Raw genomic sequence first — 56275 nt, forward strand, 5'->3', positions numbered from 1 at the left:
CGGTGCCCATGTCGTGGCTGCCGGCGCTGGCGCCAACGCCACGATAATTGAAACGCAAGGTAACCAGGCCGGCATCCCGGGCGGTGCGCTGCAGGGTCGACACCACTTTGTTGAGCATGGTCCCGCCCTGCACCGGGTTCGGGTGGCAGATCAGCGCCAGGCCGCGGGGCGCCTCGCTGTCCAGGTACAAGGCTTCCAGTTGGCCCACTGGGCCATCGATGACTACAGGGGTTTCGCGCATAAGCAAGGGAAAGAACTCCGTGACCCCGAATTGGGTCGACTCGTCTAGCTAAAAGTCTGTGCCTGGCATGATTGCGATGTTCTTCGCGGTATACAGCGCAGGTCCGAGCCGTTAACGTAAAGCAAAGCCGTTTATAGAGGAAGGACTCGTGGAACACTCGCTCTTAGTTTGGTTGTTGCCGACTCTTGCCCTGGTCGCCGGTGTCGCCATTGGATTCCTGCTTGCCCGACTGCTGCCCAATGCGGTGCCCAACAGCACGCAACGCCAGCTGGACGACATCCAGGAACGTTTCGACAGTTATCAGAATGAAGTGGTCACTCACTTCAACAGCACCGCTGCCCTGGTGAAGAAACTCACCCAGAGCTACCAGGATGTCCAGGATCACCTGTCCGAGGGCGCCAACCGCCTGGCCCTGGACGAGCAGACTCGCCAACGCCTGCTGGCCGCCCTGCACGCCGATGCAGGACAGGCTCCCCGGGAACGCCTGACCCCGCCACGAGAGGTTCAGGAACCGCCACGGGACTACGCGCCCAAGGCGCCCAACTCCCCCGGCATGCTCGATGAGCATTACGGCTTGAAAAAGTAATCAGGCAGCGACACGAAAAAGCCCGCCCCGATCCTGTGATCCCGGCGGGCTTTTTCTTGAGCTCGCGCAGCGGCCGGCTCAGAACGCCAGTTGCAGGGTTTGCTGGCCCTCGAGGCTGAGCAGCAACTGCTTGGCGGCGAGCCCGCCGGCGAAACCGGTGAGACTGCCGGAAGTGCCGATGACACGGTGGCACGGTGCGATGATCGAGATGGGATTGCGGCCATTGGCGGCGCCCACCGCCCGCACGGCGGTCGGTTGGCCGATCTGGATGGCGATGTCGCGGTAACTGCGGGTTTCGCCAAAAGGAATGCCCAGCAGCGCCTGCCAGACCCGCACCTGGAAATCCGTACCGGCAAAGTCCAGCTCCAGCTCGAAACGGCGACGCTGGCCGGCGAAATACTCCATGAGCTGGCGTTCGGTTTCCTTGAGCACCGGGTGCTGGCTGTCTTCTTCCAGGGGCCCCAGGCGCACGCGGTTGAGTCGTTCGTTTTCCCACAGGACGGCGGCCAGTTTCGTCTCCCGGGCCACGAGGATCAGTTGACCCACGGGAGATTGAATGGTCTTGCAGCTGGGTAACATCGATTCATTCCTCTACTGCCCCTGGCCGTTATCGCCACGGAGCCTCTCGACATCATCAGGCTCTATACGAAACGTCGCCAAGCGGTAATCAGGCATGGCGAAAACCGACAAGAAAGCGGAGTTGACTGATTGTAGATGAGCATTCCGATCGGACTCGCGCATGAGCCTGTTTTCAACGCAGCATGATCGTCGCGCAGGCAGTTTTCGTACAGAGCCTGGAACACACTCAGCCCAGCAACCCCAACTCCTTCGCCCGCGCCACGGCCTGGGTACGCCGCTCCACGCCAAGCTTGCTGTTGATGTGGCTGGCGTGGGTCTTGACGGTGTGCAGCGAAATGAACAGTTGCTCGCTGATTTCCTGGTTCGAACAGCCTCGGGCAATCAGTTGCAACACCGCGCGCTCGCGGCCGCTGAGGGCTTCGACAGGCGCCGGGGCATCGGCTGCTTGCGCCGTCGCCGACGGCAGGCGCTCCAGCAGGCTCTGGCACAGGGGCGTGGACGGCGCGTGCAGCAGTTGCTCACGCAGCCAGTCCCGATGTTCCTCGGCCAATAGCCATTGGAACGGTTGCAGCACACCGCCGGCGGCGGCGTCGAACGCCTGGGCCAGGGCACTGCGAGCGGCCGGCTCGCGGCCGATGCTCAACAGCAGCGCCACTTTCTGGTTCAGCGCCATCACGCTGAGCATCTGCCGACCGGTCTGCTGGCCATGTTCGAGCAAGGCATTGAGCCGCCCTTCGGCCAGCATCGGTTGGCCCCGGATGGATTCCAGTACGGCCTGCTGCAATTCCACATGCAACGGCAATTGCGGATGGAACTCCGGCGGCGCGGCGGCCCGCTCGCCCGTGTAGGTCCGCCCCAACCGCAACAGCCAGGCCTCGGCGAGATCGGTGCGTCCCTGGGCCAGCCAGAGCTCGCATTTGACCAGGGTGATCATCGCCAGGTAGTAGACCGGCGGAACGTCCCAGATATGCATCAGGCGTTCGGCCTCGGCCAGTTCGGCGAAAGCGCGGGCAAACTCGCCGTTATGGCCTTCGACCCTTGCGATCACGCAATGGCCAATCAAAACGCTGATATCGCGACAGGCGCGGGCTTCGGTGAGGCCCGCCTGCAACCGCGTCAGTCCGGCCTCGGGCTGCATGCGCAAGGTCAGCAGGAAGCCCTCGTAGAGGGTCAACCGCGCCCGCACCGCATACAGCCGTTGTGGCGACAGCTTGTGCAGGCGCTGCTGGCCCTGGCGCACCTCATCCAGTGCCCGCACGATTTCCCCCCGGGCCTGCAGCACCCGGGCGCGATCGTAATGGGCCAGGGCTTCGAACAAGGGGTTGCCGACCCGCTGCGCCAGTTCCAGGGAATCGCGATTCAGGTTGCGTGCACGCCACAGGTCGCCGTCGGCAATCGCCAGGTTCGAGAGTGTGGACAGACACATCAGGCGCTGGCCATAGCGCTTTTGCGGCAGGCTCTCCAGGGCTTCGGTGCAATAACGCACCGTGGCCTCACGATCCCCACGCCCTCGGGCGACGATACCGCTCAGCGCCAGCCACTGGGCAAGCATGGACTTCTGCGCGGTAGCCGAAGGCGCCGGCAGGAAACGACTCAAGTGGGCGGCCAGCTCCTCGGCCGCATCCAGTTGGCAGGCCAGCCCCAGCGCCCAGCTGTAGAGCACGATGAGCCGAGGCGTACTGATGAGCAGGCTGTCCGGCAGGTCCATTTTCCAGCGCAGCAACATGCCGACGTTCTGCTCGGCCAGCAATTGCTCTTCCGAAAGGTTCTGCACCAGGTTTGCCGCCACGTCCAGGTGCCCTGCCCGCAAGGCCTGTTCCACGGCCTCGTCGATCAGGCCCTGGGCGTTGAACCAGCGACAGGCCCGCAGGTGCAAGGTGGCCGCGGGCACCATGGCCGACTCGCTGGGACGGCTGCGCAGCAGATCGGAGAACAGATGGTGATAACGATACCAGCGACCATGTTCGTCCAATGGCACCAGAAAGACCTGGTGGGCCGCCAGGTAGCGCAGGATCTCGGCGCTGTCATGGGCTTCACGCACGGCGTCGCACAACTCGCTGCAGAAGCGCTCCTGCGGCGCGGTGTCGTAGAGGAACGCCTGCACATCGGCAGGCAGGCAGTCGATCACTTCCTCCAGCAGATAATCGCGGATCAGCCCTTCCCCGCCATGCAGCGCCTGGGGCAATCGGCCCTCGGTGCCGGCTTCGGAGGCCGCCAGCAGCCAGAAACGCAACCCCGCCACCCAGCCTTCGCTGCGCTGGATGAGATTCTCCAGGGCTTCGCCGCGCAACGAAATACTGTGATGCTCGAGCAGTATCTGGGCTTCGTCGTGAGTCAGGCGCAGGTCCTGCTCGTTCAGTTCGAGCAGTTGCCGCGACAGGCGCAGGCGCGCCAGATGCCAGTCCGGTCTCTGGCGGCTGGTAACCAGCACCAGTAATCCGTCAGGCAGGTGGTTAAGGAAAAACTGCAGGCAACGATCCAGGACGGCGCCCTGGGCCAGGTGATAATCGTCGAGCACCAGCAGCAAGGGGAAGCAGGGCGACAGGTGGGTGGTCAGTTCATCCAGCAGGCCGTCGAGCCACTCTTCGAACGCGAAGGGTTGGTGGCGCTGACGCATCTTCAGCAACCCCAGCGCACGGCCTCCCAACTGGGGGAAAAAGGCCTGGAGCCCTTCGAGCAGCCGCTCCAGGAAACGCCCCGGGTCGCTATCGCGGGTATTGAGACCCAGCCAGAGGCTTTGCCAATGGGCCGGCAGGCTCTGGCAGAACTCCACGGCCAGGGAGCTTTTCCCGAACCCCGCCGGTGCACTCACCAGCAGCAACCGACCACCGAGCCCCGCGCTCAAGCGCTCGCACAACCGTGGACGCGCGACGTGCCCATCGGGCAGCGGCGGTCGGTAGAAGCGCCCGTCCCGTACCGCGATGGCTGCGCGGTCAGAGTGTGCAGGTGCAGACAAATCAGTCATGGCCGGCTCTTGTTGAATTACGGATGGCGGCGTTGCAGATTTTCGCAGACTAGCGGTAAACGGGAAGGTATTGAAGGGAGTGCTACAAATGGCTACAAAAAGACTACACGTCGATTCAACTTGAAAGGCGCGTCAGGCATGACTTCTGTGGCGAGGGGTTCATCCCCGTTGTGCTGCGAAGCGGCCCCAAAGATTGAAGGCATCTATCTGTCGCTTCGAGTTGGCGGGTTGAGGGGCCGCTTCGCGACCCAACGGGGATGAACCCCGCGCCACAACGTTGTGTTTACCCGCTCATTTGTGTTTAGCCCCAACAAAAAAACGCCCCGAACCAGTCGGGGCGTTTTTTCGAGGATGCGGCCTCGGGTAAAGCGATTAGCGGATACCGTCCTGGCGCAGCGCGTTCGGGGTGAAGTCGGCGGTGCTGGCGGTGAAGCCGAAGTCGTAGGCCGATTTCTCCTCGTTCTTCATGCCCAGGGCCAGGTAGCGCCCGGACTGCAGGTCATAGAGGGTTTCCAGGGCGTACCACGGCACCTGCTTGTCGTAGTAGTTCTCGGCATGGGCCTCGGCGACGCGCCAGAGCTGGCCACGACCGTCGTAATGATCGATCACCGCGGCTTGCCAGGTGTCTTCATCGATGAAGAAGTCACGCTTGGCGTAGATATGGCGCTGGCCTTCCTTCAGGGTCGCGGTCACATGCCAGACACGACGCAGCTCGTAGCGCGCCAGGTCCTGGTTGACGTGGCCGGCCTTGAGGATGTCGGCGTACTTGAGTTGCGGCGAGTCGATCTTGTAGCTGTTGGCGGCGATGTACAGCTCTTTCTTGCCTACCAGTTTCCAGTCGTAGCGATCCGGCGCACCGTTGTACATGTCCAGGTTGTCGGAGGTACGCAGGCCGTCGGCGGCGGTCCCCGGGCCGTCATAGGACACTTGTGGCGCACGGCGCACACGGCGCTGGCCGGCGTTGTAGACCCAGGCCGAGCGAGGTTCCTTCACCTGGTCGAGGGTTTCGTGCACCAGCAGCACACCACCGGCCAGGCGCGCCGGCGCGGTCACTTGCTGCTTGAAGTAGAACAGGATGTTGCCGGGGTTGGCTGGATCGAAGTCCTTCATCTTGTCGCGGAACACGAACTGGTCGCGGAAGTACACCAGGCTGTAGGAGCCGTTGGGCTGCGGGGTGGCCTGAGTCACCAGGCGGGTCACGCTGCCGCCGCGATAACGGGTGATGTGGTTCCAGATCACTTCGACGCCGCTCTGGGGAATCGGGAACGGAATGGCCGTCTCGAAGTTCTCCAGGCCGTTGCCACCGGATACCAGCTTGGTGTTGACCGCATTCTTCTTGATGGAGGCGAACACCTCATCCGGAACGGTGGCACCGCGATGGGATGGGTAGACCGGCATCTTGAAGCTTTCCGGGTAGCGCTTGAACATCGCGTACTGGCCCGGCGCGAGCTTGTCCTTGTACTGGTCGACGTTCTGCGCGGTGATGGTGAACAACGGTTTTTCACTGGCGAACGGATCGGACAGGAAACCCTTGCTGTCCACGGAACCGGCGTTCTTGGCCATGGGTTTCCAGGCTGGGATCGAACCGTCGGCATTGCCGGCCATCTCGGCGCCCATCGGCGTCAGGCTCTTGCCCAGTTTGTCGGCTTCGGCGGCAGGCACCGCCGCCATGACGCTGGCGGCCAGCAGGGAAAGCCCCAACGCACCGACCTGCAACAGACTCTTTGTTATTTTCATAGTGATCATCCTGAAATACGGTGCTTAGAAGGTCACGCCGACGCTGAGCGCCAGGAAATCGCGATCGTCAACGGTGCTGAAGTCGCCACCAAAGAAGTTGGTGTAGGCCAGGCTCGCGTTGTAGGTGTTCTGGTATTCGGCATCCAGACCGAGGCTGACAGCTTTGCGGCCTTCCTCGAAGTTGCCGCCAGGGCCTGGCGAGTAGCCTTTGACGTCATGGGACCAGGCCACGTTGGGCTTGAGGTTCACACCGGCGAACACGTCCGGGTATTCCCAGATGGCGCGAGCGCGGTAGCCCCAGGAGGTGGAGGTGGTGAAGCCGTCGTTGTTGCAGTTGCTGTTCACGTTGGCGGCGGTCTGGCCACCACCTGCGGCGGTCGAAGAGTTGAGCGTGCTGCAGAAGCCGTTGGGCAACTGGCCTGGACCGAACACCGGATCACGACCGTAACGAGCATCGGATTTGCTTTCCAGGCCACCGACGTGAGTGACACCGACTTCACCAACCAGGGTCAGGCGGCTGGCGCCCATGACCTGATCGAGGAAGTGGGTGAAGGTGGTCTGGAACTGGGTGATTTCCTTGCGGCGATAGCCATGCAGGTCCTGGCCCGGAGTGCCTTGGAGCACCGAGGCATTGCCGAGCCCGGGCAATGGGGTGACACCGGCAAACAGGATATCGGTGGTGCTCAATTGCACCGGGGCATTCGGACGGTAGCTCAGTTCACCGCTCCACGCCGTACCGGTGGGCAGCGTCGTGGAGAAGCTCAGGCCATACAAACGGATGTCTTCAGGATATTCGACGAAATAATTCGAGTTACCCGCCACGATCAGGGGCGCCAGCTGACCAAAAAGCGGAGCGCTGTTGTAGACCGACTGCGGCGCACCGGTAGCACTGAAGATCGGCGCACGACTGTGGTAGTTCATGAAGTAGGCGCCAAACTCGGTGTCCAGCGGCTCGAACATGTACTTCAGAGACGCGCCCCATTGGCCGCTGTCGCGGGCATCGCGGTCCGGACCGCGACGCACCAGCACGCCTTCTTCGTTGATGTCGACGCCTTGGCCTTCCAGTATCGGGAGGACAATACCCGGAAACGGAATGCTTGAGCGTTTGTTCAATACCCGCAGGTTGTCATTGCAACCATCGGCAATCACATCGGGCTGGGAGAAGAACGTACCGCAGTTATCCACCACGGTCTGGTCCCATTCAATCTGGTAGAAGGCCTCGGCCGACAGGTTATCGGTCAGGCTCTGGGACACGTAGAACATGTTGACCGGGATCAGGCCTTCCTTGATCTCGGCACCGGGACGACGGAACGCGGACACGTCGATCGGGTTGATGGAGTTGATGCCGCCCTGGATGAAGGTACTCTCACCCCAGCTGACCACCTGCTTGCCCAGGCGCACCGAGCCCGGTTGATCGGCAATGGCGTAGTTGTGATAGACGAACGCATCGAGGATCTGCCCGCCGGAAGACTTGGCGCCTTCCTTGCGATTGCTGTCGCTGATGTCCTTGTACAGGCGGTTTTCGTCCTTCAGCTCGAAGTCGTACCAGTACTTGCCGCGTACGAACACGCCGGTATCGCCATACTTGAGTTCCAGGTCGTGGATGCCCTTGAAGATCTTCGAGAAGGTTTCGCCACGCTTGAAGTTCAGGTGTCCGTCATCGGAGGTCTGCGACAACCCCTTGCCGCCGTTGTTGACACCAATCAGGTCGCTGTTGGGCTTGGCCGTGGACCAGCTTGCGCCCACCGACAGGGACGAGTCGAACTGGCCTTCGATTTCACCGATATTGAAGCTGACGCCAAATGCCGGCCCGGCGAGCGAAGAGGCGAGACTGACCGCCAGAGGCAATTTTGCCCGGCGCCAGAACGTGGTTGCTGTGGTCATCGACGCTACTCCATGTGCTTATTGTTATGGCAGTGAACGTTCCAGGAACACTTCGACGGCCTGGGCGCGGCAACGCCCCGATACCCCGCGGAAGTCGCATCGCTCTTTCGTGCGTGCGCCCCGTTCCTGAAAAATCCGTGAGCGGACTATAGCCAGCAGGTAGTACGGCTTGATCCCTCTAAAGTGTGATTTGCAGCCCTCGACCACTCTGGAACAGTCCTTTCGCCAGGCCGACAGATATCGGCACCGCAAGGATGGCTGATTTTTCCGGTTTGACAAGGCAAGCGCTTGCTTGGTGGGGCTGCCGTGCCCTTTCGGGCACGGCAGGAACGCTTCAAAGCGTGGAAAGGAAGGTGCTGTTGTTGCTTTGCCATTCGACGATATCGACGCGGATGCGCTTCTTGTCGAGCTTGCCGACACTGGTCTTGGGAATTTCCGTAACAAGGGCAATCTGGCTCGGAATCGCCCACTTGCTCAGGTGCCCCTGCTCGACGAACGGCTTGAGGTGATCCTTGAGCTCCCGAGCCCCGATCTGGTGCCCTTCGTGAATCACCAGCAAGGCAAACGGACGCTCGCCCCACTGTGGATCCGGAATACCCACCACTGCTACTTCACGTACCGCCACGTGACGGCTGATGAGGTCTTCCAGGTCCAGGGAGGAGATCCATTCGCCGCCAGTCTTGATCACGTCCTTGATACGGTCGCGGATGTCGATGAAGCCCATGCCGTCCAGCGTGGCGACGTCACCGGTGTGCAGCCAGCCACCGGCCCAGAGCTCGGCGCCTTTCTGCGGCTCGTTGAAATAACCCTCGGTGAGCCAGGGCGCCCGCAGTACCAGCTCCCCCTGGGTCTCGCCGTCGGCAGGCAGGAAGCGGCCCTCGGCATCGACGATCGCCGCCTCCACCAGGGGCCCCGGTACGCCGGCCTTGATCCGGTAGGTGATGCGCTCGTCTTCGCTGCCGGCCATCAATTCGTCGTTCAGGTGGGCACAGGACACCAGGGGGCCGGTTTCCGACATACCGTAGGCGGCGGTGAGCTGGATGCCCTTGGCCTTGGCGGCTTCATACAGGCTACGGTTCAGGGCACTGCCGCCGATGACGATTTTCCAGCCGCCGAAATCGGCGTCCTGGGCGCTCTTGGCGTTGAGGACCATTTGCAGGATGGTGGGCACGCAGTGGGAGAACGTGACCTTCTCATTGCGCCACAGCTGGACCAGGAATTCCGGATCGTACCGGCCGGGATAGACCTGCTTGAGGCCGAGCATGGTCGCCACGTACGGCAGGCCCCAGGCATGTACATGGAACATCGGCGTGATGGGCATGTACACGTCATTGGAGCCCAGCAGCCGCACACTGTCGATGGCCCCCATGATGGTCGCCTCGCCCAGGGTATGCAGCACCAACTGCCGGTGAGTGAAGTACACCCCCTTGGGGTTGCCCGTGGTGCCGGTGGTGTAGAAGGTGGTGGCGACCGAGTTCTCGTCGAAGTCCTGGAAGTCGTAGACGGGGCTCGCCGCGGCCAGCAGTTGCTCGTATTCACCCACCAGGTTCGGCAGGTCGGCGGTCTTTTCCGGCAAGTCGGTCAGCAGCAGCGTCTTTTCCACCGTGGTCAGGTGGCCGGCAATGGCCTGGTACAACCCGACGAACTCGCTGTTGACCAGCACGAAACGGTCCTCGGCATGGTTCATGGTGTAGAGGATCTGCTCCGGCGACAGGCGCACGTTGATCGTATGGATCACCGCGCCGATCATCGGTATCGCGAACATGCATTCCAGATACCGATGGCTGTCCCAATCCATCACTGCGACGGTATCGCCCGCCTTGACCCCGGCTTCGGTCAGCACATTGGCCAGCCGCGCGACCCGTTCGACCAGTGTCGGATAGTTGTAGCGCAACTGGTCACGGTAGACGATCTCGCGGGTTTTCTCGTAACGGGCCCCGGACATCAACAGCCGCCTGATCAGCAGCGGGTATTGATAAGCGCCTTCGGCAGGAGGAATAACGCGAGTCTGCAACATAAGAATCCCTTTTTCTGACTGCATAGTCGTGGCTGGAGGTGAGCACTCTAGAGCGCTTATACACGGATCAAATCAGCCAAAGGAATGATTTATTCAGCAGGCAAATACTAGCCTTGAGCCAGTATTTGCACGCGTCACGCAGCCTGGACGGATACGCTCGCAGATCAATGCGTCTCAGTGAACGCCAGCTTCACGCCGATGGCCACGAGCACCGCGCCCATGGTGCGGTCGAACCAGTGGCCCATGCGGGCGAAACCGGCGCGCACCCGCTGCTGGCTGAACAACATGGCGACCATGCAGAACCACAAGGCCGTGGCGACCGCCAGGTATACGCCGTAACCGGCCTGTACCGCCAACGGTGTATGCGGGTTGATGACCACAGTGAACAGCGACAGGAAGAACAGCGTCGCCTTGGGATTCAGGCCGTTGGTGATGAAGCCCGAGGTGAACGCGCCACGGGCACTACGCTCACCCACCTCCTTGTGCAGGTGGTCTTCGGCAGCACCGGCTGGCTTGGCCCGCAGCGCCTTGAAGCCGATGTACAGCAGGTAGGCGGCAGCGGCCCACTTCAAGGCGTTGAAGAGCACGATCGATTGCGACACGATCAGGCCGATACCCAACAGCGAGTAGCCCACGTGCAGGAAAATCGCCGTGCCGACGCCCAGCGCCGTCCAGGTTCCCGCGCGCCGGCCGTGGGTCACGCTTTCGCGCACCACCACGGCGAAATCCGGCCCGGGGCTGGCGACCGCCAACAAGTGGATCAGGGCGACAGTGAGGAATTCGGTGAGGTACATGGGGGCTCCTCGTGGGTAGGCCTTGTTGAGTGGATGCCGTGCGGCGCCAGGGCCGCAACTCATCTGATAGGCTCGCCACATTACGCCTTCGGCTTCTGACACAAAAGGTACAGTTGATGACGAACACCGCCCGCGCCGTTTTTCTCGACCATTCTTCCCTGGACCTGGGTGACCTGGACCTGGCCCCGTTGCGCAACTGCTTCGGCGAACTGCAACTGTTCGCCCGGACCCTGCCCGGCCAGGTGACAGAACGACTCCAGGACGCCACGGTGGCGATCACCAACAAGGTCGTGATCGACGCAGCGGCCATGGCCGCAAACGCCAGCCTCAAGCTGATCCTGATCAGCGCCACCGGTACCAACAATGTCGACCTGCAGGCGGCTCGTCGCCACGGCATCACCGTCTGCAACTGCCAGGGGTACGGCACGCCGTCGGTGGCCCAGCACACGATCATGCTGTTGCTGAACCTGGCGACGCGCCTGGCCGATTATCAAAAAGCAGTGGGTGAAGGTCGTTGGCAACAGGCCGCGCAGTTCTGCCTGCTGGACTATCCCATCGTCGAACTGCAAGGCAAGACCCTGGGCTTGCTCGGCCACGGCGAGCTGGGTAGCGCCGTCGGCCGGCTGGCCGAGGCATTTGGCATGCGCGTGCTGCTGGGGCAGGTCCCTGGTCGCCCTGCCCGCCCCGATCACCTGCCGCTGGATCAGTTGCTGCCGCAAGTCGATGCCCTGACCCTGCACTGTCCGCTCAACGAGCACACCCGCCACTTCATCGGCCCGCGGGAACTGGCGCTGCTCAAGCCCGGGGCCTTTGTCCTCAACACCGCCCGAGGCGGTCTGATCGACGAACAGGCCTTGGCCGATGCCCTGCGCAGCGGCCACCTGGGCGGCGCCGCCACCGATGTGCTGAGCGTGGAACCACCGACCCAGGGCAACCCACTGCTGGCCGCCGATATTCCCCGCCTGATCGTCACGCCCCACAACGCCTGGGGCAGCCGCGAGGCGCGGCAGCGGATCGTCGGTCAACTGACTGAAAACGCCCAGGGCTTTTTCAGCGGTGCAGCACGACGAGTCGTCAGTTGATAAACTGCCGCACTTTTTTTCAAGGAGCAGACCATGGATCCGCGCAGTGAAGTACTGCTTCGTCAGGCCGAGTTATTCCAAGGATCGGTCTTGCTGGCCGGGCTGCCCGCCGACGACCTGCTCGGCCGCCTGCCCGGGGCCCATGGCTGGTGCTGGCACGCAGGGGACCAGGCCGCACTGGACGCGCGTTTCCCTGAGCGCAGCCACTTCGGCGTGAACGTTCCCGAGCGCGCATTCGACACTGCGGTGGTGTTCCTGCCCAAGGCCAAGGACCTCACCGATTACCTGCTCAACGCCGTGGCGGCGCGCCTGGCCGGTCGGGAGGTCTATCTGGTGGGCGAAAAACGCGCCGGCATCGAAAGCGCATCCAAGCAACTCAACCCATTCGGCAAGCCGCGCAAGCTCGACAGCGCACGGCATTGCCAGTTGTGGCAGGTCACCGTCGCCAATGCGCCCGAGGCCAAGCCCCTGGAAAGCCTGGCCCAGACCTACGAGCTGCCCCTGGCCGAAGGCCCTCTGAAGATCGTCAGCCTGCCGGGGGTGTTCAGCCACGGTCGGCTGGATCGCGGCAGTGCGCTGTTGCTCGAGCACCTGGATAAACTGCCCAGCGGCCACCTGCTGGATTTCGGCTGCGGTGCCGGCGTGCTGGGAGCGGCCGTCAAGCGACGTTACCCACACAACAGCGTCACCCTGCTGGACGTGGACGCTTTCGCCACCGCCAGCAGCCGCCTGACCCTGGCTGCCAACGGGCTGGAGGCCGAAGTACTGACCGCAGACGGTATCGACGCAGCGCCCATGGGCCTGAATGCCATCCTCAGCAATCCGCCCTTCCATGTCGGTGTGCACACCGATTACCAGGCCACGGAGAACTTGCTGAGAAAAGCTGCCAAACACCTGAAAAATGGCGGCGAACTTCGGTTGGTGGCGAACAGTTTCCTCAAGTACCAGCCGTTGATCGAAGAACACCTGGGGGTTTGCACGATCAAGGCCGAGGGTCAGGGGTTCCGCATCTACCGGGCCAAGCGCGGCTGAATTTTTTCACGAAACAGCACTTGCCCTATCGGATTTGCCTAGGCAGAATCCGCTCCGTCCTAGGGGAGTAGTCTCCCGCGAGCGCCCTGCTCGCCCGGCATACGTCAACATACTTGGTCAGCAGACCATGGCGTATGCGGCCCAAGCGTCCACGCAGATGGTCGCTGGGTTTGACAAGACCTATGACACGCACACCTTACCCGGGGCGGGAAGGCTGTACGTGTCATAGCCGTGTCGACCCGCCCCTTTAGGAATCCCCCTGATGCTGGACTCTTTCCTGGTACCGACCGCAATCGTTGCGCTGGCCGAAATCGGCGACAAGACACAATTGCTCGCGCTTATCCTGGCGGCTCGCTTTCGCAAACCCTGGCCGATCATCGCCGGCATCGTCGCCGCGACACTCGCCAACCACGCCGCCGCCGGTGCGGTGGGCGCCTGGGTCAGCAGCATTTTCTCGGATGGAGTCCTGCACTGGATCCTGGCGGCGAGCTTTGCGGCCACGGCTCTCTGGACCCTGGTCCCGGACAAGCTGGACGATGAAGAGGCCAATACCGCCCGCAGGTTCGGGCCGTTCCTGACCACACTGATCGCCTTTTTCCTGGCAGAGATCGGCGACAAGACGCAGATCGCCACGGTGATGCTCGCCGCGCAATACCCGGAGCTCTGGCTGGTGATCATCGGCACGACCGTGGGTATGTTGATCGCTAACGTGCCAGTGGTGCTGGCGGGTAATTTCGCCGCCGAGAAATTGCCCCTCGCCCTTATCCGCCGCCTGGCCGCCTCGGCGTTTTTCATCCTGGCGATCGTCGCGGTGTACAAGGCGATGCAGAGCAGTGGGTGGGTTTGATACCGCGTCATCGTTCATCGCGAGCAAGCTCGCTCCCACAGGGGCTGAAGATCATTGTGGGAACGCGCTTGCTCGCGACGAGGCCAGCCGCCTCACCGCATGACGATGCTTATTTCCTGGCCTGCTGATACAGCGGCATGACCTTGGGAATCGCCGCCTGCAACGAAGCGATCCGGCTGCTCGACGAAGGGTGGGTGCTCATGAATTCCGGTGGAGCACCTTCCGAAGCCTTGCTCATCTTGTTCCACAGGGTGATCGCGGCGTTCGGATCGTAGCCGGCGCGAGCGGCCAGTTCTAGACCGATCAGGTCGGCTTCGTTTTCGTTGCCACGGCTGTTGGGCAAGGTCATGCCATAGTTCGCCACGGTGTCGGCCAATGCCAGGCTGTCCTGGCCCAGGCCGAACAACGCACCGGCGCCCTGCTTGGCCATCTCGATCCCATAAGCCTTGGACATCGCTTCGCGCCCATGCTCGCGCAGGGCATGGGCGATTTCATGGCCCATGATCGCGGCGATTTCAGCGTCGGTCAGCTTCAACTGGTCGATCAGCCCGGTGTAGAACATGATCTTGCCGCCGGGGCCGCAGTTGGCGTTGAGCTCGTCGCTCTTGATGAGGTTCACTTCCCAGTTCCATTGCGCCGCATCCGGGCGGAACACCGGGGCCTGGGCAATCAGCCGGTCGGCAATGACCTGGACGCGCTTGGCATCGGCGCTGGTCTTGTCCAGCACGCCCTTGGCGCTCGCCTCGCCCATGGTCTTCTGATAGGACTGGGCGTACATCTGGTTGACCTCGGCGCTGGACAGCATGCTGAACATGTACTGCTTGCGCTCTACGCCCACGGCTCCGCCGCTGGTGGTGTTGACCGACTGGCAACCGGCAAGCAACAGGCCCGCGCTCAGTGCACTTACCATCAATGTCTTGTTCATAACGAAGCTCCCTGAAAACGTGGGCGTATCCTATGCGCGGTTTTGTATCTGCGCCAGATACACAGCGAGGGATTACAGCTAATTCGGACGGATCTCATCGAAGTCCATTTGCGACACCCACGATTCCAAAACAGTCACCCGACGAACAGCCACTCATGCAGGGCCACGCAAACGCCGATACAGCGTCCAGGCGTCATTTACACGTCCGGAGTCTTTATGAAGTTCAGATCTATCCAGTTTTCCGTGGCCGCCCTGGCGGGCGCCATCGTCCTCAGCGTGGTCGGTGCCCTGGTGCTGTACGCGCTGTTCGCCGGTGCGCGCACCCAGGAGATGGTGCAAGAGCGAACCAAGGCGCAATTCAAGCAACAGATCGAGCAACGCCTCAGCGCCCTGGCCCGCACCCAGGCCAGCCTGATCCAGCGGGAACTGGAGGCGCCGCTGTCCCTCGCCAAGGGCCTGGCCACAACCAACGCCCTCATGGGCATGGCCGGCACGGATGGCAGCCCGCAATTGAAAGTGCCACGCGAGCAGTTGATCAACCTGCTGCGTGAAACCGTGGTGCGCAACCCGAAAGTCCTTGGCGCCTACATCGCCTGGGAGCCCAACGCCATCGACCACGACGACGCCAGTTACGTGAACAGCCAGGTCCTGGGCATGGAAACCAACGGGCGCTTCCTGCCCTGGTGGTTCCGCAACCAGGACGGTACCCTGGGCCTGGAAAAACTTGCCGACGTGGCCGACCAGAAAATGCTCTCCACCGGCATTCGCGCCAGCGAATATTACCTGTGCTCCCAGGACAGCAAGAAAGCCTGCGTGATCGACCCGGCGCCGTACCGCGTCGGCGACACCATGACCATGCTCGCCTCGTTCATCGAACCGATCATGATCAACGGCGCATTCCAGGGCATCGCCGGGGCGGACCTGTCGGTGAACTTCATCCAGGACATGCTCGTGGCCGCCGACGCCAAGCTGTACGACGGAGCCGGGGAAATGGCCTTGCTGTCCACCAACAACCGCCTGGTGGCCTTTACCAAGGACCCGAGCAAGCTGGGGGAAAAAGGCAGTGACCTGCTGGACGCCAACGAACTGGATAACCTGACCCGCCTCAGCATCGGCGAAGTGCGCTACGACATCGATCAAGCACATGGGCATATCGAGGTGTACATGCCATTCGGCATCGGCGAAACCAACGCCCGCTGGACGCTGATGCTGCAACTGCCGCTGAACGCGGTAATGGCCGATCTGCAAGCCTTGCAGAATGACCTGGACGATCAGCGCCAGTCCGACATCCTCGGCATGACCGTGGTGGGCCTGGTGATCGCCGGTATTGGCCTGCTGGTGATCTGGCTGGTGGGCCATGGCATCGCCCGGCCACTCAAGCAGATGGTGGCCATGCTCGATGACATCGCCCAGGGTGAAGGCGACCTGACTCGGCGCCTGGTCAGCGACCGCGCCGATGAGCTGGGGGCTATCGCCAAGGGGTTCAACACGTTCCTGAGCAAATTGCAGGGGATGATCAGCCAGGTGGTGATATCCGTGCAGAGCGTCAGCGACTCGTCGGAGCACACCGCCGATATCGCCATACGTACCAACCAGGGCGTGCACAAGCAGATGGCGGAGATCGATCAGGTCGCCACCGCCGTGCACGAAATGACCGCCACTGCCCAGGATGTGGCGCGCAACGCGACCCAGGCGGCCCAGGCCGCCAGTCATGCCGATCAGGCCGCCAGCCAGGGCATGCGGATCGTGCAGGACACCTCCACGTCCATCGGCGCCCTGGCCCAGGAAATCGGCAGGGCGGTAGGCGTCGTGCAAAACCTGGCCAAGGACAGCGAGAACATCAACGCGATTCTCACTGCCATCCGCGGGATCGCCGAGCAGACCAACCTGCTGGCCCTCAACGCAGCCATCGAAGCCGCCCGGGCCGGTGAACAGGGCCGTGGTTTTGCGGTGGTGGCCGATGAAGTGCGCAACCTGGCGCAGAAGACCCAGCAAGCCACGGAAGAAATCCAGTCGATGATCCAGCAACTGCAACAGGGCACCCGGGATGTGGTGCGGGTGATGGAAGACAGCCAGCACCGTACCGATGAAAGTGTCCAGCATGCCGCAAAGGCCGCCCAGGCCCTGGAAACCATCACCCAGGCCGTGTCGGTGATCAATGACATGAACACCCAGATCGCCAGCGCCGCCGAGGAACAGAGTGCCGTGGCCGATGACATCAACCGCAACGTCATCAACATCGGGCAAGTGGCGAACGAAGTGGCGGGCGGCGCGGACGAGTCCAGCGCGGCCAGTGCCGGCCTGACCAAACTGGCAGAGCAGCAGCGGCGCTTGATCAATCAGTTCAGGGTCTGACCCCGGGGCCTCATCGCAAGCAGGCTCGCGATGAGGCCCGCATGGGCACCGCGACACTCACGCCGGAGTCAGGCACTCCGGCCCGTTGAGTTTCGGATCGTTGACCAGGTTGGCCAGCACCCGCTCGCGCAATGGCGCCGGCTCGCTCGCCAGCAACCCTTGCAAGGCATGCAACGGCGTCTGGGGATCGAGCCACAGCCGCTGCCCTTCTTCATCCAGGATCAACGGCCGGCGCTGGCCCGCCGCCGGCAGGGTGATGACCGCCGTGCTCAACCACACCTGCTCCTGCACCGGATAGGCTTCCCAGATCGCGGCAAAAAACAGTGACGAACCCTCCCCCGGCGTCAGCCAGTAGGGTCGCTTGCGCGTGCCGCCACGCCATTCGTAGAAGCCGTTGGCCGGCAACAGGCAGCGACGCAGGCGCAGGGCTTCGCGGAACATCGGTTGCTCGGCCACGGTTTCGGCCCGGGCATGGGCCGGTGTACGCGACAGGTCCGTCAGCCACGCCGGGGTCAGCCCCCAGCGAGCCCGGGCCAGTTCGCGCTGGCCTTCGGCGCCGGCCCGCAGCATCAGCACCGAATCGTTGGGCGAAATATTCCATTGGGCCTTCTGGTCGGCGGGAAAGCCAGGCAGGGCCGCGAAAGCGGGATTCCAGCGAAACAGGGCATAACGTCCACACATGGGGCAACAGGACTCTCGATTGAACGGCCGTCAGCCTAACAGACCAGGGTACCGGGATAGCTGTCCGGTTCATCGCCGGGCAACGGCAGCGCGACATTGTACGCGGCGATCAGCTCGCGGGCGTACTGGGCCTGCTCATCCTCCACCGCCAGCCCCAGCAGCCCCTGCATCGGCAACTCGCCGGCACCGCCCACGAGGTCGCGGCCCACCAGGTGCGCGGTGATGCCTTCGCTGGCGAGCATGCCTTGCAGCAGCTCGCCTTCCATCAGGTTTTCCAGTTCGTAGATTCGCTGCATGGACGCCCCCGTCATTCGTTCTCGCTGTGAACCTCGAGCAACCATTCATGGCCATCGGTTTGCAGGATGAAATAGATCGGGCGGCAACACACCGGACAGTCCTCGATATAGGTCTGGTCGCCACCGGACAGGTCCAGAACCGCTTCAGCCGGTTCACCGCAATAAGGACATTCGTAGCGCTCGGTTTCCAGCATCGCGGTCTCCCAGGTGACTTGTGCGTATAATCGCCGGTCTATTTGCAGGGCTATTTTCGTCTGGCTTATCTTCCAGGCCGTGCCCTGTCGGTTTTTTGATCGAACCCTTAACTTACCCTAGCCGTTTCCAACAAGAGAGCATGATGGGCGAATTCGATGCCATCCGACCTTACAACGACAGCGAAGTCCCAGCGGTACTGGCTCGGCTGCTCGGTGACAAGGCGTTTCTAGATATCCTCACCCACTTCCGCTTTCCGCGCCTGGCCGGAGCCTTCGGCTGGCTGCTCAAACCTCTTATAGCGCAAAGATTGCGCCGTGAGTTCGCCGACGTGACGTCGGTCGCCACCTTGCAGGACAAAGTGGAGTTCTACGTCGACCACACCATCGAGCGCGCCACCGACGGCGTGACCTATACCGGGGTGGAGCAGTTCAAGTCCGGCAGCGCCTACCTGTTCATCGCCAATCATCGCGATATCGTGATGGACCCGGCCTTCGTCAACTACGCCGTGTACCACGCCGGCCTGCCGACCCCGCGCATCGCCATCGGCGACAACTTGCTGCAGAAACCCTTCGTCAGCGACCTGATGCGCCTGAACAAGAGTTTCATCGTGCACCGCTCCCTCACCGGGCGGAAGGAGAAACTGGCGGCCTATCAGTTGCTCTCGGCGTACATCAACCACTCGATCCGGCACGACTGCGCTTCGATCTGGATCGCCCAGGCCGAAGGCCGGGCCAAGGACGGCGACGACCGTACCGAGTCGGCGATCCTCAAGATGTTCCACATGAGCCGCAAGGACGAACCGTTCGGCGAGGTGATCCAGTCGCTGAACCTCACGCCGGTGTCGATCAGCTATGAATACGACCCGTGCGACCAGGCCAAGGCCCGCGAGCTGTATATCCGCGCCACCACCGGCAGCTACACCAAGGCACCGGGCGAGGATGACGTGAGCATCGCCAAGGGCATCACCGGCTACAAGGGCCGGGTCCATGTGAACTTCGCCGCGCCGATCACCGAGCTGTTCGAGGACACCAAGCAACTGGCCCAGGAAATGGACCGGCAGATTCTCGGCGGTTATCGCCTGTTCCCGGTGCACTACCTGGCCTACGCCCAATGGGCCGACGCGGACCCGCAATTGCAGGTTCCCAGGGCGGCGCAGATGTTCGGTGCCGAAGAGCTGGCCAAGGCCGAGGAGGAATGGCAACGCCGGCTGGACGCTTGCCCGGCAGAATACCGGCCGTTCCTGGTATTGCAATACGCGACGCCGGTGCGTAATCAGTATCGGGTCAAGGCGGGGTTGCCGTTGTAACGCCGCCTAGCTGCCGATACAAGGATATCTGGCGAGGGGTTTGGCGAAACGTCGCACCGTCCCGCTCGGTTGCGCAGCCACCGCAAAATGGCTGTAGATCAAGGCTGATCTATTGGGTTCGAAGGGCTGCTTTGCAGCCCAGCGGGGATCAATCTCCTCGCCACAAAAACATCCGTGACCGGCGGTGCAAGCCGCCATTTCGCGTTTTTCAGTGAACCTGCGTACTGATCCACGACACCAGCAACGCCAGCGCCAGGCAGGCAAAACCGAACCGATAGAAGAATCGGTTCATGCGCTGGGTGGCCAGGTCCAGCAGTGCTTCGAAGCGCTCCTCGCCGTTGCCACTGCGCGCTTGCAGGCTGGCCCGCGCCCGCAGCTCGCGACGACGCGTGGCGTGCAGCAACCAACCTCCAGGGCAGGCAAACAACAAGGCCAGCAGGTTGATCAGTTTGGCAGGGTGGGCGGCGAACAGCGAAAACAGATGCAGCGACATCACAAACCTCAAGGAAAAAACGGACAGGACGCGGCCCGCGACAGCGAACAGGGCGCGGATTCTACCGAAAGGCCGGCGCACTGCCGCATTTTTTCCGACCAGTAACGATCTGTTCGGTGCTTCGGATGCTGGCGTAGCGACTTTGTGGCAGAGGGATTGATCCCCGCCGGCTGCGAAGCAGCCCCGGGCTTCCTGCCGGGCCCAAGCGCCTGCGAGTGCCACGCACTCGAGCGGGAATCGATCCCTTCGCCACGGCAGAAAGGCCGCGATCCATCGTAATTCTTCGCGTCACGGTTTCGTCATCTGGATAGGCCACTCTGTCGCCCTCCAAACCTGCACGGAACCCGTCATGCTGCACGCCGAAAACCAGGATCGCCTCTACCTCATCAGCCCGAGCGACGAACAACAGAACCTCGTCGACAGCCTGTCCTTCAATGTGCAGGACCGCCATTGGCTGGTGTATTGCGCCCTGGGCGGCCACCAGCATGCCGACTTGCCTGAGACAGACCTGCTGACCGGGATCAGCGTGCTGGAATTCTATTCCCAGGCCGCCTGAAAAAACTGTGGGAGCGAGCTGGCTCGCGATAGACGAGTGTCAGCCCCCTCGATGTTGGCCGATCCACCGCTATCGCGAGCCAGCTCGCTCCCACAAGGATTACAGGACTTAATGCTTACTCAGCCAGCACCTGGCCAATGGTCGGATCCTTGAACAGCCGGGTCAGGGCATCGCTCAACACGTCGCCGACCAGCTTGGTGTTGGTGTCCTGGTTGGGCGCCATGCCGAAACGCTGGTCCAGCGAAGCGCCATACCGACCGCTGTAGCGACGGTTGGCGTTCTGCACATCGGAGCGGAACGTCGCGCCGATGGTGGCTTCCGTCACGTACATGCCTTCCTTGGGCGACTGATACTTGAGCTCGGCCAGGGTCACGGTCAGTTGCGGTGCATTCATCGCGTTCGCGGTCGGGGTGAAGCCCAGCAAACGTACAGCGGCTTCGGCCTGGGCCTGCAGCTTGGGCAGGATCTGCGCCCCCTGCACGGTGATCACGCTGGTTTCCGGGTACAGTCCGCCACGGGTACCGAGGGTTGGCGAGGGACGACCGTCCACCACACGCACGACTACTGGCTGGCCACGTCCGACTGGCGCCAGCTGGGCGTTGAGCCTGGGTTCAGGGTTAAGTTGTTGCGGGCTGTGGGCGCAGCCGACGAGGGTCAGACTGGTCACAGCGATCAAACCGAACAACAGGCGTTGCAACATGCTCTTCTCTCCAGAATCGGGCACTGACAAGCCCGCAGTATAGCGGTGCGCCACCGCGGCGAACCAGCCGATGAATGCTGAAATATCTGACATGAACCGGCTATCTCGGTTCCTGTCACTCCATTGTCACGGTCCTTACACCGGCATGTCATGACCCAATGCCAGGCTGTTCCCAAGCATCCCGACACGGTAACGATCATGCGCCTCCTTATCTCCCTGTTTACCCCTCGCCCCCATCACCGCAGTTTCGCCCTGCTGGACCGCGACGGTCGCTGCCAGGCGTTCAAGCAATGCAGCCTGCAACCCATGGGCGAAGGTTGGGTGGAAATCGAAGAGATCCGGCTCAGCTGGCTGAACCAGCCCTTGCCCGCCAGCGCCCGCGTACAACCGCTTCGTGCCCGCGCTCGCAACCGTCAATTGTTGGCCATCTGACCAGATGGCTAATAAAAGTCATTAAACACGACCATTTCCCTGCGTTTCTTCGTTACAATCTCCCCCCGATTATAAGGACGTCTCCTGATCGGGCCTCGCAACACCGCTGATGCATGGTCATCGGCACCCAGCATCGCCCACAGAGAGCCGCCCACACAGATCGAGTGAAGCTGGCGCGCCTGCTGTTTCCGGGCCAATCACCACTTTTCGCGAATCTGCAGAGCTGTCATTACGCTCGGTCACTGAGCTGTCTGCCCGTTTTGCCTGTCATGTACTCCATGGGGGCAACCGATCCGGGCACGGTGCCAGGCTGGGACAGCCCTTTTTTGAGGTTCACGTCTTCAAAAGAGCGTGAAAAAACGGGTTTTCACAACTTCACGAGAGTGTGGCGAGCAAATGAAGAGTTTTGCGTCTGAACAAGCACCATCAGCGTCTGGAATAGCCCAACGACACAGGACCGGATATCGCTCAAGAACTGGCGCCTGAAGCCTGTCCGCTACGGATTTGGTTGCACGAGTGGATGTCTCGGCCATAAGTCGAATTGCCTGCCCGGCGCTTAAATGAGTTCATATGACTCTTGAGGCCAGGCTGCATGCATCCGCAGTGTTGCGAATGAATTGCGAAGATTCGGACATGGCGATCCTGGCCATGGGTACCTGGGGCGCAACTGACCTTGCCCCGCCACTCCTGGCCGCTATGCCGACAATTTGGTGCTGCAGATTTTGGAGACGCGTTAAATGGCGCATAACGAAGCAGTCGATGTAGTTCTGGTAGGGGCCGGCATCATGAGTGCCACCCTGGCCGTGCTGCTCAAGGAGCTCGACCCCGCGATTTCGCTGGAAGTCGTCGAGCTGATGGATTCCGGTGCCGCGGAGAGTTCCAACCCCTGGAACAACGCCGGTACCGGCCACGCCGGGCTGTGTGAGCTGAACTACACCCCCCAGGCGGCCGATGGCAGTATCGACATCAAGAAAGCCGTGCATATCAACGCCCAGTTCGAGGTGTCGAAGCAGTTCTGGACCTACCTGACCCGCAAGGGCACGTTCGGCTCGTCCAGGTCCTTCATCGCACCGGTGCCGCACCTGAGCTTCGTGCAGGGCGAGAAAGGCGTGGCGTTCCTGAAGAAGCGCTTCGAACTGTTGAAGCAGCATCACGCCTTCGCCGACATGGAATACACCGAGGACAAGGCCAAGATGGCCGAGTGGATGCCGTTGATGATGCCCGGCCGGCCGGACGACGAAGTCATCGCCGCCACCCGGGTCATGAACGGCACCGACGTCAACTTCGGCGCCCTGACCAATCAGTTGCTCCAGCACCTGACCAGTGCCCCGGACGCCCAGGTCAAGTACTGCAAGCGGGTGACCGGCCTCAAGCGCAATGGCGCCGGCTGGACGGTCAGCATCAAGGACGTCAATTCCGGCAGCACTCGTGAAGTCGATGCCAGGTTCGTCTTCCTGGGCGCCGGCGGCGCGGCGCTGCCGTTGCTGCAAGCCTCGGGCATCGAGGAAAGCAAGGGCTTCGGCGGCTTCCCGGTCAGCGGCCAGTGGCTGCGTTGCGACAACCCGGACGTGGTCAAGCACCACCAGGCCAAGGTCTACAGCCAGGCCGCCGTGGGCTCGCCTCCCATGTCGGTACCGCACCTGGACACCCGCGTGGTCGACGGCAAGAAATCCCTGCTGTTCGGGCCGTACGCCGGCTTCACCACCAAGTTCCTCAAGCACGGTTCGATCATGGACCTGCCACTGTCGGTGCGCGCCGGCAACATCGGGCCGATGCTGGCCGTGGCACGTGACAACATGGACCTGACCAAGTACCTGATCAGCGAAGTGATGCAGTCCATGGAGCAGCGCCTGGAAGCCCTGCGTCGTTTCTATCCCGAGGCGAAAGCCGAGGACTGGCGCCTGGAAGTGGCCGGCCAGCGAGTGCAGATCATCAAGAAAGACCCGAAGAAAGGTGGCGTCCTGCAATTCGGCACCGAACTGGTGGCGGCCAAGGACGGCACCATCGCCGCCCTGCTGGGCGCATCGCCGGGTGCTTCGGTGACCGTTTCGATCATGCTGGAACTGATCGAGCGCTGCTTCCCCGAGAAGGCCAAGGGCGAATGGGCCGCCAAGCTCGCGGAAATCTTCCCGGCCCGGGAAAAAGTGCTGGAGACCGACGCGGCGCTGTATCGCAAGGTCAATGCGCAGAACAACGTCGCACTGGAACTGGTTGAAGAAAACAGCGAGACCCCAAGCTACGCTTGATTGGTCCGCATGAAAAAAACGCCCCGTACTCCATGAATACGGGGCGTTTTTTTATGGGAGAAGCTTGGGATGGCGCCCGCTGGTCCGCCAGGCAGCCCCTCGGCCAGTCAACCGCGCGCCTTGTTGAACAACTCGATGTATTCCTCGGCGTTGCGCTGGTCCTTGATCAACGCGACGAAATCGTTGCCATGTTCGTCCTTGCCATCGAGGTCATAGCCGGCTTCGACGAAGAAGGTCAGGAAGCGCTCGAAATCGTCGACCCGCAGACCGCGATAGCCCTTGATCAGTTTGTGCAGCGACGGCGAGGTGGCATCGGCCGGTTCGAAGTTGAGGAACAGTTTGATCTGTTCGTCGCCAATCTCGTCACCAATCACCTGTTTCTTGTCTTTACGCATTGCCGGCTCCAGCTCGCACAGTTCACGGGGCGGGCAGTTTACCCCCGGCGGGCCCCAGGGCTCAACGCGAGCGTTCGGTGCCGGTGTGCAGGTCGGCCCAGATATGACCATTGGCGTAGGTCAGAAACTGCACGTAGACCGTGTCGTTGCGCAACAGATCGATGACCACCCGATACTGGGCCTGTGGATAAGACAGGGTCAGGGTCTTGCTCGCTTCGTCGAAGAGCGGTTTCTTCAGGCTTTTGCTTTCGCCATCGAAATTGAGGATCACCTGGCTGATGGTGGCGCCCTTGTTCAGGGGCTTGCCCTTGAGGCGAACCAGCAGTGGCGAGGTCACCGGTATCGGTTGCTGGTTGGATTGCCGCTGGTTGCCCAGCACCACCGAGTACTCGGTGACCTGCAGCAGTTGCTGTTGTTCGGGCTGTTCCTGGCGCACCACCAGGTCGTCAGGCGGCAGGAACTGGCTGTGCATCGGCGCGGCGACCACCGCCAGGGGCAGGCTGGATATCAACAGCGGAACGGCGCAGCGGCGGATCGATACTCTCATGTCAGGCTCCGAGGTCTTGGCCCGGCACTCTAGCATGAGCAGGAACGATAAAAATAAGCGAGCCGGGTCAATACATCCGGGGCTCCGGCGCGGCATACTCAGATGGCCATCAGCCTTGGTTTCATCGTGGCCAGGGACTGGTGTCCGGCAGGTCCAGATGCGTCCCGTTCAGTTAGTGGAGTGCCTATGTCTTTCTCCGCCCCGCCCTTGTTCGCTGCCTGGCGCCAGGCCTGGCGCACCGGTTATACCCTCGAGCGCCTGCGTGGCGACCTGGTGGCCGGGCTGACGGTCGGCATCATCGCCATCCCCCTGGCCATGGCGTTGGCAATCGCCGTCGGCGTGCCACCGCAGCATGGCTTGTACACCGTACTGGTAGCGGCACCGCTGATTGCCCTGACCGGCGGCTCGCGCTTCAACGTGAGCGGGCCAACAGCGGCATTCGTGGTGATCCTGCTTCCCATCACCCAGCAATACGGCCTGGGTGGCCTGCTGCTGTGCACGATGCTGGCCGGCCTGATCCTGATCGCCCTGGGACTGATGCGGGCCGGGCGGCTGATCCAGTACATTCCCTATCCGGTCATCCTGGGCTTTACCGCCGGTATCGGCGTGGTCATTGCCACCTTGCAATTGAAGGACCTGCTGGGCCTGACCACCATCGGCCAGGCCCAGCACTACATCGAACAGCTGGGCGCCCTGATCGTGGCGTTGCCCAGCGCACGACTGGGCGATGGCATTGTCGGCATCACCTGCCTGGCGGTGCTGATCGTCTGGCCACGCTGGGTCCCGCGCGTTCCGGGGCATCTGGTCGCACTGCTCGTCGGGGCGCTGCTGGGGGTGCTGCTGGAGCTCGGTGGCTGGCCCATCGCGACACTGGGCGAACGCTTCAGCTATATGGTCGATGGCATCAGCCATCCCGGCATCCCGCCCTTGCTGCCAACCTTCGACTGGCCGTGGAACCTGCCAGCCGGCGATGGCCAGCCACTGGGCCTCTCCTATGACCTGATCCGCCAATTGATGGCGCCGGCGTTCGCCATTGCCATGCTCGGCGCCATCGAATCGCTGCTGTGCGCCGTGGTGGCCGATGGCATGACCGGCAGCAAGCACGACCCCAACGCCGAACTGATGGGCCAGGGCCTGGGCAACCTGGTTGCGCCGCTGTTCGGTGGCATCACCGCCACGGCGGCGATTGCCCGTAGCGCCACCAACGTGCGCAGCGGCGCGTCCTCTCCGCTGGCCGCGATCATCCACAGCCTCGTGGTGCTGCTGGCGATGTTGCTGCTGGCACCGCTGTTCAGCTACCTGCCCATGGCTGCCATGGCTGCGTTGCTGGTGATGGTCGCCTGGAACATGAGCGAGGCCGGACATGTACTGCACACCCTGCGCATCGCCCCACGCAGTGATGTGCTGGTGCTGCTCACCTGCCTGAGCCTGACGGTGCTGTTCGACATGGTACTGGCGGTCGCCGTCGGCCTGCTGCTGGCGGCCGGGCTGTTCATCAAGCGCATGAGCGAACTGACCGACAGCGCCGAGCTGCCGCGTCACGCCCACCAAGCCTTGCTGGATATGCCCGAGCATGTGCGCTGCTATGAAATTCGTGGCCCGCTGTTCTTCGGCGCGGCAGAAAAGGCCCTGGACGTGCTGCGCAGATTCGATCCGGATGTGCGGGTCGTCGTGGTGGACATGGCCGCGGTGCCGATGCTGGACATGACCGCCCTGGCGGCGTTTGAAAATATCCTGAAGGATTATCGCAAGCAGAACATCGGCCTGATCCTGGTGGCAACCACCCCCAGGGTGCGCCTGAAGCTACGCCGTGCCGGCGTTCATCGCGAACGGCGCCAACTGGCGTATGTGCAAACCCTGGAGCAGGCGCGGGTCAAGAGCGAGCAGTGGTTGCAAGCCAACCACGCCTGACCTGGGTCTATCAGTCGAACTGGGCGCGCATCCAGGCCTGGTACTCGACAACGCCGGGCTCGCCTTCACGGGGTGCCCAATGGGCCAGTTCGCCTTCGCCCACGGGCCGGTAAGGGCCTGCCTTGCATTCGAACATCAGGCTGTCGGGTTCCAGCACCACCAGGCCGTGATACACACCGGCCGGCAGGTCGACGCCAAGGCAATCGCCTCCGGCCTGCAGGACGCGCTTGTCCACCACTCCCCCGGCCTCGTCGAAGATCAACACACCGAGACGACCCCTGAGTACCAGGAGCGTCTCGGCCTTGTCAGCGCTCAGGTGCCGATGCGGCGGGATGTAGGTCGAAGGCTGCAGGCCCACGGCCATGCGGTGGCAGGGCTCTTCCATGCGATGGAAATTATGGTGCTGGCGTCCGCGAGGACTGGCCGTGGCTTTCTCGGCCAGTTCATCGAACAACGCCTGATCCAGAAAGCCTGGCCGGGTCATCGATTACATTCCTTTCACAGCGAAAATACCGTTGGCGTTGCGCCAGTAACCCTTGTAGTCCATGCCATAGCCGAAGATATAGCGGTCGACGCATGGCAGGCCCACGAAATCAGCCTTCAGGTCGGGACGAGCCTTGCGGTCGTGGTCCTTGTCGATCAGCACGGCAGTGTGCACGGCACGGGCACCGGCGTGCCTGCAGAAGTCGATGATGGCGCCCAGGGTGTGCCCTTCGTCGAGAATGTCGTCGATGATCAAGACATCGCGATCGATGAACGACACTTCCGGCTTGGCTTTCCAGAACAGGTCGCCGCCGCTGGTTTCATTGCGATAACGGGTGGCGTGCAGGTAGGACGCCTCCAGCGGGAAGTTCAGGTAGGTCAGCAGCTTGCCGGAGAAAATCAACCCGCCGTTCATGACGCAGAACACCACCGGGTTGGACTCGGCCAGTTGTTCATTGATTTGCGCACCGACACGGGCGATGGCCGCTTCGACTTCGGCTTCGGTGTACAGGCAGTCAGCCTCTCGCATGATTTGACGGATATGCTCGAGATCAGCGGACATGGCGCTCTCCAGGGGAGGTTGAAGGGAGGGACGGGTTCGGAAAAGCGGGCAAAGGTACGCATCCCGCCCGGCCAGATCAAGCGTTTGTGGACTAACGTTCTGTATTGTCTATAGGACAACATCCCCGGATAGATTAATCTAGCCCGGTTTTTTTGCCCGCCGCCGGAGCCTTCCCATGCCCATCCTCGAGATCCGCCATCCGCTGATCAGACATAAACTCGGCCTGATGCGTCGTGCCGACATCAGCACGAAGAACTTCCGCGAGCTCGCACAGGAAGTCGGTGCGCTGCTCACCTATGAAGCCACCAAGGACCTGCCGCTGGAGTCCTACCAGATCGATGGCTGGGCCGGTGCGGTCCAGGTAGAGAAAATCGCCGGCAAGAAAATCACCGTGGTGCCGATCCTGCGCGCCGGTATCGGCATGCTCGAGGGTGTGCTTAGCCTGATCCCGGGCGCCAAGGTCAGCGCCGTGGGCGTGGCCCGTAACGAGCAGACCCTGCAAGCCCACACCTACCTGGAAAAACTGGTGCCGGAAATCGACGAGCGCCTGGCGATGATCATCGACCCGATGCTCGCCACCGGCAGTTCCATGGTCGCCACCATCGACCTGCTGAAAAAAGCCGGTTGCCGGGATATCCGCGCCATGGTGCTGGTTGCCGCGCCCGAAGGCATCAAGGCGGTGGAAGACGCCCATCCCGACGTAACCATCTACACCGCCTCCATCGATCAGAAGCTCAACGAGCATGGCTACATCATCCCGGGCCTGGGCGATGCCGGCGACAAGATCTTCGGCACCAAGCAGAAGGACGCTTGAGCATGCAGGATGAATTCAACGATCCGCTCTGGCGCCAGGTGCTGTCCGGTGCGCAGATGCTGTTCGTCGCCTTTGGCGCGCTGGTGCTGATGCCGCTGATCACCGGGCTGGACCCCAACGTGGCACTGTTTACCGCCGGCCTGGGCACCATCCTGTTCCAGGTGGTGACCGGGCGCCAGGTGCCGGTGTTCCTGGCATCGAGTTTCGCGTTCATCACTCCGATCATTCTCGCCAAGGGCCAGTTCGGCCTGGCCGAGACCATGGGCGGCGTGATGGCGGCCGGCTTCGTCTACACCTTCCTGGGGCTGGCGGTGAAGATCAAGGGCACCGGGTTCATCGACCGGCTGTTGCCGCCGGTGGTGATCGGTCCGGTGATCATCTCCATCGGCCTGGCGATGGCGCCGATTGCCGCGAACATGGCCATGGGCAAGGCCGGTGACGGCACCGAGCTGATCCACTACCAGACCGCGATGCTGATTTCCATGCCGGCCCTGCTCACCACCCTGGTGGTCGCCGTATTCGGCAAAGGCATTTTCCGCCTGGTGCCGATCATTTCCGGCGTGCTGGTGGGTTTCGCCATGTCGTTCTTCTTCGACGTGGTGGACACCGCGAAGATCGCCGCCGCGCCATGGTTCGCACTGCCGAACTTCACTGCGCCGGCGTTCAACTGGCAAGCGATCCTGTTCATCGTGCCGGTAGCGCTGGCACCGGCCATCGAGCATATCGGCGGCGTGATTGCCGTGGGCAGCGTGACCGGCCGCGACTACCTGAAAAAACCCGGCCTGCATCGCACGCTGTTCGGCGACGGCATTGCCACCACCGCGGCCGGCCTGTTCGGCGGTCCGCCCAACACCACCTATGCCGAAGTCACCGGCGCGGTGATGCTGACCAAGAACTACAACCCGAAGATCATGACCTGGGCGGCGATCTTCGCCATCGCCCTGGCATTCATCGGCAAGTTCGGCGCGCTGCTGCAGAGCATCCCGGTGCCGGTCATGGGCGGTATCCTGTGCCTGTTGTTCGGTTCGATCGCGGCGGTGGGCATGAACACGCTGATCCGCCACAAGATCGATCTGGGCGAGGCGCGCAACCTGGTGATCGTCTCCGTGACCCTGGTGTTCGGCATTGGCGGCGTGCTGGTCGGCACAGGCACTGGCCCGGACGATTTCGGCCTCAAGGGCATCGCATTGTGCGCGGTAGTGGCAATCGCCCTGAACCTGATCCTGCCGGGCAATGACAGCTGGAAGCACAAGAAGGCGGATGAGCCGCTGATCTGACTCAGGCATGAAGACTTCGTTGTCGGCCTGATAGTCATCGAGAGCAAGCTCGCTCCCACAATGGATCTCGAGTGGTCACAAACTTTGTGTCCCCCCGCAGATCCCATGTGGGAGCGAGCTTGCTCGCGATGAGGCCCTTGAACGTCACAAAGCTATGGGAGCCCGTTCACAGAGAGTGCTCAACGCCTGTGCCCACTGCGGCTCATCATTGAGGCAAGGCACCAGCACCAGCTCCTCCCCGCCCGCCTCGCGGAACTGCTCACGGCCACGATCGCCGATTTCCTCCAGGGTTTCGATGCAGTCGGCCACGAATGCCGGACACATCACCAACACTTTCTTCACACCACTTTTGGCCAGTTCATCCAGCCGCGCTTCGGTGTAGGGTTCGATCCACTTGGCGCGGCCCAGCCGCGACTGGAACGACACCGACCATCGACCCTGCGCCAGTCCCATGCGCTTGGCGAATAATTCGGCAGTGCGTATGCACTGGGCGCGGTAACAGGTCGCCATGACCTGCGGCGAGGCGTTCCGGCAGCAGTCGGCATCCTTGAAACAGTGGAAACCCGTGGGGTCGAGCTTGGTCAGGTGCCGCTCTGGCAAGCCATGGAAACTGAGCAACAAGTGATCGTAGTCCTGTTCCAGATAAGGCTTGGCGCTGGCAACCAGTGCATCCAGATATTCCGGCTGGTCGTAGAACGGCTGGAGAATCGAGAACTGCACATCGAGCTTCTTTTCCCGCACCACCCGCTTCGCTTCCTCGACCACCGTGGTGACCGTGCTGTCAGCGAACTGCGGGTACAACGGCGCCAAGGTGATCTTCCTATGCCCCTGGCTGGCCAGGCGCACCAGCGCCGACTCAATGGACGGCTCGCCGTAACGCATCGCCAGCTCCACCGGCCCTTGGGTCCACTGCGCGGTCATGGCCTGTTGCAGCCGACGACTGAGCACCACCAGCGGTGAGCCTTCATCCCACCAGATCGAGGCATAGGCGTGGGCCGATTGCTCGGGGCGCTTGATCAGGATCAGCGACACCAGCAGCCGCCGTACCGGCCAGGGCAAGTCGATAACGTAGGAGTCCATCAGGAACTGGTTGAGGTAACGGCGCACATCGGCCACCGAGGTGGAGGCAGGCGAACCCAGATTCACCAGAAGCAACGCGTGATCGGTCATGCAACGTCCTATTTCAGAAGCGGCCGGACAACGTCGTCCAGGGCCGCGGGCAAGTCAGTGAACCGGAAAGTGAAACCCGCCGCCTGCAATCGGACCGGCGTGGCGCGCTGGCCGCCCAGCAACAGCAATGACAATTCTCCCAATGCGACTTTCAGCACCAGCTCCGGCATCGGCACCACCGTTGGCCGATTCAGCACCCGCCCCAGGGCCTTGGTGAAATCGCGGTTGCGTACCGGGTTTGGCGCGCACGCATTATAAGGACCGCTGGCGTCATCGCGATGCAGAAGAAAATCAATCAGAGCGATTTGATCGTCGATATGAATCCATGGCATCCACTGCCGACCATTGCCGATACGCCCGCCCAGCCCCAGTTTGAAGGGCAATAGCAGCCGCGACAAAAAGCCGCCCTCGGTGGCCAGGACCAGGCCGGTGCGCACCAGTACGACGCGCAGCCCCATGGCCTCGGCCCGCTGTGCGGTTTCTTCCCAGGCAATGCACAACTGGCTGGCGAAGTCCTCGCTCACGGGACCGGATTGCTCGGTCAGTTCCCGCTCACCGCCGTCTCCGTACCAACCCACCGCGGAACCGGAAACCAACACTCGGGGCTTGCGCTCGCAACGTTCCAGCCAGGCCAGCAAGACCTCCGTGAGGGTGACGCGACTGCTCCACAACAGCATCTTGCGCTTGTGGCTCCAGGGCCGGTCGGCAATCGGTGCCCCGGCGAGGTTCACCACCGCATCCACCGGCTCTTCGATCTCTTCGAGCCTGGCAATCCCTCGCACCTGTGCTCCGCAGATATTCGCCACCTGTTCAGGCCGACGACTCCATACTGTCAAACGATGTCCCTGCTCCAGCCAGTGACGGCAGAGCCGACGCCCGATCAATCCAGTACCGCCGGTCAGCAATATGTGCATGAGGTGATCCTCGCAGAGCGTTTTACCCGGCCCATTAGTCTATTTTTATAAGCAGGGATTTTTCGTATCAGACAGGGTCTGTGTTTTAACAATAGGACAACCTGTCCAAACGCGAACGGTAAAACTTATACCAAAAACCCGAATTGTACAGCTTTGAACGACGGCGTAGTCTGTACAGAAAGCTAAACGAGGCCCTCATGACTGTACCTATCGCAATCATCGGCACCGGCATCGCCGGACTCTCAGCCGCCCAGGCCCTGACGGAGGCCGGGCACATCGTTCAACTCTTCGATAAAAGCCACGGCAGCGGCGGGCGCATGTCCAGCAAACGCAGCGACGCCGGTGCGCTGGACATGGGCGCGCAATATTTCACTGCGCGCGATCGTCGCTTCGTCACCGAAGTGCAGCGTTGGCAAGCCAACGGCTGGGCCGCGGAATGGAACCCGCAGCTCTATCACTTCCAGGGCGGGCAGCTATCCCCTTCGCCGGACGAACAGACCCGCTGGGTCGGCACCCCGCGCATGAGCGCCATCACCCGGGCCTTGCTGGGCAAATTGCAGGTGCAGTTCTCCTGCCGGATCACCGAAGTGTTCCGCGGCCAGGAACACTGGCACCTGCAGGATGCGGAAGGCTTCACCCATGGCCCGTTCGGCCAGGTCGTGATTGCCACCCCCGCGCCCCAGGCCACTGCCCTGCTCGCCACCGCACCGAAACTGGCCGGGGTCGCAGCCGGGGTCAAGATGGACCCGACCTGGGCCGTGGCCCTGGCATTCGAACAGCCGCTGGATACGCCCATGGAAGGCTGCTTCGTCCAGGACAGCCCTCTGGACTGGCTGGCCCGCAACCGCAGCAAGCCGGGACGCGACAGCAAGCTCGATACCTGGGTTCTGCATGCCACCAGCGAGTGGAGCCGGCAGCACATCGACCTGTCCAAGGAAGCCGTGATCGAACACCTGCACGGTGCCTTCGCCGAGTTGCTGCACAGCGCAATGCCCGCCCCCAGCTTCAGCATGGCCCATCGCTGGCTCTACGCGCGTCCCGCCGGCAGCCACGAATGGGGCGCCCTGGCCGATGCCGACCTGGGGCTGTATGTCTGCGGCGACTGGTGCCTGTCGGGCCGGGTCGAAGGAGCGTGGCTCAGCGGCCAGGAAGCCGCGCGTCGCTTGCACGCCAGCCTGCAATAACTCGCGTCACCCTGCGCTACCCGCTGCTGTCGAGGCAGACAGCAGCCCATCTGCGACAACCTGTTCGACGCCGCCGCCTGCTGCAAATCCACACAAGTGGTTGACTTGTGCCGCAGCGAACCTATGATGAAATAATTGTACAAGAACAGTTTTCTGTACAAGAAAATGAATCAGAGGTCGCCCATGCCCAACGAAGCCGCTGCCAAGCCGAAAATCGCCATCAGTGCCTGCCTGATGGGCGAGGAAGTCCGTTTCAATGGCGGGCATAAACAATCGCATCTGTGCAGTCGTGTCCTTACGGAGTATTTCGAGTTCGTGCCCGTATGCCCGGAAGTCGCCATTGGCCTGGGCATTCCGCGAGAACCGATCCGGCTGGTGGGCGATCCCGCGAACCCCGACGCGGTCGGCACGGTGAAGCCTAACCTGGACGTGACGCGCCCACTGGCCGAGTACGGCAGGCAAATGGCTGCTGAGCTGGACGACATCTGCGGCTACATCTTCATGCAGAAGTCACCGTCCTGCGGGCTGGAACGGGTCAAGGTCTACAGCCATAACGGCGCCCCGCAAAAGGATGGCGGACGGGGCATCTACGCCCAGGCGTTCTGTGATCGCCATCCGGACCTGCCGGTGGAGGAAGACGGTCGCCTCAACGACCCGGTGCTGCGGGAGAACTTCCTGACCCGGGTATTCGCCTACGCGGCATGGCAACCCCTGCGCCACAAGAACCTGACCCGGCGGGACCTGATCGAATTCCACTCGCGCTACAAGTACCTGCTGATGGCCCACAACCCGGTGCAATACAAGGCCCTGGGCAACCTTTTGGGCAGCATGGGCAAGGCCGATCCCAACGAGCTGGGGCCGCGCTACTTCAGCGCGCTGATGGCTGCCCTGAAAAAATGCGCCACCCGCCGGACCCACACCAATGTGCTGCAGCACCTGAGCGGTTATCTCAAGCGTGCCATCGGGGCCGAAGACAAGCAGGAAGTGCAACACCTCATTACCCAGTATCGCCAGGGCATCGTACCGCTGGTGGTGCCCCTGACGTTGCTCAAGCATCACTTGCGCCTGCATCCCGACCCGTACCTGTCGCAGCAGGCCTACTTGCAGCCGCACCCGGAAAACCTCAGCCTGCGTAACGCCATCTGATGGCCCGTGAACCTGATTCGAGCGCACGCGAGGACCTGGGAGCCGACTTTGCCGAGGCCCTGGCCCAAGGTTGGCTGCCGATACGCGAAGTGGCGCGACAGACCGGCGTCAACGCCATTACCCTGCGCGCCTGGGAACGTCGCTATGGCCTGATCGTGCCGTACCGCACCCCCAAGGGCCACCGATTGTTCAGCGCCGAGCATGTGGAACGGATCCAGACCATCGTCACCTGGATCAATCGAGGCGTGGCCGTGAGCAAGATCAAGCCCCTGCTCGACACGCCACAACCACCGCCCGAAACGCCGGAGAACGACTGGCAGCGCCAGCGTCATGGGCTGGTGCTGGCCGTGACCCAACTGGCCGAGCGCCAGGTCGACGACCTGGTGAACCAGGCCATGGCGCTCTACCCGCCATGGACCGTCTGCGAGCAATTGCTGCTGCCCCTGCTGGCCGATCTGCACCGCCGCTGGCAAGGGCAGTTCGGCGCGCAACTGGAGCGTGTGTTCCTGCATTCCTGGCTGCGCAGCAAATTCGGCAGCCGGATCTACCACAACAACCGCCAGTTGCGCGGCGCACCGTTGCTGCTGGTCAATCAATCCGACCTGCCCCTGGACCCTCAGCTGTGGCTCACCGCCTGGCTGGCCAGCAGCACCGATTGTCCCGTGGAGGTATTCGACGAACCGATCCCTGCCGGCGAACTGGCCTTGGCCGTTGAGCGCCTCGCGGCTCGCGGTGTATTGCTGTATTCCAGCCACGCCTTGAACCCGTCGCAACTGCCCAGGCTGCTGAACGGGATCGACTGCCCGGTGATTATCGCCGGCAGTGCCGCATCGATCCACCACGCCAGCTTATCCACTGGAGCTGCGATGCCGAACGTCAGCTGGGCCGAAGACCCGTTATCGGCCCATCGTGAACTGCGCCGCCAGGCACTTCTTTGAATGGAAACCCTATGCAACTGATCTGGCTGCGCAGCGACCTGCGCCTGCACGACAACACCGCCCTGGCGGCCGCCACGGCTCGAGGCCCGTGTGTGGCAGTCTATCTACCAAGTCCGGAACAGTGGCGCAGCCACGACGACGCCCCCTGCAAGATCGATTTCTGGCTGCGCAACCTCACCTCATTGAGCGCGGACCTGGGTGAGCTGAACATCCCGTTGCTGGTACGTGCTGCGGCGCGTTGGGACCAGGCGCCACAGGTGCTGCTCGGGTTATGCCGCGAGCTGAAGATCGATGCGGTGCACGTCAATGAAGAGTATGGGCTGAACGAAACCCGGCGAGATGCCGACGTGGCCCGGACCTTGAAAGCCCAGGGCATCGAATTTCACAGCCACCTCGACCAGCTGCTGTTCAAGCCCGGTAGTGTACTTACCCGGACCGGCAATTATTTCCAGGTGTTCAGCCAGTTTCGCAAAGTCTGCTACAGCCGTTTGCACCTCTCGCTGCCGAGCCTGGTCGCCACTCCGGCCCGGCAAGCGCCAACCGGTATCGACAGCGATCCGGTACCGACCCGTGCCGAGGGCTTTCACCCTCCCGGCGAAGCGCTACGCGCCCTTTGGCCCGCGGGCGAAAACGAAGCCCGGCGGCGTCTCGATGCATTCATCGACCAGCACCTCGACGACTACCAGCGCGACCGGGATTTCCCGGCCCGGCCCGGCACCAGCCAGCTTTCGGCCTACCTGGTGGCCGGTGTGGTCTCCCCACGCCAATGCCTGCACGCCGCGCTACAAGCCAACCAGGGTGAGTTCGAAAGCGGCAATGTCGGTGCTGTGACCTGGATCAATGAATTGCTTTGGCGAGAGTTCTATAAACACATTCTGGTGGGCTATCCCCGGGTGTCCCGGAACCGCGCGTTCCGCCCGGAAACCGAAGCATTGGCCTGGCGCGATGCCCCGCAGGAGCTGGCTGCCTGGAAAGAGGCCCGCACGGGGCTGCCGATCATCGATGCAGCCATGCGCCAACTGCTGGAGACAGGGTGGATGCATAACCGCCTGCGCATGGTCGTGGCGATGTTCCTCACCAAGAACCTGCTGATCGACTGGCGTGAAGGCGAGCGCTTCTTCATGCAGCACTTGATCGACGGCGACCTGGCCGCCAATAACGGCGGCTGGCAGTGGAGCGCCTCCACCGGCACGGACGCGGCGCCCTGGTTCCGGATTTTCAATCCACTGAGCCAATCGGAGAAATTCGACCGCGAAGGGTCCTTCATCAAACGTTGGTTACCCGAACTGAACGATCTGGACAGGCAACAGGTCCATAACCCCAAGGCCTACTGTGGATTGTTCGACAATGTGGACTACCCCGCTCCGATCGTCGACCTTGGCCGATCCCGAGCGCGTGCGCTGGCGGCGTTCAGGAACCTGCCAACGCGACAGGATGCGGCAGCGGAACCACAGGGCGATCATCGAACATGAAATTCCTGCCTGGCGGATGCAGTTTTCGCCACGCAGGATATAGTCTTACTAAATACATGGGTTTCACCGCGAAAACCTTGTATCAGACGCGGCGCGACCCGATCGAAAGGAGCACGGAATGGGTGTGAAACCGCCACGGCGATATTGGTTGACGGGGGCCAGTGATGGCGTCGCCGCTTCGCTCGCCGTTAAGCTGCTTGAAAGTGGAGCGCACCTGGCGATCAGTTCACGCTCGGGTAAACCCTGCCAAATCCTTTCCGAACGTTATCCGAACCAGATACTGATGGTGCCTGGTGACCTGACCGACAGCCAGACAGTACGCGAGATCGGCGAGCGGATCACCCAGCAGTGGGGCTCCCTGGACACCGTCATCCTGAATGCCGGAAGCACTGAACACGCCGACGGCCAGCCCGCTCCCCAGGCTTTCATCGAACACCTGATACGCAGCAACCTGCTGATGTCCAGTTTTTGCATCGAAACGGCCTTGCCGCTGTTGCAAGCCGGCACCCTCCCCCATCTGGTGGGGATCGCCAGCCCGGCGACTTACCTGTCGCCGTCACTCACCGAGGCCAGCGGCAGCACGTTGCGGTCGCTGTTCGAAACGACCCGCGCCAGGCTCGCCCCCGACGGCATCGCCGTGACATTGGTCCACCCCGGCTTCGACGATCAGTCGCTGTGCCTGGACGACGGCTCATTACCCACTGCCGGCTCGACGAACGAAGCGGCCGCTTACATCCTGGCCCACCTCGCCGAAAGGCCTGCCGAGTTGAAACTCCCTATCGCGGCGCTGGCGGCGCTCTGGCCGTTGCCCGCATCGGCCCAGGCCGGACAAACCGACGCCGACCCTTGCCAGGCCAGTGTGTGGTCACCGATCAAGGGTCGCCCTTGAAGGCCGTGGTTGCCTTACACTGCCGGCCATGAAAACCATCCCTCTCGTAGAACTCACTGCGCCGGCCGTGACGTGCTCGACCTGCGCGGCATGCTGCTGTCGACTGGAAGTGCTGCTGATCACCGACACCGGCGTCCCGCCACGTTTCATTGCCATGGATGATTGGGGTGGGGAAGCCATGTTGCGGCTGGATGACGGCTGGTGCGCGGCACTGGATCGCGACAGCATGAAATGCACGATCTACGAGAAACGTCCGTTGATCTGCAGGGAGTTCGAGATGGGCGCGCCGGAATGCGTCGAGGAACGCCTGGGCATCGCGACGGCATATCGTTAGGCCGTCGTCAGAAACGGTTCGCCCGCGAGGTCATCGGATCAGCCAGCATTGATGTGACCGATACCCCGCCCTCGCGAGAAAGCCCGCTCTCACCAGGCTCTGTCTGGAATGTACCTGTACCAAGGCCCGTTTCAATGCAGCACGGCCGGGTGCAGGTACATCTCAGACAGAGCCTGAGCGAGCGTTACAGAGGCATGGTGTAGTGCAGCGCGTAGCTTTCCACGCCGTCGTTGTTCGACGAGATACCGGCGTTGGAGTAATGGGTGGCGCGAATGCCCACCTCATGCCCGCCATTGAAGCGCAGGCCAAAGCCGATGCGGTCTTCGAACTGGAACGCACTACCAAGCTTGTTATCTTCCAGCTCGGTGTTGGCGAACAGCGCAACGCCGATGCCGGCCTCGATATAAGGCTTCACGTTCTGACCGGAAAATTCATACACGAAGACCGGCGAGAACGACAGGCTGTGGTTACTGGAAGTCTCATCGCCTTCCCAGTAGGTGTAGGCACCACTCCAGTAGCCGGTCAGACGCCCCACGTCACTTTGCAACCAGCTTTTGTCCCAGTCGAACTGCATGCCCAGGCGATAGGTCATGGTCGAATCGCTGGTCTGGCCGATTCCAAACTCCACACCTGCCGCTTGCGCAGTGTAAGTGTGCCCCAACAACGCAGCCGCAAGTGCGGCAATGCAGAATAAGCGCTTCATTAGAAACATCCTTTTCCGAACAGACTTAGTTAGTTTTTTCTTACAAACAGACAGAGCTATAGAAATCCGCGTTGAAACAGAAGTTCAGCGATTTTTACACAATTTTCACGATTTCTTCACAGGTCGAAGCTTCGCACAACGCCGGACGATTTCCATAGTACAGGTAGGATTTTTCTTAAATGTATCGGATCGGCGCTAGTCCAGAACAGGGTTTCGCTGGCAGGCCCCTCGGCCAGCAATGCTCGCTCGGCCAACAGCCGCTGAAGCTGCCGCGCCACCGCGGCGCCGGTATCGATCAGGCTGATGTGCCCGGGGACCATCTGCTCGATCAATGGCTTGAGAAAAGGGTAATGGGTGCAACCCAGGATCAACGTATCGCAGCCGGCCGCCAGCAAGGGGTCGACATAATGTTGCAGCAGTTGGCGCAAGGCCGGGCTGTGCAGGTCCCCTGCCTCGATCAGTTCCACCAGGCCGGGACACGGTTGAGTGACCACGCGTACATCGGTGGCGAAACGATCGAGCAACGCGGCGAACTTTGCACTCTGCAAGGTACCGGTGGTGGCGAGTACACCGACGATGCCGCTGCGGGTCGCAGCCGCGGCCGGTTTGACCGCCGGCTCCATGCCGACGATGGGCCAGTCCGGAAAATCGCGACGCAGGTCGGCCACCCCGGCGACGGTCGCGGTGTTGCAAGCCACCACCAGCGCCTTGGCGCCCTGGCGCTTGAGAAAGTCAGCGATGATCGCGCAGCGTTGTGCAATGAAGGCCGGGGTTTTCTCGCCATAGGGAATATGTCCGCAGTCGGCTACGTAGAGCAGCGACTCGTTGGGCAGCAACCGACGGATCTCCCCCAGCACCGACAGGCCACCGACACCCGAATCGAATACCCCGACCGGCGCGTCACGCATGTTGGCTACCACACACGCTGCAACCCGGATCGCGCTTGACCCGCAACTCACGGAAGCGTGAGCCCAGCGCATCGATCAACAGCAGGCGTCCCACCAGGGGTTCGCCGAACCCGACCAGCAGCTTCAACGCCTCCAGGGCTTGCAGGCTACCCACCAGCCCCACCAGCGGCCCGACCACGCCGGCCTCGCTGCAGGTCAGCTCGGCTTCGCTGCCATGACCGTAGAGACAGTGGTAGCAAGGGCTTTCGGGGCGACGTGGATCGAACACCGATAGCTGTCCCTCCAGGCGAATCGCCGCACCGCTGACAAGCGGTTTGCCCGCCCTGACACATGCCGCGTTCACCGCTTCGCGAGTGGAGAAATTGTCGGAGCAGTCCAGCACGACATCCACGGTCGCGACCACGGCGGCCAGACTGTCTTCGTCCATGGCCGTGTTGTGAGGCACAAGGCGGACCTCGGGATTGATCGCCGTCAGGCGACGCATCGCCGAATCGACCTTGCCCAGCCCGACGCTGTCGGTGTCGTGGATGATCTGGCGTTGCAGGTTGGTCAGGTCCACCGTGTCGAAATCCGCCAGGTGCAGCTCGCCGACGCCGGCGGCGGCCAGGTACAAGGCCACCGGGGCGCCGAGGCCGCCAAGACCGACGATCAGTGCACGGCTCTGCTTGAGACGCACCTGCCCGTCGATGTCGACGTGCTGCAACAGAATCTGCCGGCTATAGCGCAACAGCTCCTGATCGCTCAGCACGGCATGCACCCCAGGCTGATGCGCTCATGGCCCCCCAGGTCCTTGCGACTGTGGACTTCGGCAAATCCCTGGGTCTGCAGCAGGTCACGCACCGCGGCGGCCTGATCGTATCCATGTTCGAGCATCAGCCATCCGCCAGGAGCGAGATGAGCCGGTGCCTGGGCAATGATGGTACGCAGGTCATCGAGACCATCCGCGCCGGCCACCAGCGCGCTGGCCGGCTCGAAACGCACGTCGCCTTCGACCAGGTGCGGATCGGTGGCAGCAATGTAAGGCGGGTTGCTGATGATCAGATCGAAACGCCGGCCGGCCAGGGCGCTGAACCAATGACTGCTGAGCACCGTGACGTTACCCAGGTCCAGGCGCTGACGATTGCGCTCGGCCAGGGCCACGGCTTCCAGCACCCGGTCGACGGCGGTCACCGTCCAGGCCGCACGTTCGCTGGCCAAGGCCAGGGCAATCGCGCCGCTGCCGGTGCCCAGGTCCAGTACCCTGGCCGGGGTCGCCGGCAACAAGGCCAGCGCGGTTTCCACCAGCAGCTCGGTGTCCGGTCGCGGAATCAGCGTATGAGGGGCGACTTCCAGGTCGAGCTTCCAGAAGCCCTGTTGTCCCAGGATGTAGGCCACCGGCTCGCCGGAACGACGCCGCCGCAGGTATTCGGAAAACAGCAGCGCGGCCTCGCTCGGCACGATCCGCTCGGGCCAGGTGTGCAGGAAACTGCGGGACTTGCCCAGGGCCGCCGCCAGCAGCAATTCGGCATCCAACCGCGGCGTGGGCGAATCCGGCAACTCGGCGGCGCGTAATACGCTGGCGATGATGGTCATGGGGTCTACCTCTGCTTACTCGCCAATCGCGGCCAGTTGGTCGGCCTGGTATTCGGCCAGCAACGGCTCGATCACGGCCTCGACGCCACCGGCAAGGATCTCGTCGAGGGAATACAACGTCAGGTTGATCCGGTGGTCGGTCACCCGCCCTTGGGCGAAGTTGTAGGTCCGGATCCGCTCGGAACGGTCCCCCGATCCCACCAGCAGCTTGCGCTCGCTGGCGATGGCACTGGCCGCGGCGCTGGCCTGCTGGTCGTTGAGCTTGGCCGACAGCCAGGCCATGGCCCGTGCCCGGTTCTTGTGCTGGGAACGCTCTTCCTGGCATTCGACCACGATGCCCGAGGGCAAGTGGGTAATACGGATCGCCGAGTCGGTCTTGTTGACGTGCTGACCGCCGGCGCCGGAGGAACGATAGGTGTCGATCCGCAGGTCCGCCGGGTTGATTTCGATGGCTTCCTGCTCATCCGGCTCGGGCAATACCGCCACGGTACAGGCCGAGGTATGGATACGGCCCTGGGATTCGGTGGCCGGCACACGCTGCACGCGATGGGCTCCGGACTCGAACTTCAGCTTGCCATAGACGTTGTCGCCCTCGACCCGGGCGATGACTTCCTTGTAGCCGCCGTGTTCACCTTCGTTCTCCGAGAGAATCTCGACCCGCCAGCCACGACGCTCGGCGTAACGCGAATACATGCGGAACAGATCGCCGGAAAAGATCGCCGCCTCGTCGCCGCCCGTACCGGCCCGGATCTCGAGGAATACGTTGCGCCCGTCGTTCGGGTCCTTGGGCAGCAGCATGCGCTGCAGATCACTCTCCAGCTCGACCAGCCGCTCCTTGGCCTCGCGGACTTCCTCGACCGCCATCTCACGCATGTCCGGGTCGCTGTCCTTGAGCAATGCCTGGGCGCCAGCGAGGTCTTCCTGCACTTTGAGCAACTGTTTATAGGTCGCGACAATCGGCTCGACTTCCGCGTACTCCTTGGAGTAGGTGCGGAACTTGTTCTGGTCGGAAATGACTTCACCATCGCCCAGCAAGGCGGTCAGTTCCTCGAAACGGTCCTGGAGAACGTCCAGTTTATTGAGCAGTGACGCTTTCATTGCGATTTTTTATCCGAAAAGCCATTCGGTGAACCCTCACCGAGGGCAAAGAGTTCCTGGGCCATGGCCAGCGCATCGAGACGGCCCTCGGCGGTCAACTTCTTGAGCTGGACACTGGGCGCGTGAAGCAGTTTGTTGGTCAAGCCGCGGGCCAGTTGCACCAGCACTTCCTCGGCATTGCCACCGTTGGCCAAAAGACGCTGGGCCTTTTGCAGTTCTTCGTCGCGCAGGCGCTCGCTCTGTTGGCGATAGGCCTTGAGCACGTCCACGGCCGCCAGCTCGCGCAGGCGCACCATGAAATCCTCGGCCCCGACGGTGATCATCTCTTCCGCCGCCTGGGCCGCGCCTTGACGACTCTTGAGGTTCTCGGCAACCACCTCGTGAAGGTCATCGACACTGTAGAGATAAACGTCGTCCAGTTCGCCGACTTCCGGCTCGATGTCCCGGGGAACGGCGATGTCCACCATGAAGATCGGTTTGTGCTTGCGCAGCTTCAGGGCGCTTTCCACAGCGCCCTTGCCGAGGATCGGCAACTGGCTGGCGGTGGAACTGATCACGATGTCGCTGTGCACCAGCTCGGACGGGATATCCGATAGCAGCACCGCGTGGGCGCCGAACTGTTCGGCCAGGGTACTGGCTCGCTCCAGGGTCCGGTTGGCCACCACGATGCGCTTGACCCCCAGGTCGTGGAGATGACGCGCCACCAGGGTGATGGTTTCGCCCGCGCCGATCAGCAGCGCCTGGCTGCGCTGCAGGTCGCTGAAGATCTGCTTCGCCAGGCTGACCGCGGCAAACGCGACGGACACCGGGTTCTCGCCGATGGCGGTGTCGGTACGCACCTGCTTGGCTGCGTTGAACGTGGCCTGGAACAACCGCCCCAGCAACGGACCGACGGTGCCGGCCTCGCGGGCCACCGCATAGGCAGACTTCATCTGCCCGAGAATCTGCGGTTCGCCCAACACCAGCGAGTCGAGCCCCGAGGCGACGCGCATCATGTGACGAACGGCCGCATCGTCTTCATGCACATAGGCACTGGCGCGCAGCTCGTCGAGACTCAGGTCGTGATATTCGGCCAGCCAGCGCAGCACTGAATCGACCGAAACGTGATCCTGTTCTATATAAAGCTCGCTGCGATTGCAGGTGGAGAGGATCGCAGCCTCGCGGCTCTCGGTGAGTCGGCAAAGCTGCTGCAGGGCCTCAACCAGCTGCTCGGGCGTAAAGGCCACGCGCTCGCGGACGTCTACTGAAGCAGTCTTGTGGTTAATACCAAGTGCAAGGAAGGCCATTCAAGGTCGCTGATTGTGACGTGAAGCCGGCAATTGTCCTACTTCGCCAGATTCAGAACAACCCACCCGATCTCTATCGCTGCGGGTAAATCGACGGGGCGGTTATGTTTTGGTCGAAGGCTTGTGTCATGATGATCCGACCGCAGGTTAGTCGTCCTCTTCCTATATGAATAGATCTTCCGCGTTGCTCCTCGCTCTTGCCCTGCTCAGTGGCTGCCAGTCCATGGATCCCGTTTCGACGGACGGCACGCCGCCGGTCGAAGACAGTACGCAGGCACCTGAAAAGCCCAAGGTCTACGGCTCGTTCAGCGAAGAAACCATCTTCAGCCTGTTGAGCGCCGAACTGGCCGGCCAGCGCAATCGTTTCGACATTGCCCTGGACAATTACGTGACCCAGGCCATCAATACCCAGGACCCCGGCATTTCCGAGCGGGCGTTTCGCATCGCCGAATACCTGGGAGCCGACCAGGCCGCGCTGGACACCGCCATGATCTGGGCGAAAAACGCCCCGGACGACCTCGAGGCGCAACGCGCCGCCGCCGTGCAACTGGCCCGCGCCGGACGCTACGACGACTCCATGCTGTATATGGAGAAGGTGCTGCTGGGCAAGGGCGACACCCACTTCGACTTCCTGGCGCTATCGGCGGCCGATACCGACCAGGAAACCCGCAGCGGCCTAATGAAGAGTTTCGACCGTTTGCTGCAACGCCACCCGAACAACGGCCAGCTGATTTTCGGCAAGGCACTGCTGCTGCAGCAGGATGGCGACTCCCAAGGCGCCCTCACCCTGCTGGAAGACAACCCGCCGGAAGCCGGCGAGGTGGCGCCGATCCTGCTGCGGGCACGCCTGCTGCAAGGCTTGAATCGCGGTGACGAGGCCCTGCCGCTGCTGGAAAAAAGCATCAGGAAATACCCGGACGACAAACGCCTGCGTCTGACCTACGCGCGCATGCTGGTGGAAAACAACCGCATGGACGACGCCAAGGTGGAGTTTTCCAGCCTGGTCCAGCAATACCCTGAAGACGACGAACTGCGTTACTCCCTGGCACTGGTTTGCCTGGAAGCCAAGGCCTGGGAAGAGGCCAAGGGTTACCTGGAAGACCTGATCGCCCGGGAGAGCCACGTCGATTCGGCGCACCTGAACCTGGGCCGCATCGCCGAAGAACGCAACGACCCCGAGACCGCGCTGATCGAATACGCCCAGGTCGGCCCAGGCAACGACTATCTGCCGGCACAGTTGCGCCAGGCCGATATCCTGATGAGCAACGGCAAGACCGCCGAAGCCCAGAGCCGCCTGTCCGTCCAGCGCGACGCCCAGCCCGACTACGGGATCCAGTTGTACCTGATCGAAGCCGAGACGCTGTCGGCCAACAATCAGGGCGACAAGGCCTGGAACGTGCTGCAGCAAGCGCTCAAGCAGTACCCGGACGACCTGAACCTGCTCTACACCCGCGCCATGCAGGCGGAAAAACGCAATGACCTGGCCCAGATGGAAAAAGACCTGCGCCTGATCATCCAGCGCGATCCCGACAATGCCATGGCCCTCAATGCCCTCGGCTACACCCTGTCGGACCGTACCACGCGCTATGACGAGGCCAAGGTACTTATCGAGAAGGCCCACCAGATCAACCCGGAAGACCCGGCGGTCCTCGACAGCCTGGGCTGGGTGAATTATCGCCTGGGCAACCTCGACGAAGCCGAACGTCTGTTGCGCCAGGCCCTGGAGCGCTTTCCCGACCAGGAAGTCGCGGCTCACCTGGGCGAAGTCCTGTGGGCCAACGGCAAGCAACGCGAAGCGCGGCAGGTCTGGAGCAAGTTCCTCAAGGAACAGCCTGACAGCCCCATCCTGCGCGGCACCATCAAACGCCTGACCGGATCAGAGACTCTTTAAGACCATGTTTTTGCGCCACTTCATCGTTTTCAGCTTCATCGCCCTGCTCGCCGGTTGCGCGGGCTTTGGCGCCCGTGAATCCGTCCAGGGCCATGGCAACCCGGCCCAATGGCGTGAGCACAAGGAACAACTGAGCGGCCTCGACGGCTGGCAGATCGACGGCAAGATCGGCATTCGCGCCCCGAAGGATTCGGGCAGCGGCACGCTGTTCTGGCTGCAACGCCAGGACTACTACGACATCCGCCTGTCCGGTCCGCTGGGGCGCGGCGCAGCGCGATTGACTGGCCGTCCCGGCCAGGTTTCGCTGGAAGTCGCCAACCAGGGGCGCTACGACGCCCCGACGCCCGAAGCGCTGCTGGAAGAGCAGCTGGGCTGGAAATTGCCGGTCTCCCACCTGACCTGGTGGGTTCGCGGACTGCCCGCACCGGACAGCAAGAGCCGCCTGACCCTCGACGCCGACAGCCGCCTGTCCAACCTGGAGCAGGACGACTGGCAGATCGAATACCTCAGCTATGCCCAGCAGAACGGCTACTGGCTGCCCGAGCGAATCAAGCTGCACGGCAGCAACCTGGACGTCACGCTGGTGATCAAGCAATGGCAGCCGCGCAAGCTGGGGCAATGACATGACCGCCGCACGCCTGACGCTGCCCTCGCCGGCCAAGCTGAACCTGATGCTGCACATCCTCGGCCGTCGCCCGGACGGTTATCACGAGCTGCAGACGATTTTCCAGTTTCTCGACTACGGCGACGAAATCACCTTCGCCGTGCGCGAGGACGGCGAGATTCGCCTGCATACCGAATTCGAGGGTGTTCCCCACGACAGCAACCTGATCGTCAAGGCCGCGAACAGACTCCGGGAGCAATCCGGATGTTCGCTGGGCGTCGACATCTGGATCGAAAAAATCCTGCCCATGGGCGGTGGTATCGGTGGCGGCAGCTCGAATGCGGCGACGACGCTGCTGGGACTCAACCACCTCTGGCAGCTGGATTGGGACATGGATCGCCTGGCGGCGCTGGGCCTGACCCTGGGGGCCGACGTCCCGGTTTTCGTGCGTGGCCATGCGGCTTTCGCCGAGGGCGTGGGGGAAAAACTCACGCCGGTAGAGCCCGAGGAACCCTGGTACCTGGTACTGGTGCCGCAAGTATCTGTAAGTACAGCAGAAATTTTTTCAGATCCACTGTTGACACGTAACTCTCCTCCCATTAAAGTGCGCCCCGTTCCCAAGGGAAACAGTCGAAATGACTGCTTACCGGTGGTAGCGAGGCGTTATCCAGATGTTCGTAACGCTTTGAATTTGCTAGGTAAATTTACCGAAGCAAAACTCACCGGAACTGGAAGTTGTGTGTTTGGGGGCTTCCCAAGCAAAGCTGAAGCTGATAAAGTCTCGGCCCTTCTTACAGAGACCCTTACAGGGTTTGTAGCAAAAGGAAGCAACGTTTCGATGTTGCATCGCAAGCTGCAGGACCTGCTCTAAAAGGAATCGAGTGCACGGCACTCGCAGCAACAGATACAGGGGCGTCGCCAAGCGGTAAGGCAGCAGGTTTTGATCCTGCCATGCGTTGGTTCGAATCCAGCCGCCCCTGCCATTTTCCTATACTCATCCAGGTATACCCTCAGCCTTCAGGTACTGCGCGTGTCCAAGATGATGGTCTTTACGGGGAACGCTAACCCCGATCTGGCTCGGCGTGTAGTACGTCAGCTGCATATCCCTCTCGGTGACATCTCTGTCGGAAAGTTCTCCGACGGTGAAATCACTGCCGAGATCAATGAAAACGTTCGCGGTAAAGACGTCTTCATTATTCAGCCGACTTGCGCTCCGACCAACGATAACCTGATGGAACTCGTCGTGATGGCTGATGCCTTCCGTCGTTCCTCGGCGACTCGTATCACTGCTGTTATCCCTTACTTTGGTTATGCTCGCCAGGATCGCCGTCCGCGTTCCGCGCGCGTGGCGATCAGCGCGAAAGTCGTAGCTGACATGCTGACCGTAGTCGGCATCGACCGTGTCCTCACGGTTGATCTGCACGCTGACCAGATCCAAGGCTTCTTCGATATTCCCGTGGATAACATCTACGGCTCCCCGGTTCTGGTGGATGACATCGAAGACCAGCGTTTCGAGAACCTGATGATCGTGTCCCCGGACATTGGCGGCGTCGTGCGTGCACGTGCCGTTGCCAAATCCCTGGGCGTGGATCTTGGCATCATCGACAAGCGTCGTGAGAAAGCCAATCACTCCGAAGTGATGCATATCATCGGCGACGTCGAAGGACGCACCTGCATCCTGGTCGATGACATGGTCGATACCGCCGGCACCCTGTGCCATGCGGCCAAGGCTCTGAAAGAGCATGGCGCGGCCAAGGTCTTCGCCTACTGCACCCACCCGGTGCTGTCGGGTCGGGCGATCGAGAACATTGAAAATTCCGTGCTGGACGAGCTGGTGGTGACCAACACCATCCCGCTGTCCGCCGCCGCACAAGCCTGTGCACGTATCCGTCAACTGGATATCGCACCGGTTGTTGCCGAAGCGGTTCGCCGCATCAGCAATGAAGAATCGATCAGCGCGATGTTCCGTTAAGGGCCCTGCCCTTCGATGACATCCCGCTGACGAAAAGCGCCCCGCCCCAACACTCATGTTGGGGCGGGGCTTTTTTGCCCATGCTGCTTTGACGTCGGTCGCAGGCGTCAGCCGCAATGGCTATTTTGGAGATACAAAATGACTGATTTCATCCTGAACGCCCAAGCGCGTACCGACCTGGGGAAAGGTGCGAGCCGCCGCCTGCGTCGTCTCGCCAACCAGGTTCCTGCCGTTGTATACGGCGGTGACAAGGCTCCTGAGTCCATCACCATGCTGGCCAAGGAAGTCGCCAAGCTGTTCGAAGACGAGGCTGCTTTCAGCCACGTGATCGAGCTGAACGTCGACGGCAAGAAGCAAGACGTGATCGTCAAGGCAATGCAGCGTCACCCGGCCAAGCAGTTCATCATGCACGCTGACTTCGTTCGCGTCGTCGCTGGCCAGAAGCTGACCGCCACCGTTCCAGTGCACTTCATCAACGAAGCGGCGCCAGTCAAGAAAGGCGGCGAGATCTCGCACGTGACTTCCGAACTGGAAGTTTCCTGCCTGCCGAAGGATCTGCCTGAATTCATCGAAGTCGACCTGGCTGACGCTGAAATCGGCACGATCATTCACCTGTCCGACCTGAAGGCGCCTAAAGGCGTTGAATTCGTGGCCCTGGCACACGGCGATGACAAGGCTGTTGCCAACGTCCACGCTCCACGTGTTGCTCCAGAAGCTACCGAAGAAGGCGCTGCAGAGTAATTTCACTCTGTCGCCGGAGTGACCGGAAACATCGCGGACTGGAACGTAGCGAGGCAGCGGGCGGGAACGCGAAGTTTACTCAAGGGTAGATCCGCAATTTTCGTCCACTGTCGCCAAAGCACCTGACCGCGACCTTGTTATCCACACTCCAGGAAGGGCCCCTATCGTGACTGCCATCAAACTGATCGTTGGCCTGGGAAATCCAGGCACCGAATACGAACAGACCCGGCATAACGCAGGGGCCCTTTTTGTTGAGCGCATCGCGCACGCACAAGGCGTCAGCCTGACGGCCGATCGCAAGTATTTCGGCCTGACCGGGCGTTTTTCGCATCAGGGTCAGGACGTTCGTCTGTTGATTCCCACCACCTACATGAACCGTAGCGGCCAGGCCGTGGCGGCATTGGCCGGTTTCTTCCGCATCAAGCCTGAAGAAATCCTGGTGGCCCACGACGAACTCGATCTGCCTCCGGGCGTCGCCAAGCTCAAGCAGGGCGGCGGCCATGGCGGTCACAACGGGTTGCGCGACATCATCGCGCAGTTGGGCAATCAGAATACCTTTCACCGCCTGCGGCTCGGCATAGGCCACCCGGGCGTCGCCAGTATGGTTTCAAATTTTGTCCTGGGTCGCGCACCTCGCGCCGAACAGGAAAAACTCGATGCCAGCATCGACTTTGCCCTCGGCGTGCTGCCGGATATCCTCGCCGGTGAATGGAACCGCGCGATGAAAAACCTGCACAGCCAGAAGGCCTGACTCTAACTCTCGGGGAAACACCATGGGATTCAATTGCGGCATCGTCGGCCTGCCTAACGTCGGCAAGTCCACCCTGTTCAACGCCCTGACCAAATCCGGTATCGCGGCCGAGAACTTCCCCTTCTGCACCATCGAGCCGAACAGCGGTATCGTACCGATGCCGGATGCGCGCCTGGATGCACTGGCGGCTATCGTCAATCCCAAGCGTATCCTGCCGACCACCATGGAGTTCGTCGATATCGCGGGTCTCGTGGCCGGCGCCTCGAAGGGTGAAGGCCTGGGTAACAAATTCCTCGCCAACATCCGCGAAACCGACGCCATCGCCCACGTGGTGCGCTGCTTCGAAGACGAGAACGTGATCCACGTTTCCAACAGCGTCGACCCGAAACGCGACATCGAGATCATCGACCTGGAACTGATCTTCGCAGACCTCGACAGCTGCGAAAAACAACTGCAGAAAGTCGCCCGCAATGCCAAGGGCGGCGACAAGGACGCAGTTGCCCAGAAAGGCCTGCTGGAGCAATTGATCGCTCACTTCACCGAAGGCAAGCCCGCACGCAGCCTGATGAAGAACATGAGCGCCGAAGAGAAGCTTGTGATCAAGGGCTTCCATCTGCTGACCACCAAGCCGGTCATGTACATTGCCAACGTGGCTGAAGACGGCTTCGAGAACAACCCGCACCTGGACGTGGTCAAGGCCATCGCCGAAGAAGAAGGCGCCATGGTGGTTCCGGTCTGCAACAAGATCGAAGCGGAAATCGCCGAGCTGGACGACGGCGAGGAGAAGGACATGTTCCTGGAGGCCCTGGGCCTTGAAGAACCTGGCCTGAACCGCGTGATCCGTGCCGGTTATGAAATGCTGAACCTGCAGACCTACTTCACCGCCGGAGTGGAGGAAGTCCGCGCCTGGACCGTCCGCGTCGGCGCCACTGCCCCGCAAGCGGCCGGGGTGATCCACACCGACTTCGAAAAAGGCTTCATCCGCGCCGAAGTCATCGCCTACGCCGACTTCATCCAGTACAAGGGCGAAGCCGGGGCCAAGGAAGCGGGTAAATGGCGTCTGGAAGGCAAGGATTACATCGTCAAGGATGGCGACGTGATGCACTTCCGCTTCAACGTCTAAGCCTCATCTGGCATCGAAAAAGCCGCGTTGATTCGCGGCTTTTTCGTGTGTGGGCTACTTCCAGGATCGTTTGATCATCCGGCGCTGGAAAACCCCTAGAACAGATAGCCCATGTAGATCGCGGCACCGCCACCGGCCTGCACGCCGGCGTTCAAGCCAGCCATGACCAGCGCCCCTTTGGCAGACCGCGCCAGTTGCCGGTTGACCGTGGTGGACGCAATGAGCGAAGTCGCCGGGTTGGAGCTCAGGGCCACCGACAATGCCAGCAACTTGGGGTCAAGCCCGAACAGCAACGCTGTGGCCGAACCGCCCGCCACCAGCCCCACGCCCACTTCGGTGTACATGCAGGGTCCGGTGATGTCGTCACTGGTCAGATCGCGGTCGACCAAGGCATCGCTGACAAACACCTTGCCCGTGCTGGGGAAGGCCTCCGCCGCACCCACGCCAGCCACGCTCTTGCCCTTGATCTGGATATTGATCTTGCCGAAACGTGGCAGCCTCGCGCCAAAGCCGACGCCGACTCCAACGCCGCCGTAGCGGTAGCTGACGTCCTCGCCCTGGGGCGAACGCAGGATGATCGAGCCGCCACTGCCCGCCACCATGACCACGGTCAGGCCGCCGCCACTGGCGGTCTGGTACTGCCAGCGACTTTCGTTGACCGGGAGTGGAATGTTGTAGCTCATACGTTCAAAGTCCTTTAGGTGAATGAGCCGCACCGCGGCCACGGTGTCGAGTGACTTTCACCAGACCGACAAGGGTGAATACCAGACCGATCAGCCCCAATACACCGGGGGTTCCCCACAGTGCGAACGGGTCATCGACGATGGCGCTGCCTGTCGGCTGCTCGGGCAGGTAATGCACCCGTACCGGCTGATCCTGTCGATAGCCGAAGATGAAGCCGCCTTGGGGGTAGGAAATTTTTTCACCATTGGCGGTGGTGAAGGCGATCTCGGGGTGCGAGCCACCGGCATTCAAGCGACTGACAACGCCATCGGCGCTCTGTGCATGGGCGAGGAACTCGCGTCGCTCCAGTGTGAGATTGACGGCAACGCTCAGCAAGCCGATACCAATCAGGGCAAAAAGCAGGCCCAGCAACAGGTTGCCGATCCGCGACGGGGTGTCGTTAGCCATGGTTATCTCAGTACTCGTCCATGAAAGAGAGGGGCAGGATAGCAAGAAGCCTGCCCCTGCCGCACCTGAAGCCTCGCTCCTTTTATGCCTCCTCTTTCCGCAGCAGCACCCTCGTCACTCGACGTTCCTGGACCTCCACCACCGTCATGCTCCATTCCTGCCAATTGAGCCGGTCGCCGATGACAGGCAGACGGTCCAGCAAGCTCATGACCATCCCGGCCAAGGTCTGGTAGTCGTCCGTGGCTTTCGCCTGCAAGCCCGTGTGCTCGCCAACCTGGCTGAGATTCAACGCGCCACTGACCAGAAAGCCGTCTTCCCGGGCCACGATATTCGGCCCTTCGATTTCACTGGCATCGGGCAACTCACCGGCGATGGACTCAAGGATATCGGTCATGGTGAGCAGCCCCACGAAGTCACCGAATTCGTTCACCACAAACGCGATGTGGGTCGACTCTTTGCGCATCTGCTCCAACGCGTTGAGAATCGTGAAGGTATCCAGCAGGTTGATCGCCTTGCGGGCCATGGTTTGCAGATTCGGCTGGTTGCCGGCCAGCAGTTCCTTGAACAGCTCTTTCTTGTGGACAAAACCCAATGGCTCATCCACCCGCCCTTCCCGGATCAAGGGCAACCGGGAGTACGACGAATGCATCAGCCGTGTACGAATGTTCTCGGGCGAGTCGGCCACATCGATGTGATCAACCTCGGCACGGGGAGTCATCACCGTACGGATGGGGCGCTCTGCCAATTGCAACACCCCGCTGATCATGACGCGTTCGCGTCGGTCGAACACCTGGTCGGTGTCATCGCCCGCCAGCATGTCGGCGATCTCCTCACCCACCTCGTCGGCATCCGGCTTGCGTCCCCCCAATAACCGCAGGACGGCGTGGGCGGTACGCTCGCGCATGGGGCGCTGTCCGTGCAGGCTCTTCCTGCGACGCAGGCGAGCCACCTGGTTGAACAGCTCGATCAGGATCGAGAAGCCAATCGCGGCATACAGGTAGCCTTTCGGAATATGGAAACCCAGACCTTCCGCGGTGAGGCTGAAGCCGATCATCATCAGGAAGCCAAGACAAAGCATGATGACGGTGGGATGGCTGTTGACGAAGCGCGTCAGGGGCTTGCTTGCGATGATCATCAAGCCGATGGAGAAAATCACCGCGATCATCATGACCGACAAGTGCTCTACCATGCCCACCGCCGTGATCACGGCGTCCAGCGAAAAGACCGCATCGAGTACCACGATCTGCGCGACGATCGGCCAGAACATCGCATAGGCACCCTGACCCGAGCGTTGCACCACATGGCCTTCGAGGCGCTCATGCAACTCCATGGTGGCCTTGAACAACAGGAACACACCCCCGAATAGCATGATCAGGTCCCGTCCCGAAAACGTCTTGCCGAAGACTTCGAACAACGGCGCGGTCAGGGTCACCATCCAGGAAATGCTGGCCAACAGGCCAAGGCGCATCAACAGCGCCAGGGACAGACCGATGATCCGCGCACGATCGCGCTGCGCGGGTGGCAGCTTGTCCGCCAGGATGGCAATGAATACGAGGTTATCGATGCCGAGCACCAGCTCCAGCACGATCAGGGTCAGCAGGCCAAGCCATGCCGTGGGGTCGACGATCCATTCCATGGATTACAGCTCCTTTCGCAGCATCGAGGGCAATGGCGCAGGCGCATGCCTATCGACGTGAAGCGAACCCTTGGGGGGCGTGCATTGAAACAGACGACAGGGAGGTTCCAGCGGGGCGTTCATAGAGACCTGAAAAGAAATAGGGGAAAAAAATCCTACAACGTTTCCGAACGCCTCATGCCTGATGAATTATTACCGGATCTGACAACACCCAGCCCATGGAGACAGCGATGCCCCCGCTGCCCCACGGCTCGGCCCCGGAGAATCCCCGGCATCGCTGGGGATTTTTTCATCCGGCGCAGATCTGTAGCGCTCAGCCTCTCTTGACTTTGAAGCGTCCCAGCACCCGCTGCATCAACGAGGCCCGCTCCGAAAGGTCCTTGGCAGCCACTGCGCATTCTTGCGAGTTCGACTGGTTTTTCTGCGTCACTTCATCGATCTGCTCCAGCCCGATACTGGCCTGCTGCAAGCCCGACGCCTGCTCGCTGGACGCCTGGTAGATCAGCGAGACCAGATTGGAAACCGCGCTGGTGCCATTGACGATGTTCTTCAAGGACTCAGCAGTCCGGCCCGCGATGATCATGCCCCGCTGGGTCTTGCTCGAGGAGTCGGCGATCAACGCCGCCGTCTGCTGCGCGGCCTCGGCGCTGCGGGCAGCCAGGCTGCGCACTTCATCGGCCACCACGGCGAAACCGCGTCCCAGCTCACCCGCCCGGGCCGCTTCGATGGCTGCGTTGAGGGCCAGCAGGTTGGTTTGCGCGGCAATGTTATCGATGGTGGTGATGATCGCCGTGATGTCCTTGCCCGAGTTGTCGATCTCGGTCATGGCGGCAATCAGCTCGCTCATCAGCTTGTCACTCTCACCCGCATCGGCCCTCGAAGCCTGTGACTGCTCATCGGCTTTCCTGGCGTTGTCGGCGTTGTCCCTGGTCTGCGCGGCCATCTGCGTCATCACGGCACTGATTTCAGTGATGGACGATGCGGAGTTGGACGCCCCTTCGGATAACGACTGGCTCAGGTCGGTGACCTGGGCCGAGCTGCCGGTAATCTGGGTGGCGCTGGCCTGGACTTCGCAGATCAGCTGGTTGAGGTTACTGACCATTTTCTCCAGGGACTTGCCAAGGGTGTCGTTGGGCGAGGACAAGCGCACCTCCAGGTCCAGATCGCCCTCGGAAATGCGCTCGGCCACCCGGACCTGCCGCTGCAGGCTTTCGGACATGTCGTTGAGCGCGGCCGACAGCTGGCCCACTTCATCCTCGGATTTCTGCACCAGGCGCCGGGAAAAATCCCCCAGGCTGATATTGGCGGCCAAGGCTGCGGCCTCGCGAATCGGCCCGACGATTTTCGCGGCGGCAAACCACAAGGCAGCCAAGGCCAGCAGCGAGATGAGCATCCCCGCCGACACCTGCCAGATGCTGTTGTTGATGCTGCGCGCCTGCAGCTCTTGTTCGAGGGCGATGGCCTGGCTCATGACCACGGCCTTGGGCAGGCGAATCAGCACCGCCCATGGCTTGCCCGTGCGACCCAGGCTGATGGGCATCAGCACTTCGATGTCCTGCGTCTGCGGGTTGAGCAAGCCATCGCCCTGCCCGCCCTGGATGTCGCGAAGCACTTTTTCCCACGACCCAGGCAACAGGGCCTTGATGGGCTGGCCAATCAGATCGGTACGCCGACTGTCGGCCACTACCAGTCCCTGGTTACTCAAGATAGTGACGGTACCTTTACCGTCGTAGAGTTCAGCGGACATCTGCTCGCTGAGCTTCTGGATAAAGGCGATATCGAAGTCCGCTCCGACCACCCCATAGAACTTGCCGTTGGCCACGATGGGGACCGACAGAGTCGTCAGCCAGACGTTCTTGCCCTGGACCACATAGGGAATGGGGTCCAGCACACTCTCCTTCAGGGTATCGCGCGGCCCGCTGTACCAGCCGCCCTTGGGCACACCGTTGGGGTGACGGTCCGCAGAGTCGTATTCGACCAGGGGCTGCACCGCGATATGGCCGTCGGCACTGCGTGTCCAATACGGGGTGAAGCGGCCGGTCAGCGGATTGTTGCCGTCCTCGGCATTGCGGAACGCAGCATCCTGCCCGTCCAGCGCATTGGGCTCCCAGCAGGAATAGGTACCGTTGAAGTCCGGGTTATCCTTGAGCACGCCGAGCAGGACGCTGTTGATCTGTTCCCGTCCCAGGGCCAGGGGGCTTTGCGCCACCTTGCTGGCGGCAAAGGTATTGGCCATCGTACGGGCCGCATCCAGCGCATTCTGCAGCCTGGCCTGGATGGCATTGGCACGGGACTCGGCCAGGTTCTGGATTTCCCGGATGGTCGACTTTTCAATCAGCGCGCTGACTTCGGTCGCGACATATTGCTCATTGGCCCGAGCACTGAAGAGCCCGTACACAACCAGGCTGATCGATGAGACAAACAGGCATACGCCCGCCGTGACACAAATGCGTGCCTGCAATGACTTGAACTTCATATCAACCCCTGCCTGATTCTATTTATTGCCGACGTCAACGACGACGGCATTCCAACGTGTGCACGACGTGGCGGATAACAAACGATCGTTGCTGCTTACGCCGTTTCTCAGGCGAACGCCTTCAGGGGCACGGCGATACAGCTGACTCATCAGCATGAAACGTGGCAGGTGGGGGCAAGGTTCATCGCTCTATTCACCGGGCGGCGGTAGAGGCGTTCGAATCAAAGACCGGAGGCGTTATTTCGACGACACGAGGGTGATAGGCGGAAAGAATGTAGAAGCCCACTTCTGCTGTAACCCAGGGTCACCTTGAATAAAGCCGCAGAATCCATTCAAACCAACAACCACGGCAGCAAATTAGCACGGGCAATATTTCTACAACATCAACTTAGGACTTA

54 protein-coding genes, 1 tRNA gene, 3 pseudogenes and 1 riboswitch (1 of these 59 running past the window's edge) are annotated in these 56275 nt (G+C 61.9%); of the genes and pseudogenes, 28 read left to right on the top strand and 30 right to left on the bottom strand.

Annotation, left to right across the window (positions count from 1 at the left end; genetic code table 11):
* Positions 1-241: the 5' end (the start) of an alpha/beta hydrolase gene (locus BLP99_RS19545; protein ID WP_072396908.1), read on the bottom strand. 389 nt of this gene lie to the left of the window's left edge; the window shows 241 of its 630 coding nt (coding positions 1-241); its start codon is at positions 239-241; its stop codon lies off the left edge, out of view.
* A gap of 148 nt (positions 242-389) precedes the next feature.
* On the opposite strand from BLP99_RS19545, the gene BLP99_RS19550 reads away from it, so the two are divergent.
* Entirely contained in the window at positions 390-827 is a 438-nt protein-coding gene (locus tag BLP99_RS19550; RefSeq protein ID WP_072396905.1) for a Z-ring associated ZapG family protein, read from the top strand.
* Positions 828-905: 78 nt separating this feature from the next.
* Here BLP99_RS19550 and BLP99_RS19555 read toward each other — a convergent pair whose 3' ends face one another.
* From BLP99_RS19555 to BLP99_RS19580, 6 genes are all read right to left on the bottom strand, one after another.
* The gene (locus tag BLP99_RS19555) at positions 906-1406 is read right to left on the bottom strand and encodes a methylated-DNA--[protein]-cysteine S-methyltransferase (RefSeq protein WP_072396903.1); all 501 of its coding nucleotides are present in this window, start codon (positions 1404-1406) and stop codon (positions 906-908) included.
* Positions 1407-1632: 226 nt separating this feature from the next.
* Positions 1633-4371: a winged helix-turn-helix domain-containing protein gene (locus BLP99_RS19560; RefSeq protein WP_072459372.1), complete on the bottom strand. Its 2739-nt coding sequence runs from the start codon at positions 4369-4371 to the stop codon at positions 1633-1635.
* Between the two features lie 372 nt (positions 4372-4743).
* Entirely contained in the window at positions 4744-6108 is a 1365-nt protein-coding gene (locus tag BLP99_RS19565; protein WP_072396899.1) for a DUF1329 domain-containing protein, read from the bottom strand.
* A gap of 24 nt (positions 6109-6132) precedes the next feature.
* Positions 6133-7992, bottom strand: a complete 1860-nt coding sequence (locus tag BLP99_RS19570) for a DUF1302 domain-containing protein (RefSeq protein ID WP_072396897.1) — start codon at positions 7990-7992, stop codon at positions 6133-6135.
* A 334-nt stretch (positions 7993-8326) separates the two neighbouring features.
* Complete coding sequence (locus BLP99_RS19575; RefSeq protein WP_072396894.1) at positions 8327-10009, bottom strand: fatty acid--CoA ligase; 1683 nt, start codon at positions 10007-10009, stop codon at positions 8327-8329.
* A 164-nt stretch (positions 10010-10173) separates the two neighbouring features.
* On the bottom strand, positions 10174-10803 hold the full coding sequence (locus BLP99_RS19580; RefSeq protein ID WP_072396892.1) for a LysE family translocator: 630 nt from the start codon (positions 10801-10803) through the stop codon (positions 10174-10176).
* Between the two features lie 116 nt (positions 10804-10919).
* Here BLP99_RS19580 and BLP99_RS19585 point away from each other — a divergent pair, with 116 nt between their 5' ends.
* The 3 genes from BLP99_RS19585 to BLP99_RS19595 all read left to right on the top strand — a co-directional run bounded on the left by BLP99_RS19585 (position 10920) and on the right by BLP99_RS19595 (position 13764).
* Positions 10920-11885 carry a 2-hydroxyacid dehydrogenase gene (locus tag BLP99_RS19585; protein ID WP_092181454.1) on the top strand — a complete coding sequence of 322 codons (966 nt, stop codon included), beginning with the start codon at positions 10920-10922 and terminating at the stop codon, positions 11883-11885.
* Between the two features lie 33 nt (positions 11886-11918).
* Positions 11919-12917 (top strand): class I SAM-dependent methyltransferase, encoded by a 999-nt coding sequence (locus tag BLP99_RS19590; RefSeq protein ID WP_072396888.1) that lies wholly within the window; start codon positions 11919-11921, stop codon positions 12915-12917.
* Between the two features lie 49 nt (positions 12918-12966).
* Positions 12967-13089: riboswitch (yybP-ykoY riboswitch) on the top strand.
* A gap of 90 nt (positions 13090-13179) precedes the next feature.
* Positions 13180-13764 carry a TMEM165/GDT1 family protein gene (locus BLP99_RS19595; protein WP_072396885.1) on the top strand — a complete coding sequence of 195 codons (585 nt, stop codon included), beginning with the start codon at positions 13180-13182 and terminating at the stop codon, positions 13762-13764.
* Between the two features lie 109 nt (positions 13765-13873).
* Here the strand turns inward: BLP99_RS19595 and BLP99_RS19600 are convergent, their stop codons facing one another.
* Positions 13874-14689: a M48 family metallopeptidase gene (locus BLP99_RS19600; RefSeq protein ID WP_053146507.1), complete on the bottom strand. Its 816-nt coding sequence runs from the start codon at positions 14687-14689 to the stop codon at positions 13874-13876.
* 1296 nt (positions 14690-15985) lie between these two features.
* On the opposite strand from BLP99_RS19600, the pseudogene BLP99_RS26905 reads away from it, so the two are divergent.
* Positions 15986-16186, top strand: a pseudogene (locus tag BLP99_RS26905) (HAMP domain-containing protein); the annotation flags it as partial.
* Between the two features lie 114 nt (positions 16187-16300).
* Complete coding sequence (locus BLP99_RS26910; RefSeq protein ID WP_371128611.1) at positions 16301-17044, top strand: methyl-accepting chemotaxis protein; 744 nt, start codon at positions 16301-16303, stop codon at positions 17042-17044.
* A gap of 57 nt (positions 17045-17101) precedes the next feature.
* Here the strand turns inward: BLP99_RS26910 and BLP99_RS19610 are convergent, their stop codons facing one another.
* From BLP99_RS19610 to BLP99_RS19620, 3 genes are read right to left on the bottom strand one after another with little or no spacing between them, the layout of a single operon-like run.
* On the bottom strand, positions 17102-17725 hold the full coding sequence (locus tag BLP99_RS19610; RefSeq protein WP_072396881.1) for an SOS response-associated peptidase: 624 nt from the start codon (positions 17723-17725) through the stop codon (positions 17102-17104).
* 35 nt (positions 17726-17760) lie between these two features.
* Positions 17761-18021 carry a putative signal transducing protein gene (locus tag BLP99_RS19615; RefSeq protein ID WP_072396879.1) on the bottom strand — a complete coding sequence of 87 codons (261 nt, stop codon included), beginning with the start codon at positions 18019-18021 and terminating at the stop codon, positions 17761-17763.
* Positions 18022-18032: 11 nt separating this feature from the next.
* Positions 18033-18215: a CPXCG motif-containing cysteine-rich protein gene (locus tag BLP99_RS19620; RefSeq protein WP_053146513.1), complete on the bottom strand. Its 183-nt coding sequence runs from the start codon at positions 18213-18215 to the stop codon at positions 18033-18035.
* Positions 18216-18355: 140 nt separating this feature from the next.
* On the opposite strand from BLP99_RS19620, the gene BLP99_RS19625 reads away from it, so the two are divergent.
* Complete coding sequence (locus BLP99_RS19625) at positions 18356-19522, top strand: 1-acyl-sn-glycerol-3-phosphate acyltransferase (protein WP_072396877.1); 1167 nt, start codon at positions 18356-18358, stop codon at positions 19520-19522.
* 208 nt (positions 19523-19730) lie between these two features.
* Here the strand turns inward: BLP99_RS19625 and BLP99_RS19630 are convergent, their stop codons facing one another.
* Positions 19731-20015: a hypothetical protein gene (locus BLP99_RS19630; RefSeq protein ID WP_072396875.1), complete on the bottom strand. Its 285-nt coding sequence runs from the start codon at positions 20013-20015 to the stop codon at positions 19731-19733.
* A gap of 349 nt (positions 20016-20364) precedes the next feature.
* Here BLP99_RS19630 and BLP99_RS19635 point away from each other — a divergent pair, with 349 nt between their 5' ends.
* Positions 20365-20571 carry a hypothetical protein gene (locus BLP99_RS19635; protein WP_003185312.1) on the top strand — a complete coding sequence of 69 codons (207 nt, stop codon included), beginning with the start codon at positions 20365-20367 and terminating at the stop codon, positions 20569-20571.
* 115 nt (positions 20572-20686) lie between these two features.
* On the opposite strand, the gene BLP99_RS19640 is transcribed toward BLP99_RS19635, so the two are convergent.
* Positions 20687-21271 carry a YajG family lipoprotein gene (locus BLP99_RS19640; protein WP_072396873.1) on the bottom strand — a complete coding sequence of 195 codons (585 nt, stop codon included), beginning with the start codon at positions 21269-21271 and terminating at the stop codon, positions 20687-20689.
* A gap of 198 nt (positions 21272-21469) precedes the next feature.
* Here BLP99_RS19640 and BLP99_RS19645 point away from each other — a divergent pair, with 198 nt between their 5' ends.
* Positions 21470-21703: a hypothetical protein gene (locus tag BLP99_RS19645; RefSeq protein ID WP_072396871.1), complete on the top strand. Its 234-nt coding sequence runs from the start codon at positions 21470-21472 to the stop codon at positions 21701-21703.
* A gap of 737 nt (positions 21704-22440) precedes the next feature.
* Entirely contained in the window at positions 22441-23949 is a 1509-nt protein-coding gene (mqo, locus tag BLP99_RS19650; protein ID WP_072396860.1) for a malate dehydrogenase (quinone), read from the top strand.
* Positions 23950-24056: 107 nt separating this feature from the next.
* Here the strand turns inward: mqo and BLP99_RS19655 are convergent, their stop codons facing one another.
* Complete coding sequence (locus BLP99_RS19655) at positions 24057-24344, bottom strand: PA4642 family protein (protein WP_072396858.1); 288 nt, start codon at positions 24342-24344, stop codon at positions 24057-24059.
* A 61-nt stretch (positions 24345-24405) separates the two neighbouring features.
* A complete protein-coding gene (locus BLP99_RS19660) occupies positions 24406-24891 on the bottom strand; it encodes a hypothetical protein (protein ID WP_072396856.1) in 486 nt (161 codons plus the stop codon).
* Positions 24892-25077: 186 nt separating this feature from the next.
* Between BLP99_RS19660 and dauA the strand changes: the two genes are divergently transcribed.
* Positions 25078-26802 (top strand): C4-dicarboxylic acid transporter DauA, encoded by a 1725-nt coding sequence (dauA, locus tag BLP99_RS19665; RefSeq protein WP_072396854.1) that lies wholly within the window; start codon positions 25078-25080, stop codon positions 26800-26802.
* 10 nt (positions 26803-26812) lie between these two features.
* Here dauA and BLP99_RS19670 read toward each other — a convergent pair whose 3' ends face one another.
* A complete protein-coding gene (locus BLP99_RS19670; RefSeq protein WP_072396852.1) occupies positions 26813-27286 on the bottom strand; it encodes a WbuC family cupin fold metalloprotein in 474 nt (157 codons plus the stop codon).
* Between the two features lie 3 nt (positions 27287-27289).
* The gene (locus BLP99_RS19675) at positions 27290-27847 is read right to left on the bottom strand and encodes a hypoxanthine-guanine phosphoribosyltransferase (RefSeq protein WP_072396850.1); all 558 of its coding nucleotides are present in this window, start codon (positions 27845-27847) and stop codon (positions 27290-27292) included.
* A gap of 175 nt (positions 27848-28022) precedes the next feature.
* On the opposite strand from BLP99_RS19675, the gene upp reads away from it, so the two are divergent.
* Both upp and BLP99_RS19685 read left to right on the top strand, forming a co-directional pair.
* Complete coding sequence (upp, locus tag BLP99_RS19680) at positions 28023-28661, top strand: uracil phosphoribosyltransferase (RefSeq protein ID WP_072431557.1); 639 nt, start codon at positions 28023-28025, stop codon at positions 28659-28661.
* A 2-nt stretch (positions 28662-28663) separates the two neighbouring features.
* Positions 28664-29938: a uracil-xanthine permease family protein gene (locus BLP99_RS19685; protein ID WP_072396846.1), complete on the top strand. Its 1275-nt coding sequence runs from the start codon at positions 28664-28666 to the stop codon at positions 29936-29938.
* A gap of 144 nt (positions 29939-30082) precedes the next feature.
* On the opposite strand, the gene hemH is transcribed toward BLP99_RS19685, so the two are convergent.
* A complete protein-coding gene (hemH, locus tag BLP99_RS19690; RefSeq protein WP_076406283.1) occupies positions 30083-31108 on the bottom strand; it encodes a ferrochelatase in 1026 nt (341 codons plus the stop codon).
* An 8-nt stretch (positions 31109-31116) separates the two neighbouring features.
* Complete coding sequence (locus BLP99_RS19695; protein WP_072396842.1) at positions 31117-32022, bottom strand: TIGR01777 family oxidoreductase; 906 nt, start codon at positions 32020-32022, stop codon at positions 31117-31119.
* Positions 32023-32219: 197 nt separating this feature from the next.
* On the opposite strand from BLP99_RS19695, the gene BLP99_RS19700 reads away from it, so the two are divergent.
* From BLP99_RS19700 to BLP99_RS19725, 7 genes and pseudogenes are all read left to right on the top strand, one after another.
* Positions 32220-33206: an NAD(P)/FAD-dependent oxidoreductase gene (locus BLP99_RS19700; protein WP_072431555.1), complete on the top strand. Its 987-nt coding sequence runs from the start codon at positions 32220-32222 to the stop codon at positions 33204-33206.
* A 183-nt stretch (positions 33207-33389) separates the two neighbouring features.
* Positions 33390-34352, top strand: a complete 963-nt coding sequence (locus BLP99_RS19705) for a YbgA family protein (RefSeq protein ID WP_092181457.1) — start codon at positions 33390-33392, stop codon at positions 34350-34352.
* Complete coding sequence (locus tag BLP99_RS19710) at positions 34352-35290, top strand: MerR family transcriptional regulator (protein ID WP_072396836.1); 939 nt, start codon at positions 34352-34354, stop codon at positions 35288-35290. Before BLP99_RS19705 ends, BLP99_RS19710 begins: the two co-directional genes overlap by 1 nt.
* Positions 35291-35301: 11 nt before the next feature.
* Complete coding sequence (phrB, locus tag BLP99_RS19715) at positions 35302-36762, top strand: deoxyribodipyrimidine photo-lyase (RefSeq protein ID WP_092181460.1); 1461 nt, start codon at positions 35302-35304, stop codon at positions 36760-36762.
* 118 nt (positions 36763-36880) lie between these two features.
* Positions 36881-37651 carry an SDR family NAD(P)-dependent oxidoreductase gene (locus BLP99_RS19720; RefSeq protein ID WP_092181463.1) on the top strand — a complete coding sequence of 257 codons (771 nt, stop codon included), beginning with the start codon at positions 36881-36883 and terminating at the stop codon, positions 37649-37651.
* 6 nt (positions 37652-37657) lie between these two features.
* Positions 37658-37768, top strand: a pseudogene (locus BLP99_RS26915) (hypothetical protein); the annotation flags it as partial.
* Entirely contained in the window at positions 37719-37985 is a 267-nt protein-coding gene (locus BLP99_RS19725; RefSeq protein ID WP_371128612.1) for a YkgJ family cysteine cluster protein, read from the top strand. The pseudogene BLP99_RS26915 and the gene BLP99_RS19725, both read left to right, overlap by 50 nt.
* 184 nt (positions 37986-38169) lie before the next feature.
* On the opposite strand, the gene BLP99_RS19730 is transcribed toward BLP99_RS19725, so the two are convergent.
* The 6 genes from BLP99_RS19730 to hemA form a co-directional block, all read right to left on the bottom strand.
* The gene (locus tag BLP99_RS19730) at positions 38170-38688 is read right to left on the bottom strand and encodes an acyloxyacyl hydrolase (protein WP_072396828.1); all 519 of its coding nucleotides are present in this window, start codon (positions 38686-38688) and stop codon (positions 38170-38172) included.
* A gap of 116 nt (positions 38689-38804) precedes the next feature.
* Entirely contained in the window at positions 38805-39596 is a 792-nt protein-coding gene (gene murI / locus BLP99_RS19735; RefSeq protein WP_092181466.1) for a glutamate racemase, read from the bottom strand.
* Positions 39589-40344, bottom strand: coding sequence for a molybdopterin-synthase adenylyltransferase MoeB (locus BLP99_RS19740; protein ID WP_072397207.1), 756 nt, complete (start codon positions 40342-40344; stop codon positions 39589-39591). Before BLP99_RS19740 ends, murI begins: the two co-directional genes overlap by 8 nt.
* Positions 40338-41168, bottom strand: coding sequence for a peptide chain release factor N(5)-glutamine methyltransferase (prmC, locus tag BLP99_RS19745; RefSeq protein WP_072396824.1), 831 nt, complete (start codon positions 41166-41168; stop codon positions 40338-40340). Before prmC ends, BLP99_RS19740 begins: the two co-directional genes overlap by 7 nt.
* Before the next feature lie 15 nt (positions 41169-41183).
* Positions 41184-42266 (bottom strand): peptide chain release factor 1, encoded by a 1083-nt coding sequence (prfA, locus tag BLP99_RS19750; protein ID WP_072396822.1) that lies wholly within the window; start codon positions 42264-42266, stop codon positions 41184-41186.
* Positions 42263-43552 carry a glutamyl-tRNA reductase gene (hemA, locus tag BLP99_RS19755; protein WP_072396820.1) on the bottom strand — a complete coding sequence of 430 codons (1290 nt, stop codon included), beginning with the start codon at positions 43550-43552 and terminating at the stop codon, positions 42263-42265. The genes prfA and hemA overlap by 4 nt, the downstream gene beginning before the upstream one ends.
* A 166-nt stretch (positions 43553-43718) precedes the next feature.
* Here hemA and BLP99_RS19760 point away from each other — a divergent pair, with 166 nt between their 5' ends.
* From BLP99_RS19760 to ychF, 8 genes are all read left to right on the top strand, one after another.
* Complete coding sequence (locus BLP99_RS19760) at positions 43719-45443, top strand: tetratricopeptide repeat protein (protein WP_072396818.1); 1725 nt, start codon at positions 43719-43721, stop codon at positions 45441-45443.
* Positions 45444-45447: 4 nt separating this feature from the next.
* Positions 45448-46065, top strand: coding sequence for a lipoprotein insertase outer membrane protein LolB (gene lolB, locus BLP99_RS19765; protein ID WP_072396816.1), 618 nt, complete (start codon positions 45448-45450; stop codon positions 46063-46065).
* Between the two features lies 1 nt (position 46066).
* Positions 46067-46918, top strand: a complete 852-nt coding sequence (ispE, locus tag BLP99_RS19770) for a 4-(cytidine 5'-diphospho)-2-C-methyl-D-erythritol kinase (RefSeq protein WP_072459377.1) — start codon at positions 46067-46069, stop codon at positions 46916-46918.
* Between the two features lie 37 nt (positions 46919-46955).
* Positions 46956-47030: transfer RNA gene (locus BLP99_RS19775), tRNA-Gln, on the top strand.
* Between the two features lie 47 nt (positions 47031-47077).
* Positions 47078-48019, top strand: a complete 942-nt coding sequence (locus BLP99_RS19780) for a ribose-phosphate pyrophosphokinase (RefSeq protein WP_003171603.1) — start codon at positions 47078-47080, stop codon at positions 48017-48019.
* A gap of 138 nt (positions 48020-48157) precedes the next feature.
* The gene (locus BLP99_RS19785; protein WP_072396804.1) at positions 48158-48760 is read left to right on the top strand and encodes a 50S ribosomal protein L25/general stress protein Ctc; all 603 of its coding nucleotides are present in this window, start codon (positions 48158-48160) and stop codon (positions 48758-48760) included.
* Between the two features lie 166 nt (positions 48761-48926).
* The gene (gene pth / locus BLP99_RS19790) at positions 48927-49511 is read left to right on the top strand and encodes an aminoacyl-tRNA hydrolase (RefSeq protein ID WP_072396792.1); all 585 of its coding nucleotides are present in this window, start codon (positions 48927-48929) and stop codon (positions 49509-49511) included.
* Positions 49512-49533: 22 nt separating this feature from the next.
* Positions 49534-50634: a redox-regulated ATPase YchF gene (gene ychF, locus BLP99_RS19795; protein ID WP_072396791.1), complete on the top strand. Its 1101-nt coding sequence runs from the start codon at positions 49534-49536 to the stop codon at positions 50632-50634.
* Positions 50635-50729: 95 nt separating this feature from the next.
* Here the strand turns inward: ychF and BLP99_RS19800 are convergent, their stop codons facing one another.
* From BLP99_RS19800 to BLP99_RS26925, 5 genes and pseudogenes are all read right to left on the bottom strand, one after another.
* The gene (locus tag BLP99_RS19800) at positions 50730-51317 is read right to left on the bottom strand and encodes a hypothetical protein (protein ID WP_072396789.1); all 588 of its coding nucleotides are present in this window, start codon (positions 51315-51317) and stop codon (positions 50730-50732) included.
* 4 nt (positions 51318-51321) lie between these two features.
* On the bottom strand, positions 51322-51765 hold the full coding sequence (locus BLP99_RS19805; protein WP_092181469.1) for a DUF3592 domain-containing protein: 444 nt from the start codon (positions 51763-51765) through the stop codon (positions 51322-51324).
* Positions 51766-51847: 82 nt separating this feature from the next.
* Positions 51848-53401: a TerC family protein gene (locus BLP99_RS19810; RefSeq protein ID WP_072459380.1), complete on the bottom strand. Its 1554-nt coding sequence runs from the start codon at positions 53399-53401 to the stop codon at positions 51848-51850.
* Between the two features lie 313 nt (positions 53402-53714).
* Positions 53715-54620 (bottom strand): methyl-accepting chemotaxis protein, encoded by a 906-nt coding sequence (locus BLP99_RS26920; protein ID WP_371128613.1) that lies wholly within the window; start codon positions 54618-54620, stop codon positions 53715-53717.
* A pseudogene (locus BLP99_RS26925) lies at positions 54615-55877 on the bottom strand (PDC sensor domain-containing protein); the annotation flags it as partial. The pseudogene BLP99_RS26925 and the gene BLP99_RS26920, both read right to left, overlap by 6 nt.
* Positions 55878-56275 lie beyond the last annotated feature (398 nt).

The sequence above is a fragment of the Pseudomonas sp. NFACC32-1 genome (genome assembly GCF_900101215.1).
In the GTDB taxonomy this organism is placed as follows: domain Bacteria; phylum Pseudomonadota; class Gammaproteobacteria; order Pseudomonadales; family Pseudomonadaceae; genus Aquipseudomonas.

Coding starts and splice junctions, on each gene's coding strand:
- BLP99_RS19580 (WP_072396892.1), bottom strand. CDS start 10,803: ATGTACCTCACCGAATTCCTCACTGTCGCCCTGATCCACTTGTTGGCG.
- BLP99_RS19660 (WP_072396856.1), bottom strand. CDS start 24,891: ATGAGAGTATCGATCCGCCGCTGCGCCGTTCCGCTGTTGATATCCAGC.
- ychF (WP_072396791.1), top strand. CDS start 49,534: ATGGGATTCAATTGCGGCATCGTCGGCCTGCCTAACGTCGGCAAGTCC.
- BLP99_RS19805 (WP_092181469.1), bottom strand. CDS start 51,765: ATGGCTAACGACACCCCGTCGCGGATCGGCAACCTGTTGCTGGGCCTG.
- prfA (WP_072396822.1), bottom strand. CDS start 42,266: ATGAAAGCGTCACTGCTCAATAAACTGGACGTTCTCCAGGACCGTTTC.
- hemA (WP_072396820.1), bottom strand. CDS start 43,552: ATGGCCTTCCTTGCACTTGGTATTAACCACAAGACTGCTTCAGTAGAC.
- BLP99_RS19800 (WP_072396789.1), bottom strand. CDS start 51,317: ATGAGCTACAACATTCCACTCCCGGTCAACGAAAGTCGCTGGCAGTAC.
- BLP99_RS19785 (WP_072396804.1), top strand. CDS start 48,158: ATGACTGATTTCATCCTGAACGCCCAAGCGCGTACCGACCTGGGGAAA.
- BLP99_RS19570 (WP_072396897.1), bottom strand. CDS start 7,992: ATGACCACAGCAACCACGTTCTGGCGCCGGGCAAAATTGCCTCTGGCG.
- BLP99_RS19710 (WP_072396836.1), top strand. CDS start 34,352: ATGGCCCGTGAACCTGATTCGAGCGCACGCGAGGACCTGGGAGCCGAC.
- BLP99_RS19625 (WP_072396877.1), top strand. CDS start 18,356: ATGATGGGCGAATTCGATGCCATCCGACCTTACAACGACAGCGAAGTC.
- BLP99_RS19810 (WP_072459380.1), bottom strand. CDS start 53,401: ATGGAATGGATCGTCGACCCCACGGCATGGCTTGGCCTGCTGACCCTG.
- BLP99_RS19700 (WP_072431555.1), top strand. CDS start 32,220: ATGACTGTACCTATCGCAATCATCGGCACCGGCATCGCCGGACTCTCA.
- BLP99_RS19575 (WP_072396894.1), bottom strand. CDS start 10,009: ATGTTGCAGACTCGCGTTATTCCTCCTGCCGAAGGCGCTTATCAATAC.
- dauA (WP_072396854.1), top strand. CDS start 25,078: ATGTCTTTCTCCGCCCCGCCCTTGTTCGCTGCCTGGCGCCAGGCCTGG.
- BLP99_RS19655 (WP_072396858.1), bottom strand. CDS start 24,344: ATGCGTAAAGACAAGAAACAGGTGATTGGTGACGAGATTGGCGACGAA.
- BLP99_RS19615 (WP_072396879.1), bottom strand. CDS start 18,021: ATGCAGCGAATCTACGAACTGGAAAACCTGATGGAAGGCGAGCTGCTG.
- BLP99_RS19630 (WP_072396875.1), bottom strand. CDS start 20,015: ATGTCGCTGCATCTGTTTTCGCTGTTCGCCGCCCACCCTGCCAAACTG.
- BLP99_RS19565 (WP_072396899.1), bottom strand. CDS start 6,108: ATGAAAATAACAAAGAGTCTGTTGCAGGTCGGTGCGTTGGGGCTTTCC.
- BLP99_RS19585 (WP_092181454.1), top strand. CDS start 10,920: ATGACGAACACCGCCCGCGCCGTTTTTCTCGACCATTCTTCCCTGGAC.
- ispE (WP_072459377.1), top strand. CDS start 46,067: ATGACCGCCGCACGCCTGACGCTGCCCTCGCCGGCCAAGCTGAACCTG.
- BLP99_RS19635 (WP_003185312.1), top strand. CDS start 20,365: ATGCTGCACGCCGAAAACCAGGATCGCCTCTACCTCATCAGCCCGAGC.
- BLP99_RS19720 (WP_092181463.1), top strand. CDS start 36,881: ATGGGTGTGAAACCGCCACGGCGATATTGGTTGACGGGGGCCAGTGAT.
- BLP99_RS19595 (WP_072396885.1), top strand. CDS start 13,180: ATGCTGGACTCTTTCCTGGTACCGACCGCAATCGTTGCGCTGGCCGAA.
- hemH (WP_076406283.1), bottom strand. CDS start 31,108: ATGACCGATCACGCGTTGCTTCTGGTGAATCTGGGTTCGCCTGCCTCC.
- phrB (WP_092181460.1), top strand. CDS start 35,302: ATGCAACTGATCTGGCTGCGCAGCGACCTGCGCCTGCACGACAACACC.
- prmC (WP_072396824.1), bottom strand. CDS start 41,168: ATGACCATCATCGCCAGCGTATTACGCGCCGCCGAGTTGCCGGATTCG.
- BLP99_RS19620 (WP_053146513.1), bottom strand. CDS start 18,215: ATGCTGGAAACCGAGCGCTACGAATGTCCTTATTGCGGTGAACCGGCT.
- BLP99_RS19560 (WP_072459372.1), bottom strand. CDS start 4,371: ATGACTGATTTGTCTGCACCTGCACACTCTGACCGCGCAGCCATCGCG.
- lolB (WP_072396816.1), top strand. CDS start 45,448: ATGTTTTTGCGCCACTTCATCGTTTTCAGCTTCATCGCCCTGCTCGCC.
- BLP99_RS19730 (WP_072396828.1), bottom strand. CDS start 38,688: ATGAAGCGCTTATTCTGCATTGCCGCACTTGCGGCTGCGTTGTTGGGG.
- BLP99_RS19555 (WP_072396903.1), bottom strand. CDS start 1,406: ATGTTACCCAGCTGCAAGACCATTCAATCTCCCGTGGGTCAACTGATC.
- BLP99_RS26910 (WP_371128611.1), top strand. CDS start 16,301: ATGGCGGAGATCGATCAGGTCGCCACCGCCGTGCACGAAATGACCGCC.
- BLP99_RS19610 (WP_072396881.1), bottom strand. CDS start 17,725: ATGTGTGGACGTTATGCCCTGTTTCGCTGGAATCCCGCTTTCGCGGCC.
- BLP99_RS19670 (WP_072396852.1), bottom strand. CDS start 27,286: ATGACCCGGCCAGGCTTTCTGGATCAGGCGTTGTTCGATGAACTGGCC.
- BLP99_RS19695 (WP_072396842.1), bottom strand. CDS start 32,022: ATGCACATATTGCTGACCGGCGGTACTGGATTGATCGGGCGTCGGCTC.
- BLP99_RS19685 (WP_072396846.1), top strand. CDS start 28,664: ATGCAGGATGAATTCAACGATCCGCTCTGGCGCCAGGTGCTGTCCGGT.
- murI (WP_092181466.1), bottom strand. CDS start 39,596: ATGCGTGACGCGCCGGTCGGGGTATTCGATTCGGGTGTCGGTGGCCTG.
- mqo (WP_072396860.1), top strand. CDS start 22,441: ATGGCGCATAACGAAGCAGTCGATGTAGTTCTGGTAGGGGCCGGCATC.
- BLP99_RS19590 (WP_072396888.1), top strand. CDS start 11,919: ATGGATCCGCGCAGTGAAGTACTGCTTCGTCAGGCCGAGTTATTCCAA.
- BLP99_RS19675 (WP_072396850.1), bottom strand. CDS start 27,847: ATGTCCGCTGATCTCGAGCATATCCGTCAAATCATGCGAGAGGCTGAC.
- BLP99_RS19705 (WP_092181457.1), top strand. CDS start 33,390: ATGCCCAACGAAGCCGCTGCCAAGCCGAAAATCGCCATCAGTGCCTGC.
- BLP99_RS19600 (WP_053146507.1), bottom strand. CDS start 14,689: ATGAACAAGACATTGATGGTAAGTGCACTGAGCGCGGGCCTGTTGCTT.
- BLP99_RS19645 (WP_072396871.1), top strand. CDS start 21,470: ATGCGCCTCCTTATCTCCCTGTTTACCCCTCGCCCCCATCACCGCAGT.
- upp (WP_072431557.1), top strand. CDS start 28,023: ATGCCCATCCTCGAGATCCGCCATCCGCTGATCAGACATAAACTCGGC.
- BLP99_RS19760 (WP_072396818.1), top strand. CDS start 43,719: ATGAATAGATCTTCCGCGTTGCTCCTCGCTCTTGCCCTGCTCAGTGGC.
- BLP99_RS26920 (WP_371128613.1), bottom strand. CDS start 54,620: ATGTCCGAAAGCCTGCAGCGGCAGGTCCGGGTGGCCGAGCGCATTTCC.
- BLP99_RS19640 (WP_072396873.1), bottom strand. CDS start 21,271: ATGTTGCAACGCCTGTTGTTCGGTTTGATCGCTGTGACCAGTCTGACC.